The sequence below is a fragment of the Escherichia sp. E1130 genome (assembly GCF_005781065.1).
GTDB lineage: Bacteria > Pseudomonadota > Gammaproteobacteria > Enterobacterales > Enterobacteriaceae > Escherichia.
Map to the genome: position 1 here is coordinate 1 of NZ_VATL01000003.1, position 57,671 is coordinate 57,671.

Annotated in this window: 52 protein-coding genes (1 of these 52 running past the window's edge); 31 read left to right on the forward strand and 21 right to left on the reverse strand. The window is 51.6% G+C overall.

The genetic code is table 11. The annotated features are described in order from the left end of the window. Nucleotides 1-1,387 (reverse strand): autotransporter outer membrane beta-barrel domain-containing protein (locus FEK66_RS01580; RefSeq protein ID WP_240783238.1); only part of this gene is annotated, 1,387 nt, incomplete at its 3' end. A gap of 582 nt (nucleotides 1,388-1,969) precedes the next feature. On the opposite strand from FEK66_RS01580, the gene yahO reads away from it, so the two are divergent. Further along, the gene (yahO, locus tag FEK66_RS01585) at nucleotides 1,970-2,245 is read left to right on the forward strand and encodes a DUF1471 family periplasmic protein YahO (protein ID WP_130206111.1); all 276 of its coding nucleotides are present in this window, start codon (nucleotides 1,970-1,972) and stop codon (nucleotides 2,243-2,245) included. A 110-nt stretch (nucleotides 2,246-2,355) separates the two neighbouring features. On the opposite strand, the gene prpR is transcribed toward yahO, so the two are convergent. Further along, nucleotides 2,356-3,942, reverse strand: a complete 1,587-nt coding sequence (gene prpR, locus FEK66_RS01590) for a propionate catabolism operon regulatory protein PrpR (RefSeq protein WP_135494339.1) — start codon at nucleotides 3,940-3,942, stop codon at nucleotides 2,356-2,358. Nucleotides 3,943-4,180: 238 nt separating this feature from the next. Here prpR and prpB point away from each other — a divergent pair, with 238 nt between their 5' ends. The 6 genes from prpB (at nucleotide 4,181) to codA (ending at nucleotide 12,463) form a co-directional block, all read left to right on the forward strand. Further along, the gene (gene prpB, locus FEK66_RS01595; protein WP_000052185.1) at nucleotides 4,181-5,071 is read left to right on the forward strand and encodes a methylisocitrate lyase; all 891 of its coding nucleotides are present in this window, start codon (nucleotides 4,181-4,183) and stop codon (nucleotides 5,069-5,071) included. Between the two features lie 44 nt (nucleotides 5,072-5,115). Beyond that, nucleotides 5,116-6,285 carry a 2-methylcitrate synthase gene (prpC, locus tag FEK66_RS01600; RefSeq protein WP_130206117.1) on the forward strand — a complete coding sequence of 390 codons (1,170 nt, stop codon included), beginning with the start codon at nucleotides 5,116-5,118 and terminating at the stop codon, nucleotides 6,283-6,285. A 33-nt stretch (nucleotides 6,286-6,318) separates the two neighbouring features. Beyond that, nucleotides 6,319-7,770, forward strand: a complete 1,452-nt coding sequence (prpD, locus tag FEK66_RS01605) for a 2-methylcitrate dehydratase (protein WP_135494337.1) — start codon at nucleotides 6,319-6,321, stop codon at nucleotides 7,768-7,770. A gap of 39 nt (nucleotides 7,771-7,809) precedes the next feature. Then, nucleotides 7,810-9,696 (forward strand): propionate--CoA ligase, encoded by a 1,887-nt coding sequence (gene prpE, locus FEK66_RS01610; protein ID WP_138211393.1) that lies wholly within the window; start codon nucleotides 7,810-7,812, stop codon nucleotides 9,694-9,696. 234 nt (nucleotides 9,697-9,930) lie between these two features. After that, nucleotides 9,931-11,190 (forward strand): cytosine permease, encoded by a 1,260-nt coding sequence (gene codB / locus FEK66_RS01615; protein WP_000076236.1) that lies wholly within the window; start codon nucleotides 9,931-9,933, stop codon nucleotides 11,188-11,190. After that, nucleotides 11,180-12,463, forward strand: a complete 1,284-nt coding sequence (gene codA, locus FEK66_RS01620) for a cytosine/isoguanine deaminase (RefSeq protein WP_135494335.1) — start codon at nucleotides 11,180-11,182, stop codon at nucleotides 12,461-12,463. Before codB ends, codA begins: the two co-directional genes overlap by 11 nt. 305 nt (nucleotides 12,464-12,768) lie before the next feature. Here the strand turns inward: codA and cynR are convergent, their stop codons facing one another. Continuing rightward, nucleotides 12,769-13,668 carry a transcriptional regulator CynR gene (gene cynR / locus FEK66_RS01625; RefSeq protein ID WP_135492807.1) on the reverse strand — a complete coding sequence of 300 codons (900 nt, stop codon included), beginning with the start codon at nucleotides 13,666-13,668 and terminating at the stop codon, nucleotides 12,769-12,771. A 113-nt stretch (nucleotides 13,669-13,781) separates the two neighbouring features. Here cynR and cynT point away from each other — a divergent pair, with 113 nt between their 5' ends. The 3 genes from cynT to cynX are packed head-to-tail and all read left to right on the forward strand — an operon-like array spanning nucleotide 13,782 to nucleotide 16,129. Next, entirely contained in the window at nucleotides 13,782-14,441 is a 660-nt protein-coding gene (gene cynT, locus FEK66_RS01630) for a carbonic anhydrase CynT (RefSeq protein WP_130206123.1), read from the forward strand. Nucleotides 14,442-14,471: 30 nt separating this feature from the next. Continuing rightward, nucleotides 14,472-14,942: a cyanase gene (cynS, locus tag FEK66_RS01635; protein ID WP_130206125.1), complete on the forward strand. Its 471-nt coding sequence runs from the start codon at nucleotides 14,472-14,474 to the stop codon at nucleotides 14,940-14,942. A gap of 5 nt (nucleotides 14,943-14,947) precedes the next feature. Beyond that, nucleotides 14,948-16,129 carry a cyanate transporter CynX gene (gene cynX, locus FEK66_RS01640; protein ID WP_135494333.1) on the forward strand — a complete coding sequence of 394 codons (1,182 nt, stop codon included), beginning with the start codon at nucleotides 14,948-14,950 and terminating at the stop codon, nucleotides 16,127-16,129. A gap of 102 nt (nucleotides 16,130-16,231) precedes the next feature. On the opposite strand, the gene lacA is transcribed toward cynX, so the two are convergent. The 7 genes from lacA to FEK66_RS01675 all read right to left on the reverse strand — a co-directional run bounded on the left by lacA (nucleotide 16,232) and on the right by FEK66_RS01675 (nucleotide 25,227). Next, nucleotides 16,232-16,843: a galactoside O-acetyltransferase gene (gene lacA, locus FEK66_RS01645; protein WP_130260341.1), complete on the reverse strand. Its 612-nt coding sequence runs from the start codon at nucleotides 16,841-16,843 to the stop codon at nucleotides 16,232-16,234. 65 nt (nucleotides 16,844-16,908) lie between these two features. After that, complete coding sequence (lacY, locus tag FEK66_RS01650) at nucleotides 16,909-18,162, reverse strand: lactose permease (protein WP_130223311.1); 1,254 nt, start codon at nucleotides 18,160-18,162, stop codon at nucleotides 16,909-16,911. Nucleotides 18,163-18,213: 51 nt separating this feature from the next. Beyond that, nucleotides 18,214-21,288, reverse strand: coding sequence for a beta-galactosidase (lacZ, locus tag FEK66_RS01655; RefSeq protein ID WP_135494331.1), 3,075 nt, complete (start codon nucleotides 21,286-21,288; stop codon nucleotides 18,214-18,216). A 122-nt stretch (nucleotides 21,289-21,410) separates the two neighbouring features. Next, entirely contained in the window at nucleotides 21,411-22,493 is a 1,083-nt protein-coding gene (gene lacI, locus FEK66_RS01660; RefSeq protein ID WP_135492481.1) for a DNA-binding transcriptional repressor LacI, read from the reverse strand. A gap of 36 nt (nucleotides 22,494-22,529) precedes the next feature. Then, a complete protein-coding gene (locus FEK66_RS01665) occupies nucleotides 22,530-23,483 on the reverse strand; it encodes a GlxA family transcriptional regulator (protein ID WP_135494329.1) in 954 nt (317 codons plus the stop codon). A 19-nt stretch (nucleotides 23,484-23,502) separates the two neighbouring features. Further along, on the reverse strand, nucleotides 23,503-24,279 hold the full coding sequence (locus FEK66_RS01670) for an MBL fold metallo-hydrolase (RefSeq protein WP_130206137.1): 777 nt from the start codon (nucleotides 24,277-24,279) through the stop codon (nucleotides 23,503-23,505). A gap of 114 nt (nucleotides 24,280-24,393) precedes the next feature. Further along, nucleotides 24,394-25,227 (reverse strand): DNA-binding transcriptional regulator, encoded by an 834-nt coding sequence (locus FEK66_RS01675; RefSeq protein WP_214251108.1) that lies wholly within the window; start codon nucleotides 25,225-25,227, stop codon nucleotides 24,394-24,396. A gap of 190 nt (nucleotides 25,228-25,417) precedes the next feature. On the opposite strand from FEK66_RS01675, the gene FEK66_RS01680 reads away from it, so the two are divergent. The 8 genes from FEK66_RS01680 to FEK66_RS01715 all read left to right on the forward strand — a co-directional run bounded on the left by FEK66_RS01680 (nucleotide 25,418) and on the right by FEK66_RS01715 (nucleotide 33,755). Then, nucleotides 25,418-27,082 (forward strand): bifunctional 3-(3-hydroxy-phenyl)propionate/3-hydroxycinnamic acid hydroxylase, encoded by a 1,665-nt coding sequence (locus FEK66_RS01680; RefSeq protein ID WP_135494327.1) that lies wholly within the window; start codon nucleotides 25,418-25,420, stop codon nucleotides 27,080-27,082. A 1-nt stretch (nucleotide 27,083) separates the two neighbouring features. Continuing rightward, complete coding sequence (gene mhpB / locus FEK66_RS01685; RefSeq protein ID WP_135494325.1) at nucleotides 27,084-28,028, forward strand: 2,3-dihydroxyphenylpropionate/2,3-dihydroxicinnamic acid 1,2-dioxygenase; 945 nt, start codon at nucleotides 27,084-27,086, stop codon at nucleotides 28,026-28,028. A 17-nt stretch (nucleotides 28,029-28,045) separates the two neighbouring features. Then, nucleotides 28,046-28,912: a 2-hydroxy-6-oxonona-2,4-dienedioate hydrolase gene (gene mhpC, locus FEK66_RS01690; protein WP_000121898.1), complete on the forward strand. Its 867-nt coding sequence runs from the start codon at nucleotides 28,046-28,048 to the stop codon at nucleotides 28,910-28,912. 9 nt (nucleotides 28,913-28,921) lie between these two features. Further along, entirely contained in the window at nucleotides 28,922-29,731 is an 810-nt protein-coding gene (mhpD, locus tag FEK66_RS01695; RefSeq protein ID WP_130206145.1) for a 2-keto-4-pentenoate hydratase, read from the forward strand. Next, nucleotides 29,728-30,678: an acetaldehyde dehydrogenase gene (mhpF, locus tag FEK66_RS01700; protein WP_000044314.1), complete on the forward strand. Its 951-nt coding sequence runs from the start codon at nucleotides 29,728-29,730 to the stop codon at nucleotides 30,676-30,678. The genes mhpD and mhpF overlap by 4 nt, the downstream gene beginning before the upstream one ends. Then, on the forward strand, nucleotides 30,675-31,688 hold the full coding sequence (mhpE, locus tag FEK66_RS01705) for a 4-hydroxy-2-oxovalerate aldolase (RefSeq protein ID WP_130260332.1): 1,014 nt from the start codon (nucleotides 30,675-30,677) through the stop codon (nucleotides 31,686-31,688). Before mhpF ends, mhpE begins: the two co-directional genes overlap by 4 nt. 214 nt (nucleotides 31,689-31,902) lie before the next feature. Then, the gene (mhpT, locus tag FEK66_RS01710; RefSeq protein WP_135494323.1) at nucleotides 31,903-33,114 is read left to right on the forward strand and encodes a 3-(3-hydroxy-phenyl)propionate transporter MhpT; all 1,212 of its coding nucleotides are present in this window, start codon (nucleotides 31,903-31,905) and stop codon (nucleotides 33,112-33,114) included. 101 nt (nucleotides 33,115-33,215) lie between these two features. Further along, nucleotides 33,216-33,755: a DUF2058 domain-containing protein gene (locus FEK66_RS01715; protein ID WP_130260330.1), complete on the forward strand. Its 540-nt coding sequence runs from the start codon at nucleotides 33,216-33,218 to the stop codon at nucleotides 33,753-33,755. A 126-nt stretch (nucleotides 33,756-33,881) separates the two neighbouring features. Here the strand turns inward: FEK66_RS01715 and fghA are convergent, their stop codons facing one another. From fghA to FEK66_RS01750, 7 genes are all read right to left on the reverse strand, one after another. Further along, the gene (fghA, locus tag FEK66_RS01720; RefSeq protein WP_130206151.1) at nucleotides 33,882-34,715 is read right to left on the reverse strand and encodes an S-formylglutathione hydrolase; all 834 of its coding nucleotides are present in this window, start codon (nucleotides 34,713-34,715) and stop codon (nucleotides 33,882-33,884) included. A 92-nt stretch (nucleotides 34,716-34,807) separates the two neighbouring features. After that, nucleotides 34,808-35,917, reverse strand: a complete 1,110-nt coding sequence (frmA, locus tag FEK66_RS01725; RefSeq protein ID WP_000842102.1) for an S-(hydroxymethyl)glutathione dehydrogenase — start codon at nucleotides 35,915-35,917, stop codon at nucleotides 34,808-34,810. A gap of 34 nt (nucleotides 35,918-35,951) precedes the next feature. Further along, entirely contained in the window at nucleotides 35,952-36,227 is a 276-nt protein-coding gene (frmR, locus tag FEK66_RS01730; protein WP_001141271.1) for a formaldehyde-responsive transcriptional repressor FrmR, read from the reverse strand. A gap of 188 nt (nucleotides 36,228-36,415) precedes the next feature. Further along, nucleotides 36,416-37,189 carry a YaiO family outer membrane beta-barrel protein gene (locus FEK66_RS01735; protein ID WP_130206153.1) on the reverse strand — a complete coding sequence of 258 codons (774 nt, stop codon included), beginning with the start codon at nucleotides 37,187-37,189 and terminating at the stop codon, nucleotides 36,416-36,418. Nucleotide 37,190: 1 nt separating this feature from the next. Next, nucleotides 37,191-37,784, reverse strand: a complete 594-nt coding sequence (locus FEK66_RS01740) for an acetyltransferase (RefSeq protein ID WP_240780536.1) — start codon at nucleotides 37,782-37,784, stop codon at nucleotides 37,191-37,193. Next, nucleotides 37,750-38,946, reverse strand: a complete 1,197-nt coding sequence (locus FEK66_RS01745; protein ID WP_138211394.1) for a glycosyltransferase family 2 protein — start codon at nucleotides 38,944-38,946, stop codon at nucleotides 37,750-37,752. Before FEK66_RS01745 ends, FEK66_RS01740 begins: the two co-directional genes overlap by 35 nt. Before the next feature lie 9 nt (nucleotides 38,947-38,955). After that, complete coding sequence (locus FEK66_RS01750) at nucleotides 38,956-39,627, reverse strand: PIG-L deacetylase family protein (protein WP_130258522.1); 672 nt, start codon at nucleotides 39,625-39,627, stop codon at nucleotides 38,956-38,958. A 623-nt stretch (nucleotides 39,628-40,250) separates the two neighbouring features. On the opposite strand from FEK66_RS01750, the gene tauA reads away from it, so the two are divergent. Genes tauA through tauD form a run of 4 tightly spaced genes read left to right on the forward strand, consistent with a single transcriptional unit; the run spans nucleotide 40,251 to nucleotide 43,665 of the window. Continuing rightward, nucleotides 40,251-41,213: a taurine ABC transporter substrate-binding protein gene (gene tauA / locus FEK66_RS01755; RefSeq protein WP_135490869.1), complete on the forward strand. Its 963-nt coding sequence runs from the start codon at nucleotides 40,251-40,253 to the stop codon at nucleotides 41,211-41,213. 12 nt (nucleotides 41,214-41,225) lie between these two features. Continuing rightward, a complete protein-coding gene (gene tauB / locus FEK66_RS01760; RefSeq protein WP_135494321.1) occupies nucleotides 41,226-41,993 on the forward strand; it encodes a taurine ABC transporter ATP-binding subunit in 768 nt (255 codons plus the stop codon). Then, a complete protein-coding gene (gene tauC, locus FEK66_RS01765; protein WP_135494319.1) occupies nucleotides 41,990-42,817 on the forward strand; it encodes a taurine ABC transporter permease TauC in 828 nt (275 codons plus the stop codon). The genes tauB and tauC overlap by 4 nt, the downstream gene beginning before the upstream one ends. Then, nucleotides 42,814-43,665, forward strand: a complete 852-nt coding sequence (tauD, locus tag FEK66_RS01770) for a taurine dioxygenase (RefSeq protein ID WP_135494317.1) — start codon at nucleotides 42,814-42,816, stop codon at nucleotides 43,663-43,665. The genes tauC and tauD overlap by 4 nt, the downstream gene beginning before the upstream one ends. A 40-nt stretch (nucleotides 43,666-43,705) precedes the next feature. Here tauD and hemB read toward each other — a convergent pair whose 3' ends face one another. After that, a complete protein-coding gene (gene hemB / locus FEK66_RS01775) occupies nucleotides 43,706-44,680 on the reverse strand; it encodes a porphobilinogen synthase (RefSeq protein ID WP_130206167.1) in 975 nt (324 codons plus the stop codon). A gap of 525 nt (nucleotides 44,681-45,205) precedes the next feature. Between hemB and ehaB the strand changes: the two genes are divergently transcribed. Next, nucleotides 45,206-48,154, forward strand: a complete 2,949-nt coding sequence (gene ehaB / locus FEK66_RS01780; RefSeq protein WP_135494315.1) for an autotransporter adhesin EhaB — start codon at nucleotides 45,206-45,208, stop codon at nucleotides 48,152-48,154. Between the two features lie 87 nt (nucleotides 48,155-48,241). Then, complete coding sequence (gene iprA, locus FEK66_RS01785; protein ID WP_130206171.1) at nucleotides 48,242-48,865, forward strand: hydrogen peroxide resistance inhibitor IprA; 624 nt, start codon at nucleotides 48,242-48,244, stop codon at nucleotides 48,863-48,865. On the opposite strand, the gene ampH is transcribed toward iprA, so the two are convergent. Next, nucleotides 48,866-50,023: a D-alanyl-D-alanine-carboxypeptidase/endopeptidase AmpH gene (ampH, locus tag FEK66_RS01790; RefSeq protein ID WP_135494313.1), complete on the reverse strand. Its 1,158-nt coding sequence runs from the start codon at nucleotides 50,021-50,023 to the stop codon at nucleotides 48,866-48,868. Nucleotides 50,024-50,374: 351 nt separating this feature from the next. Between ampH and sbmA the strand changes: the two genes are divergently transcribed. Together sbmA and yaiW are read left to right on the forward strand one after the other, a co-directional pair. Continuing rightward, the gene (gene sbmA / locus FEK66_RS01795; RefSeq protein WP_135406138.1) at nucleotides 50,375-51,595 is read left to right on the forward strand and encodes a peptide antibiotic transporter SbmA; all 1,221 of its coding nucleotides are present in this window, start codon (nucleotides 50,375-50,377) and stop codon (nucleotides 51,593-51,595) included. A gap of 12 nt (nucleotides 51,596-51,607) precedes the next feature. After that, a complete protein-coding gene (yaiW, locus tag FEK66_RS01800; RefSeq protein WP_130215392.1) occupies nucleotides 51,608-52,702 on the forward strand; it encodes a surface-exposed outer membrane lipoprotein YaiW in 1,095 nt (364 codons plus the stop codon). 52 nt (nucleotides 52,703-52,754) lie between these two features. On the opposite strand, the gene FEK66_RS01805 is transcribed toward yaiW, so the two are convergent. Continuing rightward, nucleotides 52,755-53,063 (reverse strand): YaiY family protein, encoded by a 309-nt coding sequence (locus FEK66_RS01805; protein WP_064527077.1) that lies wholly within the window; start codon nucleotides 53,061-53,063, stop codon nucleotides 52,755-52,757. A gap of 259 nt (nucleotides 53,064-53,322) precedes the next feature. Between FEK66_RS01805 and FEK66_RS01810 the strand changes: the two genes are divergently transcribed. After that, nucleotides 53,323-53,535, forward strand: coding sequence for a DUF2754 domain-containing protein (locus tag FEK66_RS01810; RefSeq protein ID WP_130237775.1), 213 nt, complete (start codon nucleotides 53,323-53,325; stop codon nucleotides 53,533-53,535). A 205-nt stretch (nucleotides 53,536-53,740) separates the two neighbouring features. On the opposite strand, the gene ddlA is transcribed toward FEK66_RS01810, so the two are convergent. Then, nucleotides 53,741-54,835 carry a D-alanine--D-alanine ligase gene (gene ddlA, locus FEK66_RS01815; protein ID WP_130206181.1) on the reverse strand — a complete coding sequence of 365 codons (1,095 nt, stop codon included), beginning with the start codon at nucleotides 54,833-54,835 and terminating at the stop codon, nucleotides 53,741-53,743. A gap of 462 nt (nucleotides 54,836-55,297) precedes the next feature. On the opposite strand from ddlA, the gene iraP reads away from it, so the two are divergent. From iraP to adrA, 4 genes are all read left to right on the forward strand, one after another. Further along, nucleotides 55,298-55,558: an anti-adapter protein IraP gene (gene iraP / locus FEK66_RS01820; RefSeq protein ID WP_064527081.1), complete on the forward strand. Its 261-nt coding sequence runs from the start codon at nucleotides 55,298-55,300 to the stop codon at nucleotides 55,556-55,558. A 100-nt stretch (nucleotides 55,559-55,658) separates the two neighbouring features. Continuing rightward, on the forward strand, nucleotides 55,659-57,074 hold the full coding sequence (gene phoA / locus FEK66_RS01825) for an alkaline phosphatase (protein ID WP_130260321.1): 1,416 nt from the start codon (nucleotides 55,659-55,661) through the stop codon (nucleotides 57,072-57,074). A 118-nt stretch (nucleotides 57,075-57,192) separates the two neighbouring features. Then, the gene (gene psiF / locus FEK66_RS01830; protein ID WP_130206185.1) at nucleotides 57,193-57,513 is read left to right on the forward strand and encodes a phosphate starvation-inducible protein PsiF; all 321 of its coding nucleotides are present in this window, start codon (nucleotides 57,193-57,195) and stop codon (nucleotides 57,511-57,513) included. Nucleotides 57,514-57,613: 100 nt separating this feature from the next. Further along, nucleotides 57,614-57,671: the 5' end (the start) of a diguanylate cyclase AdrA gene (adrA, locus tag FEK66_RS01835; RefSeq protein ID WP_130260319.1), read on the forward strand. Its footprint extends 1,058 nt past the window's final position; the window shows 58 of its 1,116 coding nt (coding positions 1-58); it begins with the start codon at nucleotides 57,614-57,616; the stop codon falls past the right edge of the window.

The following is a 57,671-nucleotide window of genomic DNA, read 5'->3' on the forward strand; positions in this document are numbered from 1 at the left end:
TTTTTATTCCTTCCAGAGTAGCCGCGCCCAGACCGCCCGCATTGTTGACCATGACGCGGGTACTACCGGAAGTATCACCTTTTACGATGAGCTTATCCGTTGCGGAATTATCATCGCCTAATACAGTATGCATGACTAACAGGCCATCATTGGCAGCATAGTTGCCGTTAATGGTCAGCGTGGTCGGCGTGAACTCGTGACCCTGTTCATACGAAGACAACGTTGCTGTTCCAGCCAGCGCCAGAGTATTTAATGTTTGCGAATAAGTGTTTAAATCGAGATGGCCTTCACTGTCGACGATATAATCGGAGTTTGGGCTGAAGGTATCAACCGTGCCAGCGCGCAGACTTCCGTTGCTAATATAAGTATTACCGGTATAGATATTCGAGCCGGATAATGTGGTTGTCCCGGAACCAACTTGGTTAACCTGGCCTTTACCGTCTATGTACGAGGTCAGAACAAAATCAGCGTTGGTGTGATTAAAGTTTAATATTGAAGTGGTTGACGCATTTGTCCCCCCTAAATAAATTCGGGGAGTATTAATTGAACCAGCAGGTTGCGCAGCCTCACCTTGCGCACCTCCAATATTTAATATTCCTGTTCCGTTAGAGGAGACACCAACCCAGATATATGAATTCGCATTGATTACACCATCGTTGCTGACAGTGAGAACTCCGGTAGTATCAGAAGTAGAAGATGTGTTATATCCGCCAAGAAGTATATTTGGGGCATTCACTGTTGAATTTTTATCGGCGACCTGAACTTCTCCATAACTACTCTGGTTAGCTGACAGAGAAGAATGGGCGTCAACATACCCAATATTCAGTTGAGTCAGGGAAGTGAGTGTACCGCCGTTAGTAACAGATACTTTCCCTGTTCCCTGATCGCCAACAATAGCAATGTTAGAGGTGACTGATGAGCTTTCCCCATCAATAACCAACGTCCCCCTGGCGTCACCATAAAACTCACCAACTCTTATTGATTGCAGGCCACTTATCTTACTACCTTCTAACACGTATAACGTACCGGAGCCTTCGTTAGTGCCTAAAAAAATATTGGAGGTAGGGGTGTCGAACTGCCAGTTGGTATGGTTTGTTAAAGTGATGGAGCCTTCAGCATTATTACCAATGCTGGCTGATGAAGTGGTAAGTGAAAGATGATCAATGAGTAATGAACCATTAGAGTCTTCACCTACTTTCAATGAGTTAAAATGCTCCCATCCGGGATCGTAGCCTTCTGACGCAATGAGTTTTATCTCTTCATTATTATTAATGATAACATTACTATCTGAATTTGTAGGTGGGGTAATAGCCAAGGATACTGGCGTAAATAATATGGTAGAAATGGCTATCGCCCGTGTCGATAAGCTTTTTTTTGCTGGTTTCATATCACTCACTTTTATCCTTAAAAATTAAATGGCAAGATGTTTTTTATTGCACTGTTTTCTTCCTGAAGCCTTGTCAGGCACAAACATGCAAGTTACTAAATAAGAATATATGTAATATTAGGTGTAATAAATTTATTAAAGTGTTAGTTGTTCATTGCATTGATTGGTTTTAGTGGTTTGTAAGTTGTGTTAATGCGGTTTTTTTTTATGTCGTTTAGAAAAAATACATCTAATAATCCTAAACTTTATGTAAGTGAAATAAAGAAAAAGTATGGAAATCACATCAATATATGGTTGGTGGTTTCTTGTTCAGAAAAGTAATGTGGTTCATGTGAATTTTATATTGGATTTTAGCGAATGAAGGAATTTGAGATTTTTATGAAAATTAATTTAAGGAACGCCTGCGATAATTGTAGTAAGTGTTATTAAACAACAGGGAGAATGTGGCTATCGTTGAGAAAAATACAAATATATTCTCTTTTCCTATAGATTTTTCCTAACCGCTGAACTACTTATTAATCAACCCTGATGATGACTGTTAGCTTCAGGGCATTGGCCAATCACACATTATGGAGTTCATCGATGAAAACTGGAACTAAGCTCTTAGTTGGTGCGTTAGCTTTTGTTGTCACGAATGTCTATGCCGCTGAATTGATGACCAAAGCGGAATTTGAAAAAGTTGAATCGCAATATGAAAAAATAGGTGATATTTCAACCAGTAATGAAATGTCGACCGCAGATGCAAAAGAAGATCTGATCAAAAAAGCGGATGAAAAAGGTGCGGATGTGTTGGTTCTGACCTCCGGTCAGACTGACAATAAGATCCACGGCACGGCAGATCTTTATAAGAAGAAGTAATTCTGAAGCTCATGTAAACAAACCCGATGCGCACGTCTATCGGTGAACGGAATATATTGAAATTCATGTTTTTGTCGGCCGGATAAGGCGTTAACGCCGCATCCGGCAATTTAATTTTTTAGCCGCCGCCAGAACGTCGTCCGGCTGATGCCTAAATAATTCGCTGCTGCTGTTTTATCACCATTAAATTTGTCCAGTGCCTGTAGTGGTGTCAGCAAGGGGGGGGCGATGACGTTACCCGATTTTTGTGTCAGCTCTGGCAATAATTGCTGCAAAAATTGCGGCGTTAAATCTGGCGTCGGTTCCACACTTAAAAACAGCGCCAGTCGCTCCATCATATTACGCAGTTCACGAATATTGCCCGGCCAGTCGTAGCGCAACAGCACAGTTTCGCTTGCCTGTAACCCCTGGCGTAATGCGGCAGAAAACGGGGCGGAGAGCGCTGCCAGAGACACTTTCAAAAAGCTCTCTGCCAGCGGCAGAATATCCGCCACTCGCTCACGCAGTGGCGGTAATTGCAGACGCAAAATACTCAGCCGATAAAACAGATCACGGCGAAACTGCCCTTGCTGCATATCTTCTTCCAGATTGCAGTGAGTGGCGCTAATGACCCGCACATCCACCGGAACAGGCTGATGCCCGCCAACGCGGGTGACCTCTTTTTCTTCCAGCACTCGTAACAGGCGAGTCTGCAATGGCAGAGGCATTTCGCCTATCTCATCCAGAAACAGCGTGCCGCCGTGGGCGATTTCAAACAGCCCGGCGCGTCCTCCGCGTCGCGAGCCGGTAAACGCCCCGTCTTCATAGCCAAACAGCTCCGCTTCCAGCAGCGATTCGGCAATCGCCCCGCAGTTGACGGCAACAAACGGATGCGACTTTTTGCCCTGTCGCGCATCGTGGCGGGCAAAATATTCCCGATGAATCGCCTGGGCCGCCAACTCTTTGCCCGTTCCCGTTTCCCCCTCAATCAACACCGCTGCACTGGAACGGGCATAAAGCAAAATAGTCTGCCGTACCTGTTCCATCTGTGGTGATTGACCGAGCATATCGCCCAGCACGTAACGAGTACGCAGGGCGTTACGGGTGGCATCGTGAGTGTTATGGCGTAACGACATGCGCGTCATATCCAGCGCATCGCTGAACGCCTGGCGCACGGTGGCGGCGGAATAGATAAAAATTCCGGTCATTCCGGCTTCTTCTGCCAGATCGGTAATCAGCCCTGCGCCGACCACCGCTTCGGTGCCGTTGGCTTTCAGCTCGTTAATCTGCCCGCGCGCATCTTCTTCGGTAATGTAGCTACGTTGGTCGAGGCGCAAATTAAAGGTTTTTTGAAACGCCACCAGCGCCGGAATAGTTTCCTGATAGGTGACAACGCCGATAGAAGAGGTGAGTTTTCCGGCTTTTGCCAGTGCCTGTAACACATCGTAGCCGCTCGGCTTAATCAGAATCACCGGCACTGACAGGCGGCTTTTCAGGTACGCGCCGTTAGAGCCAGCAGCGATGATGGCGTCGCAGCGTTCGCTAGCCAGTTTCTTGCGGATGTAGGTCACCGCTTTTTCAAAGCCAAGCTGGATAGGGGTAATGTTCGCCAGATGATCAAACTCGAGGCTGATATCGCGAAATAACTCGAACAGCCGCGTCACCGATACCGTCCAGATAACCGGTTTGTCGTCATTCAGCCGTGGTGGATGTGCCATAGCGCACCGCAAAGTTAAGAAACAGAGTATTGGGTTTAGTCTTGTTTCATAATTGTTGCAATGAAATGCAGTGAAACATTGTCTGAAACGTTAACTGAAACGCATATTTGCGGACTATTTCATGAGTTTATCTCTAACAAATTGAAATCAAACATTTAATTTTATTCAGGCAATTGTGGCACACCCCTTGCTTTGTCTTTATCAACGCAAATAACAAGTTGATAACAAAGGATGGGCTATGTCTCTACACTCTCCAGGTAAAGCGTTTCGCGCTGCACTAAGCAAAGAAACCCCGTTGCAAATTGTCGGCACCATTAACGCTAACCATGCGCTGCTGGCACAGCGTGCCGGGTATCAGGCGATTTATCTCTCCGGCGGTGGCGTGGCGGCAGGTTCACTGGGGCTGCCCGATCTCGGTATTTCTACCCTTGATGATGTGCTGACCGATATTCGTCGTATCACCGACGTTTGTTCGCTGCCGCTGCTGGTGGATGCGGATATCGGTTTTGGCTCTTCGGCTTTTAACGTCGCCCGCACTGTGAAATCGATGATTAAAGCCGGTGCGGCAGGATTGCATATTGAAGATCAGGTTGGCGCGAAACGCTGCGGTCATCGTCCGAACAAGGCGATCGTCTCGAAAGAGGAGATGGTGGATCGGATCCGCGCGGCGGTGGATGCGAAAACCGATCCTGATTTTGTGATCATGGCGCGCACCGATGCGCTGGCGGTTGAAGGACTGGATGCCGCGATCGAACGCGCGCAGGCCTATGTTGAAGCGGGTGCCGAGATGTTGTTCCCGGAGGCGATTACCGAACTCGCCATGTACCGCCAGTTTGCCGATGCGGTGCAGGTGCCGATCCTCGCCAACATTACCGAATTTGGCGCCACGCCGCTGTTTACTACCGATGAATTACGCAGCGCCCATGTTGCAATGGCGCTGTACCCACTTTCAGCGTTTCGCGCCATGAACCGCGCCGCTGAACATGTCTACAACGTCCTGCGTCAGGAAGGCACGCAGAAAAGCGTCATCGACACCATGCAGACCCGCAACGAGCTGTACGAAAGCATCAACTACTACCAGTACGAAGAGAAGCTCGACGACCTGTTTGCCCGTAACCAGGCGAAATAAAACACAACGAAAAATATCTCGACCCTACAAATGACGAGGACAACATGAGCGACACAACGATCCTGCAAAACAGTACCCATGTCATTAAACCGAAAAAATCTGTGGCACTTTCCGGCGTTCCGGCGGGCAATACGGCGCTCTGCACCGTGGGTAAAAGCGGCAACGACCTGCATTACCGTGGCTACGATATTCTTGATCTCGCGGAACATTGCGAATTTGAAGAAGTGGCGCATCTGCTGATCCACGGCAAACTGCCGACCCGTGACGAACTCGCCGCCTACAAAACGAAACTAAAAGCCCTGCGCGGTTTACCGGCTAACGTGCGTACCGTGCTGGAAGCCTTACCAGCGGCGTCGCACCCGATGGATGTCATGCGCACCGGCGTTTCCGCGCTCGGTTGCACGCTGCCAGAAAAAGAGGGGCACACCGTCTCTGGCGCGCGGGATATAGCCGACAAACTGTTGGCGTCGCTGAGCTCGATTCTTCTCTACTGGTATCACTACAGCCACAACGGCGAACGCATCCAGCCGGAAACCGATGACGACTCCATCGGCGGTCACTTCCTGCATCTGCTGCACGGCGAAAAGCCGTCGCAAAGCTGGGAAAAGGCGATGCAAATTTCGCTGGTGCTGTACGCCGAGCACGAGTTTAACGCCTCCACCTTTACCAGCCGGGTGATTGCGGGTACTGGCTCGGATATGTATTCCGCGATTATTGGCGCGATTGGCGCACTGCGTGGGCCGAAACACGGCGGGGCGAATGAAGTGTCGCTGGAGATCCAACAACGCTATGAAACGCCGGACGAAGCCGAAGCCGATATCCGCAAGCGGGTGGAAAACAAAGAAGTGGTCATTGGTTTCGGGCATCCGGTTTATACCATCGCCGACCCGCGTCATCAGGTGATCAAACGCGTGGCGAAGCAGCTCTCGCAGGAAGGCGGCTCGCTGAAGATGTACAACATCGCCGATCGCCTGGAAACGGTGATGTGGGAGACGAAAAAGATGTTCCCCAATCTCGACTGGTTCTCCGCTGTTTCCTACAACATGATGGGCGTTCCCACCGAGATGTTCACACCACTGTTTGTTATCGCCCGCGTCACCGGCTGGGCGGCGCACATTATCGAACAACGTCAGGACAACAAAATTATCCGTCCTTCCGCCAATTATGTTGGACCGGAAGACCGCCCGTTTGTCGCGCTGGATAAGCGCCAGTAAACCTCTACGAATAACAATAAGGAAACGTACCCAATGTCAGCTCAAATCAACAACATCCGCCCGGAATTTGATCGTGAAATCGTTGATATCGTCGATTACGTGATGAACTACGAAATCAGCTCCAGAGTGGCCTACGACACCGCTCATTACTGCCTGCTCGACACGCTCGGCTGCGGTCTTGAAGCCCTTGAATACCCGGCCTGCAAAAAACTGCTGGGGCCAATTGTCCCCGGCACCGTTGTACCTAACGGCGTGCGCGTCCCCGGAACTCAGTTTCAGCTCGACCCCGTCCAGGCGGCATTTAACATTGGCGCGATGATCCGCTGGCTCGATTTCAACGATACCTGGCTGGCGGCGGAGTGGGGCCATCCTTCCGACAACCTCGGCGGCATTCTGGCAACGGCAGACTGGCTTTCACGTAACGCAGTCGCCAGCGGCAAAGCCCCGTTAACCATGAAACAGGTGCTGACCGGAATGATTAAAGCCCATGAAATTCAGGGCTGCATTGCGCTGGAAAACTCCTTTAATCGCGTCGGTCTCGACCACGTTCTGTTAGTGAAAGTGGCTTCCACCGCCGTGGTTGCCGAAATGCTCGGCCTGACCCGCGAGGAAATTCTCAATGCCGTTTCGCTGGCGTGGGTAGATGGTCAGTCGCTGCGCACTTATCGCCATGCGCCGAACACCGGCACGCGTAAATCCTGGGCGGCGGGTGATGCCACTTCCCGTGCGGTACGTCTGGCACTGATGGCGAAAACGGGCGAAATGGGTTACCCGTCAGCCCTGACCGCGCCGGTGTGGGGTTTTTACGACGTCTCCTTTAAAGGCGAGTCGTTCCGCTTCCAGCGCCCGTACGGTTCTTACGTGATGGAAAATGTGCTGTTCAAAATCTCCTTCCCGGCGGAGTTCCACTCCCAGACGGCAGTTGAAGCAGCGATGACGCTCTATGAACAGATGCATGCCGCAGGCAAAACGGTGGCAGATATCGAAAAAGTGACCATTCGCACCCACGAAGCCTGTATTCGCATTATCGACAAAAAAGGGCCTCTCAATAACCCGGCGGATCGCGACCACTGCATTCAGTACATGGTGGCGATCCCGCTGCTATTCGGGCGCTTAACGGCGGCAGATTACGAGGACAACGTGGCACAAGATAAACGCATCGACGCTCTGCGCGAGAAGATCAATTGCTTTGAAGATCCGGCGTTTACCGCTGACTACCACGACCCGGAAAAACGCGCCATCGCCAATGCCATAACCCTTGAGTTCACTGACGGCACGCGCTTTGAAGAAGTGGTGGTGGAGTACCCAATTGGTCATGCGCGCCGCCGCCAGGACGGCATTCCGAAACTGGTCGATAAATTCAAAATCAATCTCGCGCGCCAGTTCCCGACTCGCCAACAGCAGCGCATTCTGGAGGTTTCTCTCGACAGAGCTCACCTCGAACAGATGCCGGTCAATGACTATCTCGACCTGTACGTCATTTAAGTAAACGGCGGTAAGGCGTAAGTTCAACAGGAGAGCATTATGTCTTTTAGCGAATTTTATCAGCGTTCGATTAACGAACCGGAGCAGTTCTGGGCCGAGCAGGCCCGGCGTATTGACTGGCAGACGCCCTTTACGCAAACGCTCGATCACAGCAATCCGCCGTTTGCCCGTTGGTTTTGTGAAGGCCGAACCAATTTGTGCCACAACGCCATCGATCGCTGGCTGGAGAAACAGCCAGAGGCGCTGGCATTGATTGCCGTCTCTTCGGAAACAGAAGAAGAGCGCACCTTTACCTTTCGCCAGCTGCATGACGAAGTAAACGCGGTGGCCTCAATGCTGCGCTCGCTGGGGGTGCAGCGTGGCGATCGGGTGCTGGTATATATGCCGATGATTGCCGAAGCGCATATTACCCTGCTGGCCTGTGCGCGCATTGGTGCTATTCACTCGGTGGTGTTTGGTGGATTTGCTTCGCACAGCGTGGCGGCGCGAATTGATGACGCTAAACCGGTGCTGATTGTCTCGGCTGATGCCGGGGCGCGCGGTGGCAAAATCATTCCCTATAAAAAATTGCTCGACGATGCGATAAGTCAGGCACAGCATCAGCCGCGCCACGTTTTGCTGGTGGATCGCGGGCTGGCGAAAATGCCGCGTGTTAGTGGGCGGGATGTCGATTTCGCGTCGTTGCGCCATCAACACATCGGCGCGCGGGTGCCGGTGGCGTGGCTGGAATCCAACGAAATCTCCTGCATTCTTTACACCTCCGGCACGACCGGCAAACCTAAAGGCGTGCAGCGTGACGTCGGCGGCTATGCGGTGGCGCTGGCGACCTCGATGGACACCATTTTTGGCGGCAAAGCGGGCGGCGTGTTCTTTTGCGCGTCGGATATCGGCTGGGTGGTTGGGCATTCGTATATCGTCTACGCGCCGCTGTTGGCGGGGATGGCGACCATTGTTTACGAAGGATTGCCGACCTGGCCGGACTGCGGTGTGTGGTGGAAAATCGTCGAGAAATATCAGGTTAGCCGCATGTTCTCAGCGCCGACCGCTATTCGCGTGCTGAAAAAATTCCCTACCGCCGAAATTCGCAAACACGATCTCTCGTCGCTGGAAGTGCTCTATCTGGCTGGAGAGCCGCTGGACGAGCCGACCGCCAGTTGGGTGAGCAATACGCTGGATGTGCCGGTCATCGACAACTACTGGCAGACCGAATCCGGCTGGCCGATTATGGCGATTGCTCGCGGTCTGGATGACAGGCCGACGCGTTTAGGAAGCCCTGGTGTGCCGATGTATGGCTACAACGTACAGTTGCTTAATGAAGTCACCGGCGAACCGTGCGGCGTCAATGAGAAAGGGATGCTGGTGGTGGAAGGGCCGCTGCCGCCGGGCTGTATTCAAACCATCTGGGGCGACGACGACCGCTTTGTGAAGACTTACTGGTCGTTGTTTTCCCGCTCGGTGTACGCCACCTTTGACTGGGGCATCCGCGATGCTGACGGTTATCACTTTATTCTCGGGCGCACTGATGACGTGATTAACGTTGCCGGGCATCGGCTGGGTACGCGCGAGATTGAAGAGAGTATCTCCAGTCATCCGGGCGTTGCCGAAGTGGCGGTGGTTGGGGTGAAAGATGCGCTGAAAGGGCAGGTAGCGGTGGCGTTTGTCATTCCGAAAGAGAGCGACAGTCTGGATGACCGCGAGGTGGCGCACTCGCAAGAGAAGGCGATTATGGCGCTGGTGGACAGCCAGATTGGCAACTTTGGCCGCCCGGCGCACGTCTGGTTTGTCTCGCAATTGCCGAAAACGCGATCCGGAAAAATGCTGCGCCGCACGATCCAGGCGATTTGCGAAGGACGCGATCCTGGGGATCTGACGACCATTGATGATCCTGCGTCGTTGGATCAGATCCGCCAGGCGATGGAAGAGTAAGTTATTGTCGGATGCGTCGCGTGGCGCATCCGACACCGTGCACCGATGCCTGATGCGGCGCTGACGCGTCTTATCATGCCTACCCACTGTTTTTACACAGATAAGTTTTCCCCCACCTTTTCGCACTCATTCATATAAAAAATATATTTCCCCACGAAAACGATTGCTTTTTATCTTCAGATGAATAGAATGCGGCGGATTTTTTGGGTTTCAAACAGCAAACGGAGGAATTTCGTGTCGCAAGATAACAACTTTAGCCAGGGGCCAGTCCCGCAGTCGGCGCGGAAAGGGGTATTGGCATTGACGTTCGTCATGCTGGGATTAACCTTCTTTTCCGCCAGTATGTGGACCGGCGGCACTCTCGGAACCGGTCTTAGCTATCATGATTTCTTCCTCGCAGTCCTCATCGGTAATCTTCTCCTCGGTATTTACACTTCATTTCTTGGTTACATTGGCGCAAAAACCGGCCTGACCACTCATCTTCTTGCTCGTTTCTCGTTTGGTGTTAAAGGCTCATGGCTGCCTTCACTGCTGCTGGGAGGCACCCAGGTTGGCTGGTTTGGCGTTGGCGTGGCGATGTTTGCCATTCCGGTGGGCAAGGCAACCGGGCTGGATATTAATTTGCTGATTGCCGTCTCCGGTTTACTGATGACCGTCACCGTCTTCTTTGGCATTTCGGCGCTGACGGTTCTTTCGGTGATTGCGGTTCCGGCTATCGCCTGCCTTGGCGGTTATTCCGTGTGGCTGGCCGTTAACGGCATGGGTGGCCTGGACGCCTTAAAAGCGGTCGTTCCCGCACAACCATTAGATTTCAATGTCGCGCTGGCGCTGGTTGTGGGGTCATTTATCAGTGCGGGTACGCTCACCGCCGACTTTGTCCGGTTTGGTCGCAATGCCAAACTGGCGGTGCTGGTGGCGATGGTGGCCTTTTTCCTCGGCAACTCGTTGATGTTTATTTTCGGTGCAGCGGGCGCTGCGGCACTGGGGATGGCGGATATCTCTGATGTGATGATTGCTCAGGGACTGCTGCTGCCCGCGATTGTGGTACTGGGGCTGAATATCTGGACCACCAACGATAACGCGCTCTATGCGTCGGGTTTAGGTTTCGCCAACATTACCGGGATGTCGAGCAAAACCCTTTCGGTAATCAACGGTATTATCGGTACGGTCTGCGCATTATGGCTGTATAACAATTTTGTCGGCTGGTTGACCTTCCTTTCGGCAGCTATTCCTCCGGTAGGTGGCGTGATCATCGCCGACTATCTGATGAACCGTCGCCGCTATGAGCACTTTGCGACCACGCGTATGATGAGTGTCAATTGGGTGGCGATTCTGGCGGTCGCGCTGGGGATTGCCGCAGGCCACTGGTTACCGGGAATTGTTCCGGTCAACGCGGTATTAGGTGGCGCGCTGAGCTATCTGATCCTTAACCCGATTTTGAATCGTAAAACGACAGCAGCAATGACGCATGTGGAGGTTAACAGTGTCGAATAACGCTTTACAAACAATTATTAACGCCCGGTTACCAGGCAAAGAGGGGCTGTGGCAGATTCATCTGCAGGACGGAAAAATCAGCGCCATTGATGCGCAATCCGGCGTGATGCCCATAACTGAAAACAGCCTGGATGCCGAACAAGGTTTAGTTATACCGCCGTTTGTGGAGCCGCATATTCACCTGGACACCACGCAAACCGCCGGACAACCGAACTGGAATCAGTCCGGCACGCTGTTTGAAGGCATTGAACGCTGGGCCGAGCGCAAAGCGTTATTAACCCATGACGATGTGAAACAACGCGCCTGGCAAACGCTGAAATGGCAGATTGCCAACGGTATTCAGCATGTGCGTACCCATGTCGATGTTTCGGATGCAACGCTAACTGCGCTGAAAGCAATGCTGGAAGTGAAGCAGGAAGTCGCGCCGTGGATTGATCTGCAAATTGTCGCCTTCCCTCAGGAAGGGATTTTGTCGTATCCCAACGGTGAAGCGTTGCTGGAAGAGGCGTTACGCTTAGGGGCAGACGTTGTTGGGGCGATTCCGCATTTTGAATTTACCCGTGAATACGGCGTGGAGTCGCTGCATAAAACCTTCGCCCTGGCGCAAAAATACGACCGTCTCATCGACGTTCACTGTGACGAGATTGATGACGAACAGTCGCGCTTTGTCGAAACCGTTGCCGCCCTGGCGCACCGTGAAGGCATGGGCGCGCGAGTCACTGCCAGTCACACCACGGCAATGCACTCCTATAACGGGGCGTATACCTCACGCCTGTTCCGCTTGCTGAAAATGTCCGGTATTAACTTTGTCGCCAACCCGCTGGTCAATATTCATCTGCAAGGGCGTTTCGATACGTATCCAAAACGTCGCGGCATCACGCGCGTTAAAGAGATGCTGGAGTCCGGCATTAACGTCTGCTTTGGTCACGATGATGTCTTCGATCCGTGGTATCCGCTGGGAACGGCGAATATGCTGCAAGTGCTGCATATGGGGCTGCATGTTTGTCAGTTGATGGGCTACGGGCAAATTAACGATGGCCTGAATTTGATCACCCACCACAGCGCCAGGACGTTGAATTTGCAGGATTACGGCATTGCCGCCGGAAACAGCGCCAACCTGGTTATCCTGCCGGCTGAAAATGGGTTTGACGCGCTGCGCCGTCAGGTTCCGGTACGTTATTCGGTACGTGGCGGTAAAGTGATCGCCAGTACACAACCGGCACAAACCACCGTGTATCTGGAGCAGCCAGAAGCCATCGATTACAAACGATAATCGACTGGGTTACAGCGAGCGTAGTTTATGCCGGATGCGGCGTGAACGCCTTGCACTGAACTCGTAGGCCTGATAAGCGTAGCGCATCAGGCAATTCCAGCCGCTGACCTGTGTCAGCGGCTACCGTGATTCATTCCCGCCAACATCCGCGCATTCTTCCAACGCCATGTGCAAAAATGCCTTCGCGGCGGCTGTCTGCCAGCTGTAGTTTATGCCCGGATGCGGCGTGAACGCCTTGCACTGAACTCGTAGGCCTGATAAGCGTAGCGCATCAGGCAATTCCAGCCGCTGACCTGTGTCAGTGGCTACCGTGATTCATTCCCGCCAACATCCGCGTATTCTTCCAACGCCATGTGCAAAAATGCCTTCACGGCGGCTGTCTGCCAGCTATTTTTCCGCCGCAACAAAACCGCCGTTCTCTCCAGTAGTGGCGGGGCAAGAGAAATCGCTTTAAGCCCATCATGTTGTGTGGCAATCGCCGCAGGCAGCAAGGTGGAAAGAGAAGTGCGGCGAATCAGCTCCAGAACCGCGCTAATTGAGTTCGCCTCTATCACCACCTGTGGATGCAGCCCCGCTTTCTCGCAGTAGTGGTCAATTTGCTCTCTGGTGGCAAATTCCGCGCTGAGCAGCACCAGTTTTTCATCATGCAAGCGACTCAATGCCACCTGTTCCTGGTCAGCCAGCGGATGATGTTTCGCCACCACCAACGCTAAACTTTCTGTCAGTAAAGGAATTGCCTCCAGCTCCGGCGAATGCACAGGCGCGAAGGCAATCCCAACGTCCAGCTCGTCGCGACAAAGCATATCTTCGATTTTCTCCTGCGACATTTCCTGTAGCTGGAGCGTGATGCCGGGGTAGCGCGCATAGAAATCCGCCATTAAGGGGCCGATAAAGTAGCTCGTAAAGGTGGGGGTGACGGCGATACGCAGCGATCCTCGCGTCAGATCGGCAACATCATGAATCGCCCGTTTACCCGCCCCCAGTTCCTGTAACGCCCGGCTGGCGTACTGTCGCCAGACTTCCCCCGCATCAGTGAGACGAATCGTTCGCCCGCTACGGTCAAACAGCGGCACGCCTAAACTCTCCTCTAACTGGCGAATCTGCTGGGAAAGCGCAGGCTGGGAGACGTGCAACGCACTGGCGGCACGGGTGAAGCTGCCATGTTCAGCCACGGCAAGAAAGTAATTGATATGTCGAGAGAGCATTCGCCAACCTATAAGTAAATCCAATAGAACTCATCATAAATGAGTCTTTTACCTTATGACAATCGGCGAGTAGTCTGCCTCTCATTCCAGAGACAGACAGACAGAGGTTAACGGTGAAAGAGATTATTGATGGATTCCTTAAATTCCAGCGCGAGGCATTTCCTGAGCGGGAAGCCTTGTTTAAACAGCTGGCGACACAGCAAAGCCCGCGCACACTTTTTATCTCATGCTCCGATAGCCGTCTGGTCCCTGAGCTGGTGACGCAACGTGAGCCTGGCGATCTGTTCGTTATTCGCAATGCGGGCAATATCGTCCCTTCCTACGGGCCGGAACCCGGTGGCGTTTCTGCTTCGGTGGAGTATGCCGTCGCTGCGCTTCGGGTATCTGACATTGTGATTTGTGGTCATTCCAACTGTGGGGCGATGACTGCCATTGCCAGCTGTCAGTGCATGGACCATATGCCTGCCGTCTCCCACTGGCTGCGTTATGCCGATTCAGCCCGCGTCGTTAATGAGGCGCGCCCGCATCCCGATTTACCGTCAAAAGCTGCCGCGATGGTACGTGAAAACGTCATTGCTCAGTTGGCTAATTTGCAAACTCATCCATCGGTGCGCCTGGCGCTCGAAGAGGGGCGGATCGCCCTGCACGGCTGGGTCTACGACATTGAAAGCGGCAGCATCGCAGCTTTTGACGGCGCAACCCGCCAGTTTGTGCCACTGGCAGCTAATCCTCGCGTTTGTGCCATACCGCTACGCCAGCCGACCGCAGCGTAACCTTATTTTTAAACCATCAGGAGATCCACCATGATTCAGTCGCAAATTAACCGCAATATTCGTCTTGATCTTGCCGATGCCATTTTGCTCAGCAAAGCTAAAAAAGATCTCTCATTTGCCGAGATTGCCGATGGTACCGGTCTGGCAGAAGCCTTCGTAACCGCGGCTTTGCTGGGTCAGCAGGCGCTTCCTGCCGACGCCGCCCGCCTGGTCGGGGCGAAACTGGATCTCGACGAAGACGCCATTCTGTTATTACAAACTGTGCCACTGCGTGGCTGCATTGATGACCGTATTCCAACCGACCCAACGATGTATCGTTTCTATGAAATGTTGCAGGTGTACGGCACAACCCTGAAAGCGTTGGTTCATGAGAAGTTTGGCGATGGCATTATCAGCGCGATTAACTTCAAACTCGACGTTAAGAAAGTGGCGGACCCGGAAGGTGGCGAACGTGCGGTCATCACCTTAGATGGTAAATATCTGCCGACCAAACCGTTCTGACAGTCATGCGCGACCATCAAAAGACGTTCACGATGCTGCTGGTTCTGGTGCTGATTGGTCTTAATATGCGACCACTGCTCACCTCCGTCGGGCCACTGCTACCGCAATTGCGCCAGGCGAGCGGAATGAGCTTTAGCGTGGCTGCCCTGTTGACCGCTCTGCCGGTGGTCACCATGGGCGGGCTGGCACTGGCCGGAAGCTGGCTTCATCAGCGTGTCAGCGAACGTCGCAGCGTCGCCATCAGTTTGTTGCTGATTGCCGTCGGTGCATTGATGCGTGAGCTTTACCCCCAAAGTGCGCTGCTGCTTAGCAGCGCACTGCTTGGTGGGGTGGGGATCGGTATCATTCAGGCGGTGATGCCTTCGGTGATTAAACGGCGGTTTCAGCAGCACACGCCACTGGTGATGGGGCTGTGGTCCGCGGCTCTGATGGGCGGCGGTGGACTTGGTGCTGCCCTGACGCCCTGGTTAGTTCAACATAGCGAAACCTGGTATCAAACACTCGCCTGGTGGGCGCTGCCTGCCGTTGTTGCGCTCTTTGCCTGGTGGCGGCAAAGCGCCCGCGAAGTCGCCTCTTCTCACAAGACAACAACCACTCCGGTTCGCGTGGTATTCACTCCCCGCGCGTGGACGCTGGGCCTTTACTTCGGTCTGATTAACGGTGGTTACGCTAGCCTGATTGCCTGGTTACCCGCTTTCTATATTGAGATTGGTGCCAGCGCGCAGTACAGCGGTTCCTTGCTGGCGTTGATGACGCTTGGGCAAGCCGCAGGAGCATTGCTAATGCCTGCTATGGCTCGCCATCAGGACCGACGCAAACTGTTAATGCTGGCGCTGGTGTTACAACTGGTGGGTTTCTGCGGCTTTATCTGGCTGCCGCTGCAATTGCCGGTATTGTGGGCGATGGTGTGTGGTTTAGGTCTGGGCGGCGCGTTTCCGCTCTGTTTGCTGCTGGCGCTCGACCACTCTGTGCAACCGACTATTGCTGGCAAGCTGGTGGCGTTTATGCAGGGGATTGGTTTTGTCATTGCCGGGCTTGCCCCCTGGTTTTCTGGCGTGCTGCGTAGTATCAGCGGCAATTACCTGATGGACTGGGCGTTTCATGCGCTATGCGTCGTTGGGCTGATGATCATAACCCTGCGCTTTGCACCAGCACGTTTTCCGCAGCTGTGGGTCAAGGAGGCATGATGAGACGCTTGTTCCTGCGCTTTGTTCATGCCGGATACGGCCTACGTAGATCACTGAATTTGTAGGCCTGATAAGCGAAGCGCATCAGGCAATTTTTATAATTTAAAGTGACGATTCAACTTTGTAATCTTTGTAATAATATTGCTTATCCCGGTCGTTTATTTCGCGAATAACCCGACAAGGAACGCCAGCAGCCACGACATTTGGTGGAATGTCTTTTGTGACGACACTACCCGCGCCAATAACAGAATTATCCCCGATGGTGACGCCTGGATTAATGACCACATGACTCCCGATCCAGACATTATTGCCAATCGTTATCGGAAAAGAGTACATCTCTCCGTTTTTTCTCAATTCATGGTGTACAGGGTGTCCCGTAACGGAAAGAGTAACGTTGGGTGCAATCAGTACGTTATCACCGATTGTTACCGTGTAGTCATCGACAATGGTTAAATTGAAATTTGCGTAAAAATTGCGGCCTATATGGATGTTGGAACCATAAGAAAAATAGACGGGAGGTTCTACCCAGGCGTTTTCTCCTACCGTGGCAAACATTTCTTTAATCAGGCTTTCCCTTTTTTCAACTTCTGATGGATGCGAGTGATTAAACTCATACATTAACGTTTTCCCACGAAGTCTTTTTTCAGGTAAGCCTTCGCACATATCGGTAAATAGCTTGCCTGCTTTTATTCTTTCGGTCATTGGCATGTTCATTTTGATCATTCCGTCCTGATATGTTGGTCGGATAAGGCGCTCGCGCCCCATCCGACATTAATTGCTTAAGCGACTTCATTCACCTGGCGACGCAGTAGAGAAAGCGGGCCGGGGCCGCTAAGTGTGAACACGGAAATCAAGGTGAAGCCCAGCGCCACCAGACCCAGCACCAGATAAGCACCCTGGAAACCGATGCTTTCATACATATTGCCCGCCAGTACAGACATAAAAATCATCGCCAGCTGCTTAAAGAAGCAGAAACAGACCAGATAAATCGTCGCTGAAAAACGCACTTCAAACTGGCTGGTAATATATTTAAAGCAGCCCACCAGCAGGAACGGTACTTCAAACATATGCAGCGTTTTCAGAATAACCACTTCCAGCGCTGAGGTGGCGAACGATGAGCCAATAATGCGTACAGACATAATAGTGCCAGCCAGCAGCAGGGCGTTTTTCCCGCCGATGCGATTAATAATCAGCGGCGCAAAGAACATAATCGAGGCGTTAAGTAATTCGCCCATTGTCGTTACGTAGCCAAATACCCGCGTACCCTGTTCACTGGAGGTAAAAAACGAAGTAAAGAAATTAGCAAACTGTTGGTCAAAAACATCGTAGGTACAGGAAACGCCAATAACATACAGCGACAAAAACCACAGTTTGGGCTGTCTGAACAATTCCAGTGCCAGCTTAAGGCTAAAAGCCGAATGGTTGGCGCCTACGGCATTGGCAACCGTGGCGGAAGAAGGGGCATCCGTTCTGGCAAAAAAGAGCAAAACGGCGAGGATGAGCGCACAGCCAGAACCCAGCCAGAAAACAAACTGGTTATTGATGGTGAACATGATGCCGACAATCGAGGCACACAGCGCCCAGCCAACACAGCCAAACATCCGCGCACGACCAAATTCGAAATTACTGCGACGGCTGACTTTCTCGATAAATGCCTCTACTGCTGGCGCACCGGCGTTAAAACAAAAGCCAAGATAAATGCCACCAACAATCGAGCCTACTAGAATGTTGTATTGTAACAGTGGCCCGAAGATAAAAATAAAGAACGGCGCAAACATCACTAACATGCCGGTAATAATCCATAGCAGGTATTTGCGCAGCCCGAGTTTGTCAGAAAGCAGACCAAACAGTGGTTGAAATAACAGGGAGAACAGAGAAATAGCGGCAAAAATTATTCCGGTATCACTTTTGCTGATATGGTTGATGTCATGTAGCCAAATCGGGAAAAACGGGAAATAGGCACCCATGATAAAAAAGTAAAAGAAAAAGAATAAGCCGAACATCCAAAAGTTTGTGTTTTTTAAATAGAACATAATGGATTTCCTTACGCTAAATACGGGCAGGCATAGCCTGCCCGGTTATTATTATTTTTGGCACCAGATCAACTGGTAATGATAGCGACCTGCGCTCAGTTGAAATTCTGCCGACACTGACGGGCTCCAGGAGTCGTCGCCACCAATCCCCATATGGAAACCGTCGATATTCAGCCAGGTACCTTCTTCCGCGTGCAGCAGATGGCGATGACTGGTTGCCATCAGTTGTTGTTGGCTGTAGCGGCTGATATTGAACTGGAAGTCGCCGCGCCACTGGTGTGGGCCATAATTCAATTCGCGCGTCCCGCAGCGCAGACCGTTTTCGCTCGGGAAAACGTACGGGGTATACATGTCTGACAATGGCAGATCCCAGCGGTCAAAACAGGCTGCAGTAAGGCGGTCGGGATAGTTTTCTTGCGGCCCTAATCCGAGCCAGTTTACCCGCTCTGCTACCTGCGCCAGCTGGCAGGTCAGGCCAATCCGCGCCGGATGCGGCGTATCGCTCGCCACTTCAACATCCACACTGATGACCATCTCACCGTGTCCATCAATCCGGTAAGTTTTCCGGCTGATAAATAAGGTTTTCCCCTGATGCTGCCACGCGTGGGCGGTCGTAATCAGCACCGCGTCGGCAAGTGTATCTGCCGAGCACTGCAACAACGCCGCTTCGGCCTGGTAATGGCCCGCCGCCTTCCAGCGTTCGACCCAGGCGTTCGGATCAATACGCGTTGCTTCACTTACGCCAATGTCGTTATCCAGCGGCGCACGGGTGAACTGATCGCGCAGCGGCGTCAGCAGTTGTTTTTCATCGCCAATCCACATCTGTGAAAGAAAGCCTGACTGGCGGTTAAATTGCCAACGCTTATTACCCAGCTCGATGCAAAAATCCGCTTCGCTGGTGGTCAGTTGCGGGATGGCGTGGGACGTGGGAGGGAGCGTCACGCTGAGGTTTTCCGCCAGTCGCCATTGTTGCCAGGCGCTGATGTGTCCGGCTTCTGACCATGCGGTCGCGTTCGGTTGCACTACGCGTACCGTGAGCCAGAGTTGCCCGGCGCTCTCCGGCTGCGGTAGTTCAGGCAGTTCAATCAACTGTTTACCTTGTGGGGCGACATCCAGAGGCACTTCACCGCTTGCCAGCGGCTTGCCATCCAGTGCCACCGACCAGTGCAGGAGCTCGTTATCGCTATGACGGAACAGGTATTCGCTGGTCACTTCGATGGTTCGCCCGGATAAACGGAACTGGAAAAACTGCTGCTGGTGTTTTGCTTCCGTCAGCGTCGGATGCGGCGTGCGGTCGGCAAAGACCAGACCGTTCATACAGAACTGGCGATCGTTTGGCGTATCGCCAAAATCACCGCCGTAAGCCGACCACGGGTTTCCGTTTTCATCATATTTAATCAGCGACTGATCCACCCAGTCCCAGACAAAGCCGCCCTGTAAACGGGGGTACTGACGAAATGCCTGCCAGTATTTAGCGAAGCCGCCAAGACTGTTACCCATCGCGTGGGCGTATTCGCAAAGGATCAGCGGGCGCGTCTCTCCAGGCAGTGAAAGCCATTTTTTGATGGACCATTTCGGCACAGCCGGGAAGGGCTGGTCTTCATCCACGCGCGCGTACATCGGGCAAATAATATCGGTGGCCATGGTGTCGGCTCCGCCGCCTTCATACTGTACCGGGCGGGAAGGATCGACAGATTTGATCCAGCGATACAGCGCGTCGTGATTAGCGCCGTGGCCTGATTCATTCCCCAGCGACCAGATGATTACGCTCGGGTGATTACGATCGCGCTGCACCATCCGCGTTACGCGTTCGCTCATCGCAGGTAACCAGCGCGGATCATCCGTCAGTCGATTCATCGGCACCATGCCGTGGGTTTCAATATTGGCTTCATCCACCACATACAGGCCATAGCGGTCGCACAGCGTGTACCACAGCGGATGGTTCGGATAATGCGAACAGCGCACGGCGTTAAAGTTGTTCTGCTTCATCAGCTGGATATCCTGCACCATCGTCTGCTCATCCATGACCTGACCATGCAGAGGATGATGCTCGTGACGGTTAACGCCGCGAATCAGCAACGGCTTGCCGTTCAGCAGCAGCAGGCCATTTTCAATCCGCACCTCGCGGAAACCGACATCGCAGGCTTCTGCGTCAATCAGCGTGCCGTCGGCGGTGTGCAGTTCAACCACCGCACGATAGAGATTCGGGATTTCGGCGCTCCACAGCGCCGGGTTTTCGACGTTCAGACGTAGCGTGACGCGATCGCTATAACCACCACGTTCATCGATAATTTCGCCGCCGAAAGGTGCGGTGCCGCTGGCGACCTGCGTTTCACCCTGCCATAAAGAAACTGTTATCCGCAGCTCATCGCGCAGTTCGCCGTACATCTGAACTTCTGCCTCCAGTACAGCGCGGCTGAAATCATCATTAAAGTGAGTGGCAACATGGAAATCGCTGATTTGCGTGGTTGGTTTGTGCAGCAACGAGACGTCACGGAAAATGCCGCTCATTCGCCACATATCCTGATCTTCCAGATAGCTACCGTCACTCCAGCGCAGCACCATCACCGCGAGGCGGTTTTCTCCGGCGCGTAAAAATTCGCTCAGGTCAAACTCAGACGGCAAACGACTGTCCTGGCCGTAACCGACCCAGCGCCCGTTGCACCACAGATGAAACGCCGAGTTAACGCCATCAAAAATAATTCGCGTCTGGCCTTCCTGTAGCCAGCTTTCATCAACATTAAATGTGAGCGAGTAACAGCCTGTCGGATTTTCTGCGGGAACAAATGGCGGATTGACCGCAATGGGATAGGTCACGTTGGTGTAGATGGGCGCGTCGTAACCGTGCATCTGCCAGTTTGAGGGGACGACGACAGTATCGGCGTCAGGAAGATCGCTCTCGAGCCAGCTTTCCGGCACCGCTTCTGGTGCCGGAAACCAGGCAAATTGCCACTCACCATTCAGGCTGCGCAACTGTCGGGAAGGGCGATCGGCGCGGGCTTCTTCGCTATTACGCCAGCTGGCGAAAGGGGGATGCGCCGCAAGGCGATTAAGTTGGGTAACGCCAGGGTTTTCCCAGTCACGACGTTGTAATACGACGGCCAGTGAATCCGTAATCATGGTCATAGCTGTATCCTGTGTGAAATTGTTATCCGCTCACAATTTCACACAACATACGAGCCTGACGCATAGAGTGTAAAGCCTGGGGGGCCTAATGAGTGAGCTGACTCACATTAATTGCGTTGCGCTCACTGTCCGCTTTCCAGACGGGAAATTTGCCTTGCCAGCTGCATTAATGAATCGGCCAACGCGCGGGGAGAGGCGGTTTGCGTATTGGGTGGCAGGGTGGTTTTTCTTTTCACCAGTGAGACGGGCAGTAGCTGATTTCCCTTCACCGCCTGCCCCTGAGAGAGTTGCAGCAAGCGGTCTACGCTGGTTTGCCCCAGCAGACGAAAATCCTGTTTGATGGTGGTTAACGGCGGGATATAACACGAGCTGTCCTCGGTATCGTCGTATCCCACTACCGAGATATCCGCGCCGACGCGCAGCCCGAACTCGGTAATGGCGCGCATTGCGCCCAACGCCATCTGATCGTTGGCAACCAGTATCGCGGTGGGAATAACGCCCTCATTCAGCATCTGCATGGTTTGTTGAAAACCGGACATGGCGCTCCAGTCGCCTTCCAGTTCCGCTATTGGCTGAATTTGATGGTGTTTGAGATATTTGTGCCAGCCCGCCAGACGCAGACGCGCGGAGACAGAACTTAATGGGCCTGCTAACAGCGCGATTTGCTGGTGACCTAATGCGACCAGATGATCCACGCCAAGCCGCGTACCGTCTTCATGGGAAAAAATAATACTGTTGATGGGGGCCTGGTCAGAGACATCGAGGAATAACGCTGGCACGTTACCACAGGCGGCTTCCACCGCAATGGCATCTTGTTCATCCAGCGGATAGTTGATGATCAGACCGCTAACGCGTTGCGCGAGAAGGTTGTGTACCGCCGCTTTACAGGCATCGACGCCGCTTCGTTCTACCATCGACACCACCACGCTGGCACCCAGTTGGTCAGCGCGAGATTTTATCGCCGCGACAATTTGTGACGGCGCGTGCAGGGCCAGGCTGGAGGTAGCAACGCCAATCAGCAACGACTGTTTGCCCGCCAGTTGTTGTGCCACGCGGTTGGGAATGTAATTCAGCTCCGCCATTGCCGCTTCCACTTTTTCCCGCGTTTTCGCAGAAACGTGGCTGGCCTGATTTACCACGCGGGAAACGGTCTGATAAGAGACACCGGCATACTCTGCGACATCGTATAGCGTTACTGGTTTCACATTCACCACCCTGAATTCACTTTCTTCCGGGCGCTATCATGCCATACCACGGAAGGTTTTTCGCCATTCGGCGGGGCTGACGCCGAAGTGAGATTTAAAATGCTGACGCCAGGTCACAGGTGAGAGAAAACCCACCTCAGCCGCTATCCTCTCAACGGGCAACTGACTGGTTTCCAACAGTTCCTGGCTACGGCGTAAGCGTTCAGTGATGAGCCATTCGGCGATACTCGAACCGGTCGCTTTCATAAAATGACGGGTTAGCGTGCGGCGACTCATCATTACTCGCTGCGCCAGCGAGTCGAGATCATGCTGTTGCGCAATGTTTTGCCGCAGGTAATCCAGCAGGAGGTTAATGCGTTCATCATGGGTATTTTTCGGCACCGGTTGCTCTATAAACTGCGCCTGACCGCCGGTGCGATATGGCGGTACGACCATCCGTCGGGCAATATGGTTAGCATAGTCGCTGCCAAAATGTTGCCGAACAATATACAAACAGCAATCCAGCGCCGCGGCAGTACCGGCAGAGGTAATAATACCGTCATCGTCTACATACAACGCGTTAATATCCAGATATGTTTGTGGAAAACGTGCCTGAAATTCACGCTCGAACTCCCAGTGCGTGGCAGCACGCTTATTGTTCAGTAAACCTGCATAGCCGAGCACAAACGTGCCCAGGCAAAGCCCGACAATCTGTGCGCCGTTATCCCGTGCGGTCGTTAAGGCTTTCAGCAGCTTTTGTGGCGGTTTTTGTGTAATTGTTCCCCAGTAAGGAATTATCACAATATCCGCCTGGATGACTGCGGTATAGTCATGGGTGGCAGTTACGGAAAACCCATCGGCAGAGTCCACGTTTCCCAGATTTTCAGCGCAGATAATTACGTGAAAGCGTTTTTTCTCCGCCATTTTTTCGCTAAACACGATAAACGGTACGGAAAGGTGAAAAGGGCTAAAACCGGCAACGGCGATAATGGCAACAGTTAGCGGGCGCATAACACTCTTTATCTCCGAATTAGAATGTCAACGTTTCACCATCTTCTGGTACGTTCACAAATTCGATAATTTGATTATCTCTGGCGTATTCCTTGAGCGCATCACGCGTCAGCAAACAGTGGTTTACGGCCTCCATATGTGTCGCGACAATTTGCGCTTCTGGCAGGGTAAAATGTGCTTTGAGAATATCTTCTGCTCCCATAATTATCGCGCCATGCCCCAGAACATGCGCAAATCCGGCATTCAACACAACCACTTCTGGTTGGAAAGTTAGCATTGTAGCCTCGACGTCGTCACGCCAGAGGGTATCGCCAGCCAGATAGAGCGTTTTCTCTGTCGGGTGCTGGAAAACAACGCCGCAGGCTGCGCCTAAACGCTTCGCCATAGCCGGGTCGGCATAGGTGCGATCGGAGCCGTGCTGCCCTGTCGTTTTATGCAGAGTTATATCACCAAATTTAGTCTCGTCGGTAAGTACGGTAAGATGCGTAAATCCTTGTTTATGCAGTGATTCAGCATCTTGCTCATTTTGCACATAAATCAGTTTATCTTTGGGGACGACGCGGGAGGCTGTTTCGTCCCAGTGATCTTCATGCAAATGAGTCACGATTAGGGCGTCAACGTTGAGTAACGTTGTTAAATCGCACGGTAATTCTACCGTTGGATTGCGGATTTCTGCGCGTGCAGTTCCGGCAAAACCCGGATAACTTCCTTTAGGCGCGAGTAACGGGTCGATAAGAAATGTTTTGCCAGCGTATTGGATAATTTGAGTGGCATTACGAATTTGAGTAATTTTCATGATTTGCTCCACATCACAGTATTGATGTCATTAGCGTAGCGTGCAGCCCGTACTGTGCATGTGGGCAAATGGGCGAATAACGATGAGAATGGGCCAAATTACACATTGACGTCGCTAGCGCAAATGCACGCCACTTCGCCGTCCGGCCACCAGAATAGCCTGCGATTCCACCCCTTCTTCAATCTGTTTTGCTACCCGTTGCAGCGCCGGAAGATGTTTTTCTGCCGCCTGTTCAATGGTCATCGCACTGGCCATATACACCAGATTCAAACAGCCAATCACCCGTTGTTCACTGCGCAGCGGTACGGCAATGGAGGCGATCTTTTCTTCTTGATCCCAGCCGCGGTAGTTCTGCCCGTACCCCTCTTTGCGTGCGCGCGCCAGAATGGCTTCCAGCTTTAACGGTTCCCGTGCCAGTTGATAGTCATCACCGGGGCGGGCGGCTAACATTTCGATTAACGCCTGGCGTTCTTGTTCCGGGCAAAAGGCCAGCCAGGTCAGGCCCGAGGCGGTTTTCAGGAGCGGTAAACGCCGCCCGACCATTGCCCGGTGAAAGGATAATCGACTGAAACGGTGAGTGGTTTCGCGTACCACCATTGCATCAACATCCAGCGTGGAAACATCTGTCGGCCACACCACTTCGCGCAATAGATCGCCCAGCAGCGGGGCCGCCAGCGCAGAAATCCACTGTTCGTCACGAAACCCTTCGCTTAATTGCCGCACTTTGATGGTCAGACGAAAACTGTCATCGGAGGTACTGCGCCGGACATATCCCTCTTCCAGTAACGTCTCCAGCAGTCGCCGCACAGTGGTGCGATGCAGACCGCTGAGTTCCGCCAGCAGCCCGACGCTGGCACCGCCGTCAAGTTTATTTAACATATTTAATAACATTAGACCGCGGGTTAATCCGCGCACGGTTTTGTATTCCGTCTGCTCATCGTTCTGCATATTAATTGACATTTCTATAGTTAAAACAACGTTGTGCACCTGGTGCACATTCGGGCATGTTTTGATTGTAGCCGAAAACACCCTTCCTATACTGAGCGAACAATAAAAAATCATTTACATGTTTTTAACAAAATAAGTTGCGCTGTACTGTGCGCGCAACGGCATTTTGTCCGAGTCGTGAGGTACTGAAATGGCAATACAACACCCTGACATCCAGCCTGCTGTTAACCATAGCGTTCAGGTGGCGATCGCTGGTGCCGGTCCGGTCGGGCTGATGATGGCGAACTATCTCGGCCAGATGGGCATTGACGTGCTGGTGGTGGAGAAACTCGATAAGTTGATCGACTACCCCCGTGCGATTGGTATTGATGACGAGGCGCTGCGCACCATGCAGTCGGTTGGCCTGGTCGATAATGTTCTGCCGCACACTACGCCGTGGCATGCGATGCGTTTTCTCACCCCAAAAGGCCGCTGTTTTGCTGATATTCAGCCAATGACCGATGAATTTGGCTGGCCGCGCCGTAACGCTTTTATTCAGCCGCAGGTCGATGCGGTGATGCTGGAAGGGGTGTCGCGTTTTCCGAATGTGCGCTGCTTGTTTTCCCGCGAGCTGGAGGCCTTCAGCCAGCAAGATGACGAAGTGACCTTGCACCTGAAAACGGCTGAAGGGCAGCGGGAAACGGTCAAAGCCCAGTGGCTGGTGGCCTGTGACGGTGGGGCAAGTTTTGTTCGCCGCACCCTGAATGTGCCGTTTGAAGGTAAAACCGCGCCAAATCAGTGGATTGTGGTAGATATCGCCAACGATCCGTTAAGTACGCCGCATATCTATTTGTGTTGCGATCCAGTGCGCCCGTATGTTTCTGCCGCGCTGCCTCATGCGGTTCGTCGCTTTGAATTTATGGTGATGCCGGGAGAAACCGAGGAACAGCTGCGTGAGCCGCAAAATATGCGCAAGCTGTTAAGCAAAGTGCTGCCTAATCCGGACAATGTTGAATTGATTCGCCAGCGTGTCTACACCCACAACGCGCGACTGGCGCAACGTTTTCGTATTGATCGCGTACTGCTGGCGGGCGATGCCGCGCACATCATGCCGGTGTGGCAGGGGCAGGGCTATAACAGCGGTATGCGCGACGCCTTTAACCTCGCCTGGAAGCTGGCGTTGGTTATCCAGGGGAAAGCCCGCGATGCGCTGCTCGATACCTATCAACAAGAACGTCGCGATCACGCCAAAGCGATGATTGACCTGTCCGTGACCGCGGGCAACGTGCTGGCTCCGCCGAAACGCTGGCAGGGTACGTTACGTGACGGCGTTTCCTGGCTACTGAATTATCTGCCGCCAGTAAAACGCTACTTCCTCGAAATGCGCTTCAAGCCGATGCCGCAATACTACGCCGGTGCGCTGGTGCGTGAGGGCGAAGCGAAGCACTCTCCGGTCGGCAAGATGTTTATTCAGCCGAAAGTCACGCTGGAAAACGGCGACGTGACGCTGCTCGATAACGCGATCGGCGCGAACTTCGCGGTAATTGGCTGGGGATGCAATCCACTGTGGGGAATGAGCAACGAGCAAATCCAGCAGTGGCGTGCGTTGGGCACACGCTTCATTCAGGTGGTGCCGGAAGTGCAAATTCATACCGCACAGGATAATCACGACGGCGTGCTACGCGTGGGCGATACGCAAGGTCGTCTGCGTAGCTGGTTTGCGCAACACAATGCTTCGCTGGTGGTGATGCGCCCGGATCGCTTTGTTGCCGCCACCGCCATTCCGCAAACTCTGGGCAATACGCTGAATAAACTGGCGTCGGTGATGACGCTGACCCGCCCTGATGCCGACGTTTCTGTCGAAAAGGTAGCCTAATATGTACGCTTATCTTCACTGTCTTTCCCATTCGCCGCTGGTGGGGTATGTCGACCCGGCGCAAGAGGTGCTCGATGAGGTCAATGGCGTGATTGCCAGCGCCCGCGAGCGTATTGCGGCTTTCTCCCCTGAACTGGTGGTGCTGTTTGCGCCAGATCACTACAACGGTTTTTTCTATGACGTGATGCCACCGTTCTGTTTAGGCATTGGGGCGACGGCAATTGGTGATTTCGGCAGTGCGGCAGGAGAGCTGCCCGTGCCTGTGGAGCTGGCGGAGACTTGTGCGCATGCCGTCATGAAGAGCGGGATCGATCTTGCCGTTTCTTACTGTATGCAGGTGGATCACGGTTTTGCCCAGCCGCTGGAGTTCCTGCTTGGCGGGCTGGATAAAGTGCCGGTTCTGCCTGTGTTCATCAACGGTGTCGCCACGCCGCTGCCTGGTTTTCAGCGTACCCGCATGTTGGGTGAAGCCATTGGACGTTTCACCAGCACTCTCAATAAACGCGTGCTGTTCCTTGGGTCCGGTGGACTTTCCCATCAGCCGCCGGTGCCAGAACTGGCGAAAGCCGATGCCCATATGCGCGACCGTTTGTTGGGGAGCGGGAAAGATTTACCCGCCAGTGAACGCGAATTGCGTCAGCAACGGGTGATTAGCGCTGCTGAGAAGTTTGTTGAGGATCAGAGAACTCTGCATCCGCTCAACCCGATTTGGGATAACCAGTTCATGACTTTGCTGGAGCAGGGACGCATACAGGAACTGGATGCCGTCAGTAACGAAGAGCTTTCCGCCATTGCCGGAAAGTCGACACATGAAATCAAAACCTGGGTCGCCGCTTTTGCCGCTATTTCTGCGTTTGGCAACTGGCGTAGCGAAGGGCGTTATTACCGCCCAATCCCGGAGTGGATTGCCGGATTTGGCTCGTTAAGCGCCAGAACAGAGAACTGAATATGCAGGAGAAGATGATGAGTTATCAGCCACAAACCGAAGCCGCCACCAGCCGTTTTCTGAATGTAGAAGAAGCGGGTAAAACGCTGCGCATCCATTTTAATGACTGCGGACAAGGCGACGAAACCGTTGTCCTGCTGCACGGTTCCGGCCCGGGTGCTACGGGCTGGGCGAACTTCAGCCGCAATATCGATCCGCTGGTAGAGGCGGGCTATCGAGTGATCCTGTTGGATTGTCCGGGCTGGGGTAAGAGCGATTCGATCGTTAATAGTGGTTCGCGATCGGATCTTAATGCACGAATCCTGAAAAGCGTGGTGGATCAACTGGATATCGCCAAAATCCACTTGCTGGGCAACTCGATGGGCGGCCACAGTTCTGTGGCGTTCACCCTTAACTGGCCGGAGCGCGTCGGCAAATTGGTGCTGATGGGCGGCGGTACGGGCGGAATGAGTTTGTTTACGCCAATGCCAACCGAAGGTATTAAGCGACTGAATCAGCTTTATCGCCAGCCTACTATCGAAAACCTGAAGCTGATGATGGATATCTTCGTTTTTGATACCAGCGATTTGACCGACGCCCTGTTTGAAGCGCGCCTGAATAATATGCTGTCGCGTCGCGATCACCTGGAAAACTTCGTTAAGAGCCTGGAAGCCAATCCGAAACAGTTCCCGGATTTTGGTCCACGCCTGGCGGAAATCAAAGCACAAACCCTGATTGTCTGGGGGCGCAACGACCGTTTTGTGCCGATGGATGCGGGTCTGCGTCTGCTTTCCGGCATTGCTGGTTCTGAACTGCATATCTTCCGCGACTGTGGTCACTGGGCGCAGTGGGAACATGCCGACGCTTTCAATCAACTGGTGCTGAATTTCCTCGCGCGCCCTTAAGGAATGGTCATGACGAAGCATACTCTTGAGCAACTGGCGGCGGATTTACGCCGCGCCGCAGAGCAGGGCGAAGCGATTGCGCCGCTGCGCGATCTGATTGGTATTGAAAACGCGAAAGCCGCCTACGCCATTCAGCGCATCAATGTGCAACATGACGTCGCTCAGGGACGGCGAGTGGTGGGGCGCAAAGTGGGACTGACGCATCCGAAAGTGCAACAACAACTGGGCGTTGATCAACCGGATTTTGGGACGTTATTTGCCGATATGTGTTATGGCGATAATGAAACCATTCCTTTTTCCCGCGTCTTGCAACCCCGCATTGAAGCGGAGATCGCACTGGTTTTGAACCGCGATTTGCCCGCGACCGATACCACGTTTAACGAACTGTATAACGCCATTGAATGGGTACTTCCGGCGCTGGAAGTGGTGGGTAGCCGCATCCGCGACTGGTCGATTCAGTTTGTCGATACCGTGGCAGATAACGCCTCCTGCGGGGTGTATGTCATCGGCGGTCCGGCGCAACGTCCGGCGGGGTTAGACCTGAAAAACTGCGCCATGAAGATGACGCGTAATAACGAAGAGGTTTCCAGCGGGCGCGGCAGCGAATGCCTGGGACATCCTCTTAACGCCGCCGTCTGGCTGGCACGCAAAATGGCCAGCTTGGGTCAACCGCTGCGCGCCGGAGATATCATTCTTACCGGGGCATTAGGTCCGATGGTGGCGGTGAATGCGGGCGATCGTTTTGAAGCCCATATTGAAGGCATAGGTTCAGTTGCTGCGACATTTTCAAGCGCAGCCCCAAAAGGAAGTCTGTCATGAGTAAGCGTAAAGTCGCCATTATCGGTTCTGGCAACATTGGCACCGATCTGATGATTAAAATTTTGCGTCACGGTCAGCATCTGGAGATGGCGGTGATGGTCGGCATTGATCCTCAGTCCGACGGTCTGGCGCGTGCCAGACGTATGGGCGTCGCCACCACCCATGAAGGGGTGATCGGACTGATGAACATGCCTGAATTTGCTGATATCGACATTGTATTTGATGCGACCAGCGCGGGCGCGCATGTGAAAAACGATGCCGCTTTGCGCGAAGCGAAACCGGATATTCGCTTAATTGACCTGACGCCTGCTGCCATCGGCCCTTACTGCGTGCCGGTGGTTAACCTCGAGGCGAACGTCGATCAACTGAACGTCAACATGGTCACCTGCGGCGGCCAGGCCACCATTCCAATGGTGGCGGCGGTTTCACGCGTGGCACGTGTTCATTACGCCGAAATTATCGCTTCTATCGCCAGTAAATCTGCCGGACCTGGCACGCGTGCCAATATCGATGAATTTACGGAAACCACGTCGCGCGCCATTGAAGTGGTGGGCGGTGCGGCAAAAGGGAAGGCGATTATCGTGCTTAACCCAGCAGAGCCACCGTTGATGATGCGTGACACGGTGTATGTATTGAGCGACGAAGCTTCACAAGATGATATCGAAGCCTCAATCAATGAAATGGCTGAGGCGGTGCAGGCTTACGTACCGGGTTATCGCCTGAAACAGCGCGTGCAGTTTGAAGTTATCCCGCAGGATAAACCGGTTAATTTGCCGGGCGTGGGGCAGTTCTCCGGACTGAAAACGGCGGTCTGGCTGGAAGTCGAAGGCGCAGCGCATTATCTGCCTGCCTATGCGGGCAACCTCGACATTATGACTTCCAGTGCGCTGGCGACAGCGGAAAAAATGGCCCAGTCACTGGCGCGCAAGGCAGGAGAAGCGGCATGAACGGTAAAAAACTTTATATCTCGGACGTCACGTTGCGTGACGGTATGCACGCCATTCGTCATCAGTATTCGCTGGAAAATGTCCGCCAGATTGCCAAAGCACTGGATGATGCTCGCGTGGATTCGATTGAAGTGGCCCACGGCGACGGTTTGCAGGGTTCCAGCTTTAACTATGGTTTCGGCGCACATAGCGACCTTGAATGGATTGAAGCGGCGGCGGATGTGGTGAAGCACGCCAAAATCGCGACGTTGTTGCTGCCAGGAATCGGCACTATTCACGATCTGAAAAATGCCTGGCAGGCTGGCGCGCGGGTGGTTCGTGTGGCTACGCACTGTACCGAAGCTGATGTTTCCGCCCAGCATATTCAGTATGCCCGCGAGCTCGGAATGGACACCGTTGGTTTTCTGATGATGAGCCATATGACCACGCCGGAAAATCTCGCGAAGCAGGCAAAGCTGATGGAAGGCTACGGTGCGGCCTGTATTTATGTGGTGGATTCTGGCGGTGCGATGAACATGAGCGATATCCGCGACCGTTTCCGCGCCCTGAAAGCAGTGCTGAAACCAGAAACGCAAACCGGCATGCACGCTCACCATAACCTGAGTCTTGGCGTGGCGAACTCTATCGCGGCGGTGGAAGAGGGCTGTGACCGAATCGATGCCAGTCTCGCGGGAATGGGGGCGGGCGCAGGTAACGCGCCGCTGGAAGTGTTTATTGCCGCCGCGGATAAACTGGGCTGGCAGCATGGGACCGATCTCTATGCGTTAATGGATGCCGCTGATGACCTGGTGCGTCCGTTGCAGGATCGTCCGGTACGAGTCGATCGCGAAACGCTGGCGCTGGGGTACGCTGGTGTTTACTCCAGCTTCCTGCGTCACTGTGAAACGGCAGCGACGCGTTATGGCTTAAGCGCGGTGGATATTCTCGTTGAGCTGGGCAAACGCCGGATGGTTGGCGGCCAGGAGGATATGATCGTCGACGTGGCGCTGGATCTGCGCAACAACAAATAATGATGACTGCCGAGAACGTGCATTTTGTATGCCCATCCCAGGCATGATAAGACGCGTCAGCGTCGCATCAGGCGTCTGCGCACGACTGCCGGATGCGGCGTAAATGCCTTATCCGGCTTACATTTCGCCCGTAGGCAGTCATTAAATGGTTCTGATTACGCGGCTGGCAATGTATCAGCCGCGATTCACCTGTACTCACAACGAGGTTCATCTTATGTCGACTCGTCTCCCTTCATCATCTTCATCCCGCCTTATGCTGACCATCGGGCTTTGTTTTTTGGTCGCTCTGATGGAAGGACTGGATCTTCAGGCGGCTGGCATTGCGGCGGGTGGCATCGCCCAGGCTTTCGCACTCGATAAAATGCAAATGGGTTGGATATTCAGCGCCGGAATACTCGGTTTGCTACCCGGCGCGTTGGTTGGCGGAATGCTGGCGGACCGTTATGGTCGCAAGCGCATTTTGCTTGGCTCAGTTGCGCTGTTTGGTTTGTTCTCACTGGCAACGGCGATTGCCTGGGATTTCCCCTCACTGGTCTTTGCACGGCTGATGACCGGTGTCGGGCTGGGGGCAGCGTTGCCGAATCTTATCGCCCTGACGTCTGAAGCCGCGGGTCCACGTTTTCGTGGGACGGCAGTGAGCCTGATGTATTGCGGTGTTCCCATTGGTGCGGCGCTGGCGGCGACGCTGGGTTTCGCGGGGGCAAACTTAGCCTGGCAAACGGTGTTTTGGGTAGGTGGTGTGGTGCCGTTGATTCTGGTGCCGCTATTAATGCGCTGGCTGCCGGAGTCGGCGGTTTTCGCTGGCGAAAAACAGGCTGCGCCACCACTGCGTGCGTTATTTGCGCCAGAAACGGCCACCGCGACGCTGCTGCTGTGGTTGTGTTATTTCTTCACTCTGCTAGTGGTCTACATGTTGATCAACTGGCTGCCGCTGCTTTTGGTGGAGCAAGGATTCCAGCCATCGCAGGCGGCAGGGGTGATGTTTGCACTGCAAATGGGGGCGGCGAGCGGGACGTTAATGTTGGGCGCATTGATGGATAAGCTGCGCCCAGTAACCATGTCGCTACTGATTTATAGCGGCATGTTAGCTTCGCTGCTGGCGCTGGGAACGGTGTCGTCATTTAACGGTATGTTGCTGGCGGGATTTGTCGCGGGGTTGTTTGCGACAGGTGGGCAAAGCGTTTTGTATGCCCTGGCACCGTTGTTTTACAGTTCGCAGATCCGCGCAACAGGTGTGGGAACAGCCGTGGCGGTTGGGCGTCTGGGGGCTATGAGCGGTCCGTTACTGGCCGGGAAAATGCTGGCATTAGGCACTGGCACGGTTGGGGTAATGGCCGCTTCTGCGCCGGGTATCCTTGTTGCAGGGGGGGCGGTGTTTATTTTGATGAGTCGGAAATCAAGAATGCAGCCGTGTGCTGATGCCTGACGTGCCTTATCAAGCAGGGGCGAAAGGGACTTGCCCCCAATACACCTACGGCGTTTACAGGTATACTCGCTAAAAATTATTCAGCGGGTTTGGAAACAAAGATGGCAAAACTTACCTTACAAGAGCAGTTGCTCAAAGCAGGATTAGTCACCAGCAAAAAAGCGGCGAAGGTCGAGAGAACGGCGAAAAAATCGCGCGTTCAGGCGCGTGAAGCTCGGGCGGCGGTAGAAGAAAATAAAAAGGCACAGCTTGAGCGTGATAAACAGCTTAGCGAGCAACAAAAACAAGCGGCGTTGGCGAAAGAATATAAAGCCCAGGTGAAGCAGCTTATTGAAATGAACCGAATCACCATTGCCAATGGCGATATTGGTTTTAACTTTACCGATGGTAATCTGATTAAGAAGATTTTTGTCGATAAGCTCACGCAAGCGCAGTTGATTAATGGTCGTCTGGCGATTGCCCGCTTGTTGGTCGATAACAATAGCGAAGGTGAATACGCCATTATTCCCGCCAGCGTTGCCGATAAAATTGCTCAGCGCGATGCCAGCAGTATTGTGTTGCATAGTGCACTCAGCGCCGAAGAGCAGAATGAAGATGATCCGTATGCCGACTTCAAAGTGCCTGATGATTTGATGTGGTAAACATAGATAAGCCGTGCGCAGATGCCTGATGCGACGCTTTGCGCGTCTTATCAGGCCTACGGTTTATGGGCGAAATGTAGGCCGGATAAGGCGTTTGCGCCGCATCCGGCAGGCGTGCGCAGATGCTCAACGCATATTCAATTTATTGGCGTGGTACGCAATATGCTCGCCAATAAAACTGGAGACAAAATAATAGCTGTGGTCGTAACCTTCGTGATACCGGATTACCGCCTTGATATTCATCTCCTGACAGACCTTTTCAAGATTTTGAGTCCGCAGCTGTTCCACGTAAAAATCATCACTCAATCCCTGATCAACCATTATTTCTGCAACGTGTTGACCTTGTGAAATAAGGCTCACCGGATCGTAATCCAACCAGGTTTCTTTATTTTCACCAAGATACGCGGCAAAGGCTTGCTGGCCCCACGGTACTTGCGAAGGGGAAACAATGGGCGAAAACGCCGAGACGCTGACATACTCATCTGGGTTACGCAGCGCCAGTACCAGCGCGCCCAGCCCGCCCATAGAATGACCTGAGATAGACTTTCTGGCCGTTGCCGGAAAATGTTGCATCACTAAATCCGGCAGCTCGCTGCGGATATAGTCATACATTTTGTAATGCTCTTTCCACGGCGCTTGCGTCGCGTTCAGGTAAAACCCAGCACCTTGCCCGAGATCGTAACGGTCGGCATCTGCGACATGACTGCCTCGCGGACTGGTGTCCGGCACAACAACAATAATGTTGTGTTCAGCCGCGTAACGCTGCATTCCCGATTTGGTAATGAAATTCTGCTCGTTGCAGGTCAGGCCCGAAAGCCAGTAAAGCACCGGCAATTTTTCACTCGCAGCTTTTGGTGGGAGATAGACGCCGACATTCATTTCACAATTCAGTGATTGGGAATAATGCCGATACACATTTTGCCAGCCGCCAAAGCTGGCATGTTTTTCAATGAGTTCCATCAGCCATTATCTCATGGTTAATTCCCCGGACGGCTGCCCGGGGACGGTATCAAGAACCTCGTCTAAACTGGACGGGGTAAACCTGCGGGAAATCAGTAACGAATTACGGTTCGAATGGATTTGCCTTCATGCATCAGATCAAAGGCGTCATTAATTTCATCCAGGCTCATGGTATGCGTCACAAACGGTTCCAGATCGATATCACCTTTCATTGCATCTTCAACCATCCCCGGTAACTGGGAACGACCTTTCACGCCGCCAAACGCGGAACCTTTCCATACGCGACCGGTGACCAACTGGAATGGACGGGTGGAGATTTCCTGACCAGAACCTGCTACCCCGATGATCACCGACTGACCCCAGCCGCGGTGCGCACTTTCTAGCGCCGCACGCATCACATTGACGTTACCGATGCACTCAAAGGTATGGTCGATACCCCATTTGTTGATATCCAGCAGGACATCTTTAATCGGTTTGTCGTAGTCATTCGGGTTAATGCAGTCGGTGGCACCGAAGCGACGCGCCAGATCGAATTTCTTCGGGTTAGTGTCGATAGCGATAATCCGTCCCGCCTTCGCCTGACGTGCGCCCTGAACCACTGCCAGACCAATCGCGCCAAGACCAAACACGGCAACAGAATCACCTGGCTGGACTTTAGCGGTGTTATGCACTGCGCCAATGCCAGTGGTTACGCCACAACCCAGCAGGCAGACGTGTTCATGGTTTGCTTCTGGATTAATTTTGGCCAGAGACACTTCCGCGACCACGGTGTATTCACTGAATGTAGAACAGCCCATGTAGTGATAAAGCGGCTGCCCGTTGTAAGAAAAACGGGTGGTGCCGTCTGGCATCAGGCCTTTGCCCTGGGTTTCGCGAACCGCGACACAGAGGTTGGTTTTGCCGGAACGACAGAACTCACACTCGCCGCACTCTGCGGTATAAAGCGGGATCACATGATCGCCAGGTTTGACGCTGGTTACGCCTTCACCGACTTCAACCACAACGCCAGCCCCTTCGTGACCAAGAACGACCGGGAATACACCTTCCGGGTCATCGCCGGAGAGGGTAAATGCGTCGGTATGGCAAACGCCGGTATGGGTAACTTTGATCAGCACTTCACCTTTTTTCGGTGGTGCAACGTCAATTTCAACGATTTCCAGCGGTTTACCGGGAGCAAATGCAACGGCAGCACGTGATTTCATCTTTCGCTCTTCCTCAATATGGTAATAGATTCAGCTATTTAAGATAGGCTCGAACCAGTTCAATAGTGTCGTCAACGGATTGGCTGACTTCACGGCTGTAGCAGTCATTTCGGTCAAACGTTTCCCGGATATGGCTTTCAAGCACTTCTGCCATCAGCCCGTTAGCCGCGCCCCGAACGGCGGCTATCTGTTGGAGTATGGCACGGCATTCGGCATCACCCTCCAGCGACCGTTCCAGAGCATCAATCTGCCCCCGAATACGACGAACTCGAGTAAGGACCTTTTTCTTCTCTTCCGGAGTACTGGGCATTTCGCACCTCATCATCTGCACGCAATATACTATAGGGGGGTATTCTATGTGTCAATGCATACCCCCCTATAGTATATAACACTGGAGAATAAAATTTATCCGGTGAATGTGGGCGGAAAACGAAAAGGAAAGTGTTTGGGCGCTAATCGGCAGGGAAGGCCGCCCTGGATAGCGGGCGGCAGAAGGAATCAAAATTTCCAGGTCAGATGGGCTGCGAGTTGCAAGCCGTCATAATCATCGGTTGGGGTGTCGTACCACACTTTACCTGCCGTCAGCCCCAAATTAAGTTGCTCTGTTAAAGGCTGAATACGCTGTAAACTGACGCTCTTCATACTGCCGTGTCGTGTCTCTGGCGACCAGTCATAAGTGTAAGCTCCGGTCCCGCGAGTTAGCCAAAGCTGGGTATAACCACCGCCGCGCGTATCGTTCAGGCGCAGGGAAATCATATTGCTGTAACTGCCGCCCGCATCGCTTGAGTCATAATGGGTATAGCGATAGCTGGTGATCACCGGGCCGGTATAAAGCGAAACGCCACCTTGCCAGGCATTAACGTCAACGTCATCGTAATATTTGGTGTAGCGATAACCGGTCGTGAACACCGTTTTTGGCAGCAGGGCCAGGTTAATATCCTGACGAAAATCCTGGCGGGCAAAGACCGGCGTATTATCTGCAAATGCAATACCCGTTCGGGTCGTCAGCCAGTTATTCCATTTATACCAGACAGCACCCTGGCCGCGTGTGGCATTGAAACTTTCAGTCTCGTAATCTCGACGTCCCTGGGAAAGATTGAAAAGCAGTGTTGCGTTTTCAACCTTTGCGATCAGTTCGGCATACGCTAAATTACGGTTACCGTGATCGCCAGAATAATCGGTAAAATCGTAGCCTGCGGTAATAGATGTTAACCCGGCATAAGCGGGCAATGCGCTAAAGACTGCTGCCGCTAATAACGTCCGTTTTATCATTTTAAGCTCCTGTACGGATAAGTTCTTGCCGGAGTGAGTAATTTCCGGTAGGTAAATTACGTTCTACAATAACGCGTGGACCAAGCTGTGTATTCGGAGAAATAATTCGCCCCGGTAAAATAATAACCTGCACACCAAGTCGTGAACGCCGACCAATATAACAACCTAATTTATCGCATCCGGTAGCGATAGTACCTTCCGCGGTGCGAACCGATACTGGCTGTTCATCCAGACGATGATTACTGGTACGCACCAGCGCGCCTAAATATGCTCCGCTTGCTACCACCGAGTCGGCAATAAAACATTGCGGACCAATCGTTGCTTCCTCTTCAATAACCGCATTTTTTATTTCTGTGGCAAAACCAATTTTTACACCATTGCTGATTACCGTGTTGGGGCGAATAAAAGCATAATTGCCAATCAGGCAATTTGCGCCAATCACTACCGGTCCTTGAATCACTGCACCGTGGCAAATACGGGTATTGGTGCCAATAATAACTTCGCCGGCACTCTCATCAATAATTACCTGGTCTGCAATCTGAATGTTTTTCTCTTTAACATTAAGCTTCAGATAGCTTTTCAGTTCCTGCGACAGAAGAGTTGGAATAAGCGGTTGGCGCTTCCACCAGTGCGGAATAACGGGTGGGTTTGTCGCGCTGAGGTTCGCGTCCAGTAAAAAAGGCAATAAGTCCATAAATAATCCAGATGGCATAAGCTAATAATACATACACAACGGAAAAAGGCGCTAAAGGCACCAATAACCAGCAACGATGAAACCAGGCGCTAAAAGCACCAATAACACAAACTACGCCGACCCAGATAAGCGGAAACATTGCCAATATTACGCCATGTGGCCCGGTGGCGATGAATTCATTAAACCAGGTAGTGAGATAAATCCCAACGCCATAAAGCACAACCAGCAGCATGGGGAAAATACTGAATATGCCAAAGCGGCTAAATAAAAGTTTTTTATGTAGGCGCATACATACCGCGTAGCCCACAATCCAGCGCCGCCAGCGTCGCCATTCATCAAGCGGACTATTGCATTCCTGCGGATAAACGATGCAGCGATTCGCTTGACGAACACGGTAGCCATTAGCCACCAACGTCCAGGTAAGGTCGAGATCTTCGACTTTGGTACGATCAGAGAAACCAAATTTACGCAGCACATCGGTGCGAAACATCCCGCAGGCTCCGCTGACAATAAACGGCGCACCGCCCAATAGTTGTTGTAGCGTGCGCTTCATAACAATCATTGGCAACTTCACCGTCGCGCGGATGTGCGGCAACAGGCCAGCGCCTTTTAACGCGGTGGAGGGAATGCCGCCTACGGCGTCAGCGCCGCGCTCAATTTCCGCCAACATATAGCCCATGCCGTTTTTATCGGGCGGGACGTAAGTATCGGCATCGCTTAAAAAAACCAGGTCGCAGGTGGCGTAGTTGAGGCCATTCATTAGCGCACCGCCTTTACCGGTATTTTTTTGCGTGACGGCAACAAAGCGGTCGCCCCATTTACGTTTTACTTCTGCCATGACTGCTTCGGTATTATCAGTGGAGCCGTCGTTAACGCAAATTACCCGGCAAAAATAAGGGTTGCGTAGCAGATTTTCCAGCGACTGTGCCAGACAAGGGCCTTCGTTATAGGCAGGAATAATTGCGTCAATACAGCCTTTTTTTTGGCTGGGTTTACGCCTTAACGTACTCAGGAACCATAGTAATATTGCTACGGCCATACATACAAAGATCCAGGTTTTCATGCAATCTGCTCAAAGAATCATTTTATGAATAACAAAGCCTTCACCCAGGTCGCTATTGACCTGTTGTCCGCGAAATTGTGCGACAGCACGCAAACGTTCCGGGCGCATATAATCACGCAGACTCTGACTTTTATGTTTTTGTAACGCGTTTAGTTTTATAGAAAAATATTTCTCTTCCACGGATTCAAAAACCTGGGGCATAAATGAAAGCCAGGTACTTGGCGTTTCGTAGCCGAGAATTTGAGGAATTGCCCGACAGGCCACCATTGACGCCTGATAAACGGCCAGATGATCCTGATGGCGGTCGGCATCATGCATGGTATAGACACGAATGATTTCAACATCAGACGGAATTTGAGACTTAATGATATTTTCCAGGGCGGTAATCATATCATTGAGATGTAAATGAGCACGGGTATCAGCAAAATTAAGATGAATAGTCTGCTGGCATCCTAATATCTTTAGGGCTTCGCGTGACTCTGCGTGGCGATCGATTATTCCATCTGTGCCAGAATTGCCGGTAGTCATAACTACGGCAGCAATATAAATCCCTTTTTGCGCAAGACGAGCGAGCGATGCGCCGCAGCCTAATTCTATATCGTCAGGGTGTGCGCCAATAGCAAGAATACCTTTCTTTTTATTTTTTGAAGAAAGGAGAGCAGAATTTAAAACCTTATCCACTTAATGACACTCCATTTTTAATTATTATACTACAAGCGCAGCGATACGCGCAGAGACGTAATCTCTGGCGCAAACAGACGTTAAAATTTATACGTAGTGAAAGTTGCTAATAACTTAGTGCCAGGATGCTATGAGGGCCTGAAAATCGACAGGGTAAAGTTTTTTTTACGTAGTTCATATGTTAGTTTTTTGTGTGTTTGCTATGTATAGTTATTTTCTTTTGCGCATTGTATTTAGATGTGAATTAGTTTGTCAATTAATTGCATTTAAAAAATATGTTCAATGAACGGATATTGTTTATATACATGTTGTGAATGTAATATGCGGTGGGTGAAAAACAATACAGTAGTATATTTAATGCGAATATAATAACTTTGTCATATATTTGGGTTTTAATAAAAATCAGAAGATAGTAAATCTCGTAATCTGACTTTTTATGCATCAATAAAATGCAGTACAGCAATTTCCCCGAGTTGTGGGATGATGCTAATTGCATAATTAACCTTTCCTTTGCTGTTTTTTTGCTAAGAATAAAATCATCTGTACCATAACGACTAATTCTTTTATCAAATGTCTTTGTCCGCGAATACTGCTCCCATAACAAGACAGGGGAGCAGACAATCATGGCAATTTCATCGCGTAACACACTTCTTGCCGCACTGGCATTCATCGCTTTTCAGGCGCAGGCGGTGAACGTCACTGTGGCCTATCAAACCTCCGCCGAACCGGCGAAAGTCGCACAGGCTGATAACACCTTTGCCAAAGAGAGCGGGGCGACGGTGGACTGGCGTAAGTTTGACAGCGGGGCCAGCATCGTGCGGGCCTTGGCCTCGGGCGATGTGCAAATCGGTAATCTTGGTTCCAGCCCATTGGCGGTAGCTGCCAGCCAACAAGTGCCGATTGAAGTCTTCTTGCTGGCGTCAAAACTGGGCAACTCCGAGGCGTTGGTGGTAAAGAAAACCATCAGCAAACCGGAAGACTTGATTGGTAAACGTATCGCCGTGCCGTTTATCTCCACTACACACTACAGCCTGCTGGCGGCGCTGAAACACTGGGGCATTAAACCTGGGCAAGTGGAGATAGTGAACCTGCAGCCGCCCGCGATTATCGCCGCCTGGCAACGGGGAGATATCGATGGCGCTTATGTCTGGGCGCCTGCGGTTAACGCCCTGGAAAAAGACGGCAAGGTGCTGACCGATTCTGAACAGGTCGGGCAGTGGGGCGCGCCGACGCTGGACGTCTGGGTAGTGCGGAAAGATTTTGCCGAGAAACATCCAGAGGTAGTGAAAGCGTTCGCCAAAAGCGCCATCAATGCTCAGCAACCGTATATTGCTAACCCTGACGCCTGGCTGAAACAGTCGGAAAACATCAGCAAACTGGCGCGCTTAAGCGGCGTGCCGGAAGGCGATGTGCCGGGGCTGGTGAAGGGAAACACCTATCTGACGCCGCAGCAGCAAACGGCAGAACTGACCGGACCGGTGAACAAAGCGATCATCGACACCGCGCAGTTTTTGAAAGAGCAGGGCAAAGTCCCGGCTGTAGCGAATGATTACAGCCAGTACGTTACCTCTCGCTTCGTGCAATAAAAGGAGGCGCAGATGCTGCAAATCTCTCATCTTTACGCCGATTATGGCGGCAAACCAGCACTGGAAGATATAAACCTGACACTGGAAAGCCGCGAGCTGCTGGTTGTGCTGGGACCGTCCGGCTGCGGCAAAACCACGTTGCTGAATTTAATTGCTGGTTTTGTGCCTTATCAGCACGGCAGCATTCAACTGGCGGGCAAACACATTCAGGGACCGGGAGCAGAACGCGGCGTGGTTTTTCAGAATGAAGGATTGCTACCGTGGCGCAATGTGCAGGATAACGTGGCGTTCGGTCTGCAACTGGCGGAGATGGAGAAAATGCAGCGTCTGGAAATTGCTCTCCAGATGTTGAAAAAAGTGGGTCTGGAAGGCGCAGAAAAACGCTTCATCTGGCAGCTTTCTGGAGGCCAGCGTCAGCGAGTGGGGATTGCCCGCGCGCTGGCGGCAAATCCCCAACTGTTATTACTCGACGAGCCGTTTGGCGCGCTGGACGCCTTTACCCGCGACCAGATGCAAACCTTGTTGCTGAAACTCTGGCAGGAGACTGGCAAGCAGGTACTGTTGATTACTCACGATATAGAGGAAGCGGTGTTTATGGCGACCGAGCTGGTTCTGCTTTCGCCAGGGCCAGGGCGTGTGCTGGAGCGTCTTCCGCTCGACTTCGCTCGCCGTTTTGTTGCGGGAGAATCGAGTCGCAGCATCAAGTCCGATCCGCAGTTTATTGCCATTCGCGAATATGTTTTAAGCCGCGTATTTGAGCAACGGGAGGCGTTCTCATGAGTGTGCTCATTAACGAAAAACTGCATTCGAGTCGGTTGAAATGGCGCTGGCCGCTCTCACGGCAAGTGACTTTAAGCATTGGTACGTTAGCGGCTTTACTCGCCGTTTGGTGGACGGTGGCGGCGCTGCAACTGATTAGCCCGCTGTTTTTGCCGCCGCCGCAACAGGTACTGGAAAAACTGCTCACCATTGCCGGACCGCAAGGCTTTATGGACGCCACGCTGTGGCAGCATCTGGTTGCCAGCCTGACGCGCATTATGCTGGCGCTATTTGCAGCGGTGTTGATCGGTATTCCGGTCGGGATCGCGATGGGACTTAGCCCTACGGTACGCGGCATTCTGGATCCGGTAATCGAGCTTTATCGTCCGGTGCCGCCGCTGGCCTATTTGCCGCTGATGGTGATCTGGTTTGGTATTGGCGAGACGTCGAAGATCTTATTGATCTATTTAGCGATTTTTGCACCGGTGGCGATGTCGGCGCTGGCGGGGGTGAAAAGCGTGCAGCAGGTTCGCATTCGTGCCGCGCAGTCGCTGGGGGCCAGCCGTATACAGGTGCTGTGGTTTGTTATTTTGCCTGGCGCGCTGCCGGAAATCCTCACCGGATTACGCATTGGTCTGGGTGTGGGCTGGTCTACGTTGGTGGCGGCGGAGTTGATTGCCGCAACGCGAGGCTTAGGTTTTATGGTCCAGTCAGCAGGTGAATTCCTCGCGACTGACGTGGTGCTGGCGGGGATCGCGGTGATTGCGATTATCGCCTTTCTTTTAGAACTGGGTCTGCGTGCGTTACAACGCCGCCTGACGCCCTGGCATGGAGAAGTACAATGAGTGAACGTCTGAGCATTACCCCGCTGGGGCCGTATATTGGCGCACAAATTTCGGGTGCCGACCTGACGCGCCCGTTAAGCGATAATCAGTTTGAACAGCTTTACCATGCGGTGCTGCGTCATCAGGTGGTTTTTCTGCGTGAACAGGCGATAACGCCACAGCAGCAACGTGCGCTGGCTCAGCGTTTTGGCGAACTGCATATTCATCCTGTTTATCCTCATGCCGAAGGGGTTGACGAGATCATCGTACTGGACACCTATAACGATAATCCGCCGGATAACGACAACTGGCACACCGATGTGACATTTATTGAGACGCCGCCAGCAGGGGCGATTCTCGCAGCGAAAGAGTTGCCATCGACCGGTGGCGATACGCTCTGGACCAGCGGTATTGCGGCCTATGAGGCGCTTTCTGTTCCTTTCCGCCAGCTTTTGAGCGGGCTGCGCGCGGAGCATGATTTCCGTAAATCGTTCCCGGAATACAAGTACCGCAAAACTGAAGAGGAACATCAACGTTGGCGCGAGGCGGCCGCGAAAAATCCGCCGTTGTTACATCCAGTGGTGCGTACGCATCCGGTGAGCGGCAAACAGGCACTGTTTGTTAATGAAGGATTTACTACGCGAATTGTCGATGTCAGCGAGAAAGAGAGCGAAGCCTTGTTAGGCTTTTTGTTTGCCCATATCACCAAACCGGAGTTTCAGGTGCGTTGGCGCTGGCAACCGAATGATATTGCGATTTGGGATAATCGCGTGACTCAGCATTATGCGAATGCCGATTATTTGCCGCAGCGGCGTATTATGCATCGCGCGACGATTCTCGGGGATAAACCGTTTTATCGGGCGGGGTGAAGGGGAAATGCCGGGTTGGGATAACCCGGCATAATGATCATTAACGCAGAATCTTCTTCTCAGCCAGATCCAGCGCAAAGTAGCTGAAAATCAGATCCGCACCCGCACGCTTAATCGAACCTAAGCTTTCGAGCACCACTTTCTCTTCATCTATAGCACCTGCCAGCGCGGCGAATTTAATCATCGCGTACTCGCCGCTCACCTGATACGCGCCAATCGGCAATTCAGTACGTTCACGCAGCTCACGCACGATGTCGAGGTACGCGCCAGCTGGTTTAACCATCAGGCAGTCTGCGCCCTGGGCTTCATCCAGCAGTGACTCACGAATCGCCTCACGACGGTTCATTGGGTTCATCTGATAGCTTTTGCGATCGCCTTTTAATGCGCTTCCGGCCGCTTCACGGAACGGACCATAAAAGGAGGAGGCGAACTTGGTCGAATACGACATGATCGCGGTGTCGGTAAAGCCCGCAGCGTCCAGCGCCTGGCGAATCGCTTGCACCTGACCGTCCATTGCAGCGGAAGGGGCGATGAAGTCAGCACCGGCAGCAGCTGCAACCACCGCTTGTTTGCCTAAATTCACCAGAGTTGCGTCGTTGTCGACACCGTGATCGCACAACACGCCGCAGTGTCCGTGAGAAGTGTATTCACAGAAACAGGTGTCTGACATGACGATCATTTCAGGCACGGTCTGCTTGCAGATGCGCGACATACGCGCCACCAGACCATCTTCCCGCCAGGCATCACTGCCGGTTTCATCAGTATGGTGAGAGATGCCGAAAGTCATCACCGAACGAATACCGGCGTTGGCGATGCGTTCGATTTCACGCGCCAGATGTTTCTCTGGAATGCGCATTACGCCGGGCATGGCTTCAACGGCTTTGTAGTCGTCAATTTCTTCTTCAACAAAGATCGGCAACACCAGGTCGTTAAGGCTAAGTGTTGTCTCTTCAAACATAGCGCGCAGCGCAGGAGATTTGCGCAGGCGACGAGGGCGTTGGATTAAATCTGTCATGGTCTGCCTGATGTTTGTGGAATTAAGGTGCACAGTATACCTGATGCTGGGCGGGAGTGTTTTACGAAAGTTGTCGCGATGTTGATAAGAAGAGAACGAAAGAGAGGTCAGGACATCTTTGTAATAGAAATAGCAATGATTTTATATTCACTGCAAATATTTTTAATTTTTATTTATAATCCTCAATTATTGTTTTTGTTGATTTGGTTGAGCTGTCAAAAATTGAATGGATTAAAGTTCATTGTTTATTGATAAATTATTTATCTGGTTTGTTGGTTTGATATTTTTAGAAGCTATAATTCAAAATTAACGCTTTCATTAACGTGTTGAAAAACTGTGTTTTTGTCAGTTTTTACTTTGCGTGTGTAGATGTTTTTTATATATGTCCACAATCGGACTTAGGGGAAAGAATAATTGAACCATTCCTCTATAACGCCGCATAATCGTAAACGCGAAACATAAGATGTTTTCTATGCATTGATAATTGATGGATCAACTTATTACGTCCCTGAGGAGGGATGACAAATGCACTCCTGGAAAAAGAAACTTGTAGTATCACAATTAGCATTGGCTTGCACTCTGGCTATCACCTCTCAGGCTAATGCAGCGACCAACGATATTTCTGGCCAAACTTACAATACTTTCCATCACTACAACGACGCCACCTATGCTGATGGCGTTTACTATGATGGTTATGTAGGCTGGAACAACTATGCTGCTGATAGTTATTACAACGGCGATATCTATCCGGTTATTAATAACGCTACCGTTAACGGCGTGATTTCTACCTACTATCTGGATGACGGTATTTCTACCAATACCAACGCCAATAGTCTGACAATCAAAAATAGCACTATTCACGGTATGATTTATTCCGAGTGCATGACAACTGATTGTGCTGATCGTGCGGATGACTACTACCATGACCGTCTGGCGCTGACCGTTGATAACTCAACGATCGACGACAACTACGAACACTATACATATAACGGCACCTACAATAATGCCGCTGATACTCATGTTGTAAACGTATTTAACATTGGTACGGCTATCACTCTGGATCAGGAAGTTGATCTGTCCATCTCTAATAACTCTCACGTAGCAGGTATTACGCTGACTCAGGGTTATGAGTGGGAAGATATCGACGACAACACTGTCAGCACTGGTGTAAACAGCAGCGAAGTATTTAATAATACCATCACTGTTAAAGATTCTACCGTGACCTCTGGTTCATGGACTGATGAAGGTACTACTGGTTGGTTTGGTAATACCGGTAATGCCAGTGATTACAATGGTAATGGCTGGAATGCTGATGATATCGCATTAGCCGTTATTGCACATCCTGATGCTGATAACGCTATGCAGACCACTGCAACATTCGATAATTCCACACTGATGGGTGATGTATTCTTCTCAAGTAACTTTGATGAGAACTTCTTCCCACATGGTCGTGATAGCTATCGTGATGCTGACGGTGATGTAGATACTAACGGTTGGGATGGTACCGATCGCTTGGATCTGACCCTGAACAATGGTAGCAAGTGGGTTGGTGCGGCAATGTCTGCACATCAGGTTGGTGTTGATATTGATGGCGATGGTGTAAATGAATCTTATACCTATGATATCAATACCGAAGCCACTGCCACTCTGATCGACATCGCAGCTAACAGCCTGTGGCCTTTATCAACAGTGGGCGTGGAAAACAGCGACTCTGCATACAGCGAATTTGATCACATCATTGGTAACGAAGTTTACCAGAGCGGTCTGTTCAATGTGACCTTGAACACCGGTTCACAGTGGGATACCACCAAAACTTCTCTGATCGACACTCTGAGCATCAACAGTGGTTCAACTGTTAATGTTGCTGATTCAATGCTGATTTCTGACTCTATCTCTCTGACAGGTCTTTCTGCGCTGAACATCAACGAAGATGGTCACGTTGCAACTGATTCACTGACTATCGACAACAGTACCGTAACCATCTCTGATGAAGTTTCTGCTGGTTGGGCTGTAGGTGATGCAGCTCTGTATGCGAACAACATCAAAGTGACTAACGACGGTATTCTGGATGTAGGTAACACCGCGGCGAATGCTCTTCAGGTTGATACTCTGAACCTGACCAGCACCACTGATACCAGTGGTAACATTCACGCTGGTGTATTCAACATCGAAAGCAACCGCTTCGTACTTGATGCAGACCTGACCAACGACCGTACCAACGACACTACCAAGTCAAACTACGGTTATGGCTTAATCGCAATGAACTCTGATGGTCACCTGACTATTAACGGTAACGGCGATAACGATAACACTGCTTCTATCGAAGCTGGTCAGAACGAAGTTGATAACAATGGTGACCATGTTGCAGCTGCAACCGGTAACTACAAAGTTCGTATCGACAACGCTACTGGTGCTGGTTCTATCGCTGACTACAACGGCAACGAGCTGATCTACGTTAACGACAAAAACAGCGACGCTACCTTCTCTGCTGCTAACAAAGCTGACCTGGGTGCTTACACCTACGAAGCTCGTCAGGAAGGTAACACTGTTGTTCTGCATCAGACCGAGCTGACTGACTACGCTAACATGGCGCTGAGCATCCCGTCTGCAAACACCAATATCTGGAACCTGGAACAAGACACCGTTGGTACTCGTTTGACCAACTCTCGTCATGGTCTGGCTGATAACGGCGGCGCATGGGTAAGCTACTTCGGTGGTAACTTCAACGGCAACAACGGTACCATTGACTACGATCAGGATGTTAACGGCATCATGGTCGGTGTTGATACCAAAATTGATGGTAACAATGCTAAGTGGATCGTCGGTGCGGCTGCAGGCTTCGGTAAAGGCGACATGAATGACCGTTCTGGTCAGGTGGATCAAGACAGCCAGTCTGCCTACATCTACTCTTCTGCTCGCTTCGCGAACAATATCTTTGTTGATGGTAGCTTGAGCTACTCTCACTTCAACAACGATCTGTCTGCAACCATGAGCAACGGTACTTACGTTGACGGTAGCACCAACTCTGACGCGTGGGGCTTCGGTTTGAAAGCCGGTTACGACTTCAAACTGGGTGATGCTGGTTACGTAACTCCTTACGGCAGCATTTCTGGTCTGTTCCAGTCTGGTGATGACTACCAGCTGAGCAACGACATGAAAGTTGACGGTCAGTCTTACGACAGCATGCGTTATGAACTGGGTGTAGATGCAGGTTATACCTTCACTTACAGCGAAGACCAGGCTCTGACTCCGTACTTCAAACTGGCTTACGTCTACGACGACTCTAACAACGATAACGATGTGAACGGCGATTCCATCGATAACGGTACTGAAGGGTCTGCGGTACGTGTTGGTCTGGGGGCTCAGTTCAGCTTCACCAAGAACTTCAGCGCCTATACCGATGCTAACTACCTCGGTGGTGGTGACGTAGATCAAGATTGGTCCGCGAACGTGGGTGTTAAATATACCTGGTAATATTCTTCACTCTGAAGAAATACTGGTAATTTAATCTAAATAATGCCCGTCAAGGATTTGACGGGCATTACTGCAAAGGACGCGCAAATGTTATCTGTAGTTAAACCTCTTCAGGAATTTGGTAAGCTCGATAAATGTTTGTCCAGATACGGCACGCGCTTCGAGTTTAATAATGAAAAACAAGTCATATTCTCCAGTGATGTAAACAGCGAAGATACATTCGTTATTTTAGAAGGTGTTATCTCTCTCCGTAGAGAAGAAAACGTACTTATCGGTATTACGCAAGCCCCTTATATTATGGGACTGACTGATGGTTTAATGAAAAACGATATACCATACAAATTAATATCAGAAGGAAACTGTACGGGATATCATCTACCAGCCAAACAAACCATTACTCTTATTGAACAAAATCAACTCTGGCGTGACGCTTTTTACTGGTTAGCCTGGCAAAATAAAATCCTGGAATTACGCGACGTTCAGCTCATTGGGCATAATTCCTACGAGCAAATCCGTGCGACGTTATTATCAATGATTGATTGGAATGATGAATTGCGATCACGCATTGGTGTAATGAATTATATCCATCAACGTACACGCATATCACGTTCCGTTGTGGCAGAAGTTCTTGCGGCTTTACGCAAGGGCGGTTATATCGAAATGAATAAAGGCAAACTGGTCGCAATCAACCGTTTGCCTTCAGAGTATTAATCAGGAAGCGGGAATGACCATCGGTTTATTCCCGCTAAGTTCGGTCACCAAATCATTGATGCCATCGCTCATATTTTTAAACCGTGTTAATGGTGAGCGGGTCACGACCACAAACGCACCGATATTTTTTTGCGGGATCATCGCCATATAGGTAATGAAGCCACCGCCACCACCGGTCTTCTGAATAATACCCGGACGTCCATCCTTCGGTGCCATATACACCCAGCCTAAACCGAGAGCATCCGCTCTGCCTGGCACATCCATGCCAATCACTTTCGTAAACTGTGCACGCTGATAAATCAGCGTCTGCATGCGATCCGCCTGGTGACTGCGCTGATAAAAATCAGAAGACAAATATTGCTGCATCCAGCGCATCATATCGCCAGGTGTGGAATAAACGCCGCCGCTGCCAATGGCCGCCAGCGTATTGTTACACGGACTGGCACCGCGCTCGGCAACCATCAAACGGCGGCACTGGTCCGGCGATGGTGTGTAGGTGGTGTCTTTCATCCCCAGCGGACGGGTAATTTGCTCTTCAAACAACTGGGTATAAGGCTTGCCGGAAGCATTCGCCAGCGCATCCGCCAGCAGGTCGAACGCAAGGTTGGAGTACGCGGCCTGGCTGCCTGGCGCGGCTTTTAGTTTTGCTGTAGAAAGGTATTTCCAGCGTTGCTCTCGCGTCGGCCAGACAAACACCGGACGATTTGCCGCGCCACCGGGCTGTTCACGGGGCAGGGCGCTGGTGTGGGTTGCCAGATTCACCAATGTGATGGGGGCTCCGTTATAAGTTGGCACGCGTGCGCCTGGCGGGGCATATTTACTCAGTGGATCGTTTAACTTCACTGTCCCCTGGTCCAGCAATTTCACCAGCATCTCACTGGTCATCAACTTGGTGAGCGAAGCAATACGTACTACGGAATCCAACTGCGGGCGAACGTTATTACCAGGGCGAGTTTCGCCATAACTGCGAAAGACACGCTGATTACCGTCGATAACGACCAGCGCCATCCCGGTGGCACCGCTGCCGTAAAAAATATAATCGGCATAGCGATCAACAATATCAGAGGCGAATTCAGGTTCGGCGATAGGTTGCGCCGCGTGGACAGAGGTCAATGACGCCGCACACAGCACGGCAGAAAAAAGCAGACTACGTTTCAACGGTGGTGTCCATAAATTAAATGAAGGTAACTGAGCGTATTTATACTACTCGTTGATGGATTGCAAAGCGCAAATTAGTGCAATAATAGTGTTAAAAACGTAACGGCGCGTAAACACGATCTTTTTCCTGCTCACCAATGTCTGCATTTGTGATCCTGTTCGTGTTAATGCGCTTATGTAAACAATCCTTTGTTTGTGAAATCCGTCGAAACAATTCTTCCGGTCAGGAGGACGAACTAAGCGCCCCGCGGTTGGTCACAATGGGCGGTTTCATTTGGCTGATTCTTTGAAGCGGCCATGCGGTTAATACACAGCAGTTGCTAAAACGATAAGAAGCTAGCAGGAGAGCATATGTTTAAGTCTTTTTTCCCAAAACCGGGAGCCTTTTTTCTCTCGGCCTTTGTTTGGGCATTGATTGCCGTCATCTTCTGGCAAGCGGGAGGCGGTGACTGGGTTGCCCACATCACCGGGGCTTCTGGGCAGATACCGATTAGCGCTGCCCGTTTCTGGTCGTTAGACTTCCTGGTTTTTTACGCTTATTACATTGTTTGCGTAGGACTTTTCGCGCTGTTCTGGTTTATCTACAGCCCACATCGTTGGCAATACTGGTCAATACTCGGCACTGCGCTAATTATCTTCGTGACCTGGTTTCTGGTGGAAGTTGGGGTTGCAGTCAACGCCTGGTATGCACCGTTTTATGACCTGATTCAAACCGCGCTCAGTTCGCCGCATAAAGTGACCATCGAACAGTTTTATCGCGAGGTGGGCGTCTTTCTGGGGATAGCACTGATCGCGGTGGTTATCAGTGTGTTGAACAATTTCTTTGTCAGCCACTATGTGTTCCGCTGGCGTACGGCGATGAACGAATACTACATGGCGAACTGGCAGCAACTGCGCCATATCGAAGGGGCCGCGCAGCGTGTGCAGGAAGACACCATGCGTTTTGCTTCAACGCTTGAGAATATGGGCGTCAGCTTTATTAATGCCATCATGACGCTGATCGCCTTCTTGCCGGTGTTGGTGACGCTCTCCGCGCACGTGCCAGAGTTGCCGATTGTGGGGCACATTCCGTATGGTTTGGTGATTGCCGCGATTATCTGGTCGCTGATGGGGACCGGATTACTGGCGGTTGTGGGGATCAAACTGCCGGGACTTGAGTTTAAAAACCAGCGAGTAGAAGCAGCTTACCGTAAAGAGCTGGTCTATGGTGAAGACGACGTCACGCGTGCGACACCGCCAACGGTGCGCGAGTTGTTCAGCGCGGTACGGAAGAACTATTTCCGCCTCTATTTTCACTATATGTATTTCAACATCGCCCGCATTCTCTACCTGCAGGTCGATAACGTTTTCGGTTTGTTCTTGCTGTTTCCGTCGATTGTTGCCGGTACGATTACGCTCGGCCTGATGACCCAAATCACCAACGTTTTTGGTCAGGTTCGCGGCGCTTTCCAGTATCTGATTAACTCATGGACCACGCTGGTCGAGTTGATGTCGATCTACAAACGTCTGCGCAGCTTTGAACATGAACTGGATAATGACAAAATTCAGGAAGTAACCCATACATTGAGTTAAAAAGGAGAGGTAATGTCGCGAGTCAACCATCTGTCTTCGCTTTCGTTGTTGGCGGTTCTGGTTTTAGCGGGGTGTAGCAGTCAGGCGCCACAGCCGTTGAAAAAGGGCGAAAAAGCGATAGATGTGGCGAGCGTGGTGCGGCAGAAGTTACCCGCCAGCGTAAAAGACCGCGATGCCTGGGCGAAAGATCTTGCCACCACTTTTGAAAGCCAGGGGCTGGCTCCGACACTGGAAAATGTCTGCTCGGTGCTGGCGGTGGCGCAACAGGAGTCAAATTATCAGGCGGATCCGGTCGTTCCTGGATTAAGTAAAATCGCCTGGCAAGAGATTGACCGCCGCGCCGAACGAATGCACATTCCTGCTTTTCTGGTTCATACCGCGCTAAAAATCAAATCGCCGAACGGCAAAAGCTACAGCGAACGGTTAGATTCCGTGCGCACGGAAAAGCAGTTGAGTGCAATTTTTGACGATCTGATCAGTATGGTGCCGATGGGGCAGACGCTGTTTGGTTCGCTTAACCCGGTGCGCACCGGTGGGCCGATGCAGGTCAGCATTGCTTTTGCCGAACAGCATACCAGGGGGTATCCGTGGAAAATGGACGGTACGGTACGTCAGGAGGTCTTCAGTCGTCGCGGCGGATTATGGTTCGGGACTTACCATTTACTTAATTATCCTGCCAGCTATAGCGCGCCGATTTTCCGTTTCGCCGATTTTAATGCCGGTTGGTACGCCAGTCGTAATGCCGCGTTTCAGAATGCGGTCAGCAAAGCCAGCGGCGTGAAGCTGGCGCTGGATGGTGATTTGATTCGTTATGACAGTAAAGAGCCGGGTAAAACAGAACTGGCGACGCGTAAGCTGGCGGGCAAACTGGGAATGAGCGACAGCGAAATTCGTCGTCAGCTCGAGAAAGGGGATAGTTTCTCTTTTGAAGAGACGGCGTTGTATAAGAAGGTTTATCAACTCGCCGAAGCGAAAACGGGTAAATCGCTACCGCGTGAAATGTTGCCCGGTATTCAACTGGAAAGCCCGAAAATCACCCGTAACCTTACCACCGCATGGTTTGCGAAGCGCGTCGATGAAAGACGAGCGCGCTGTATGAAGCCGTGACCAATAGGTAATCGTAGGCCAGATGTTTACGTCGCATCTGGCAAAATAAATCTTACTGGCGGCGATGTCGCCAGTGCAGCCACACCGCAACCACCGCAAAGATGAAGCAGCCAACCAAAAACGGGATCAGCCCGAAAATGGTGCCAACTCCCAGACCAATTTCCACTCGTGGGCGGCCTGTCTCCTGGACCTGCATTAAACGCTCATAGACTCCTGGCGCATGCACCAACAAATTCAGCAATTGCGCCCCAGCCCAAAAGCAAAACAGCACAAACAATGCATAGGCAATGTTGCCAGGCGTTGAAGAGGCATCGCGATATTTTCCGCTAAACAGCGATTTTGACAGGGTGAAATCAGCCATAAAAACCTCCGGAAGTCATCTGCTTCTCTTCTGGTGTGATACCAGCGGCTTATGGCAAGTCTGACAGGTCATTGGGATTGTCAATATCAGAATCATGGTAAATTGATGTTGGGAATATTCCCGAAGCGAGAATCTTCGTCATGACTCACAAAATTGCAACCTTAAGTTAAATTTCTTAACGGTTCTGGAAATGCTGTCTACACCACAGACGGATGTTGCAGAATATGCAAGGATGTTGTTTTTCGTTAACGGAGCTGCCATGAATCTGCCTGTAAAAATCCGCCGCGACTGGCATTACTATGCGTTCGCCATTGGCCTTATATTCATTCTTAATGGCGTGGTGGGGTTGCTGGGGTTTGAAGCAAAAGGCTGGCAGACCTACGCGGTGGGGCTGGTGACGTGGGTGATTAGCTTCTGGCTGGCGGGACTGATTATTCGCCGTCGCGATGACGATACTGAAAACGCCCAATAACAGTGGATTGGGCGTTCTGGAGTGCTGGCAAAGTGCTCGTTGTTTATGCCGGATGCGGCGTAAACGCCTTATCCTGCCTACAAAATCGTGCAAAATCAGTATATTGCAATTATCTGGTAGGCCTGATAAGCGAAGCGCATCAGGCAATCTTACGTTTGCCATCAGCCTGAAATGCCCAACAAAAAAGTTATTGGGCATCCAAAAATTACATAGTGGTTTTCAATGCGTTATCCGCTGCGTGACGCTCCAGCGCCAGCTCAATCAAACGTGTGATCAGGTCGGTGTAGCCCAGGCCACTGGCTTGCCACAGCTTCGGATACATACTGATGTTAGTGAACCCTGGCAGCGTGTTGATCTCGTTGATCACCACCTCGTTTTTCGGCGTTAAAAAGACGTCTACACGCGCCATGCCAGCACATCCCAACGCCTGGTAAGCCTGAACGGCAATCGCCCGAATCTTATCGTTGATTTCCGGCGCAATGTCCGCAGGAACCACCACTTTCGCGCCATCTTCGTCAATGTACTTGGTGTCGTAGGCGTAGAAATCGCTGGTCAGTACGATCTCGCCACAGGTACTGGCTTGCGGATTGTCATTACCCAGAACCGCACATTCGATCTCACGACCTTTGATCCCTTGCTCAACGATCACTTTGTGATCGAATTCGAACGCCAGATCGACAGCAAGGGCATACTGCTCTTCGCTGGTCACTTTGCTGACGCCAACAGAGGAACCCTGATTAGCTGGTTTTACAAACAGCGGCAACCCAAGTTTAGACTTCACTTCGGCGAAGCTGATTTTGTGGCGATTGGCGCGCGTCAGGGTAATAAATGGCGCGATGTTCAATCCAGCGTCACGCAGCAGACGTTTGGTGACGTCTTTATCCATGCATGCAGCAGAAGCCAGAACATCGGAACCGACAAACGGTAGATTGGCGACCCGCAGCATTCCCTGTAAGGAACCATCTTCACCCAACGTACCGTGGACAATTGGGAAAATGACATCCACCGTCGGCAACGGCTGGCCGTTCTGCGCATCAATAAGTTGCTGTTCATGTTTACCCGGCACCTGCGCGAGACTGGTGGCCGAAGGGCGCAGCGCAATATGGGCAGGATCGTCTGCGTTCAGCAAATAATTGCTGGCATCGCTGACGTGCCATTGCCCTTGTTTATCAATGCCCAGCAGCACAACGTCAAAGCGACTTTTATCAATGGCATCGACAATGTTTTTTGCCGATTGCAGAGACACTTCATGTTCTGCTGACTTTCCACCAAAAACGATTCCTACCCGCAGTTTTTCCATCTTAAAAACCTATCCCGTAGAACACAAAGAGCATACATTACCACGACAAAACGGGGGATTCGCGGCCTTCTGACAGTTTGTTGCAATCTTCTGCTGATAAACCGTGCAGCTTGCGGGGTAAGATTCATCGCTGACTAAATTATGTGCGTAAGATCACAAAAATGATGAACGGGAAACTAATTTATTCCTGGTGTGAATTGCTGCCTGGATGGTTATTATACGTAATAATAAGTTAACCAAGAGTATATATTCCATAACTTTTTATTATAAAAAACATTAATAATTGTATACCTATATTTTATGTGTGGAATTATTTAAAAATAGAGAAACGTTTCGCTGATAAATGTGAAAAAAATATTTGCTAAAATTATTTCCTCTGTCATAAAAATACTACATCAAGACTCTATGCAGTTGTGAAACATAATGTTAACTTCTCCATACTTTGGATAAGGAAATACAGATATGAAAAATCTCATTGCTGAGTTGTTATTTAAGCTTGCCCAAAAGGAAGAGGAGTCGAAAGAATTGTGCGCGCAGGTCGAAGCACTAGAGATTATCGTTACTGCGATGCTTCGCAATATGGCGCAAAATGACCAACAGCGGTTGATTGATCAGGTTGAAGGGGCGCTATACTCGGTAAAGCCCGATGCCAGCATTCCTGATGACGATACGGAGCTGCTGCGCGATTACGTAAAGAAGTTATTGAGGCATCCTCGTCAGTAAAAAGTTAAGCCCTCCAACAGTTGTCATAATGCTGTCATGCCAGAGACTTATAGTCGCTTTGTTTTTATTTTTTAATGTATTTGTACATGGAGAAAATAAAGTGAAACAAAGCACTATTGCACTGGCTCTCTTGCCGTTACTGTTTACCCCTGTTACTAAAGCTCGGACCCCAGAGATGCCAATTCTGGAAAACCGGGCGGCACAGGGGGATATTACCGCGCCTGGCGGCGCTCGCCGATTAACGAGCGATCAGACCGCTGCCTTACGCGATTCTCTTAGCGATAAACCCGCGAAAAATATTATTTTATTGATTGGTGATGGGATGGGGGATTCGGAAATCACTGCCGCACGCAATTATGCTGAAGGCGCGGGCGGTTTTTTTAAAGGGATCGATGCCTTGCCGCTTACCGGACAATACACCCATTATGCGCTGGATAAAAAAACCGGAAAACCAGACTACGTGACCGACTCCGCAGCGTCAGCAACAGCCTGGTCAACTGGCGTCAAAACGTATAACGGCGCGCTGGGTGTCGATATTCATGAAAAAGATCATCCAACGATTCTGGAATTGGCAAAAGCCGCAGGACTGGCGACCGGCAACGTTTCAACGGCTGAAATACAGGATGCCACTCCCGCCGCGCTAGTGGCACATGTGACCTCGCGCAAATGCTATGGTCCGAGCGTTACCAGCGAAAAATGCCCGAGCAACGCGCTGGAAAAAGGTGGAAAAGGATCGATTACTGAACAACTGCTTAACGCCCGTGCAGATGTTACGCTTGGCGGCGGTGCAAAAACCTTTGCTGAAACGGCTACCGCCGGTGAATGGCAGGGAAAAACGCTGCGTGAACAGGCGCAGGCGCGTGGTTATCAGTTAGTCAGCGATACCGCATCGCTGAATGCGGTGACGGAAGCGAACCAGCAAAAACCCCTGCTTGGACTGTTTGCTGACGGCAATATGCCAGTGCGCTGGCAAGGACCGAAAGCAACGTACCACGGTAATATCGATAAGCCCGCAGTCACCTGTACCCCGAATCCGCAACGCAATGACAGTGTGCCTACGCTGGCGCAGATGACCGATAAAGCCATTGAACTACTGAGCAAAAATGAGAAAGGATTCTTCCTGCAAGTTGAAGGTGCGTCGATCGATAAACAGGATCACGCCGCGAATCCTTGTGGCCAAATTGGCGAGACGGTCGATCTCGATGAAGCCGTACAGCGGGCGCTGGAATTTGCCAAAAAGGATGGCAACACACTGGTGGTGGTCACCGCTGACCACGCCCACGCCAGCCAGATTGTCGCGCCAGATACCAAAGCGCCGGGTCTGACTCAGGCGTTAAACACCAAAGATGGCGCAGTGATGGTGATGAGTTACGGGAACTCCGAAGAGGATTCACAAGAGCATACCGGTAGCCAGTTGCGTATTGCTGCATATGGTCCGCACGCTGCGAATGTGGTTGGTTTGACCGATCAGACCGATCTCTTCTACACCATGAAAGCTGCACTGGGGCTGAAATAACACCGAACCCGGCGGCTAATTTTGGCTGTCGGGTGGTTTTTTTGCTGTTAGCAACCAGACTTAAAAGCAGATCAAGGGCGCAAACGCTCCTGGTTAAAATGTGAAGAGGGATAGTGCTATGAAAATAACATTACTGGTTACCCTGCTATTCGGCCTGGTTTTTTTAACCACTGTCGGCGCTGCCGAGAGAACGTTAACCCCACAACAACAGCGTATGACCTCCTGTAATCAACAGGCGACAGCGCAGGCGTTGAAAGGGGATGCCCGTAAGACATACATGAGTGATTGCCTGAAGAACAGCAAATCTGCGCCCGGTGAAAAGAGTTTGACGCCGCAGCAGCAGAAGATGCGCGAATGTAATAGTCAGGCGACGCAGCAATCTCTGAAAGGTGATGATCGTAATAAGTTTATGAGTACTTGCCTCAAGAAAGCCGCGTAAAACCTATAGTGCTAACGGGTGAGTTAAGAAAATGGCTCACCCGAAATATCATACTCCCGCCTTTCGCCCCATCTCTATAATTTGGGAAAATTGTTTCTGAATGTTCCCAAAAATAATGAATGATGAAAATTTTTTCAAAAAAGCGGCGGCACACGGGG

What these genes read in the sequence shown, in the direction of transcription:
- yahO (WP_130206111.1), top strand. Translation starts at nt 1,970, where the DNA reads ATGAAAACTGGAACTAAGCTCTTAGTTGGTGCGTTAGCTTTTGTTGTC.
- prpR (WP_135494339.1), bottom strand. Translation starts at nt 3,942, where the DNA reads ATGGCACATCCACCACGGCTGAATGACGACAAACCGGTTATCTGGACG.
- prpB (WP_000052185.1), top strand. Translation starts at nt 4,181, where the DNA reads ATGTCTCTACACTCTCCAGGTAAAGCGTTTCGCGCTGCACTAAGCAAA.
- prpC (WP_130206117.1), top strand. Translation starts at nt 5,116, where the DNA reads ATGAGCGACACAACGATCCTGCAAAACAGTACCCATGTCATTAAACCG.
- prpD (WP_135494337.1), top strand. Translation starts at nt 6,319, where the DNA reads ATGTCAGCTCAAATCAACAACATCCGCCCGGAATTTGATCGTGAAATC.
- prpE (WP_138211393.1), top strand. Translation starts at nt 7,810, where the DNA reads ATGTCTTTTAGCGAATTTTATCAGCGTTCGATTAACGAACCGGAGCAG.
- cynR (WP_135492807.1), bottom strand. Translation starts at nt 13,668, where the DNA reads ATGCTCTCTCGACATATCAATTACTTTCTTGCCGTGGCTGAACATGGC.
- cynS (WP_130206125.1), top strand. Translation starts at nt 14,472, where the DNA reads ATGATTCAGTCGCAAATTAACCGCAATATTCGTCTTGATCTTGCCGAT.
- cynX (WP_135494333.1), top strand. Translation starts at nt 14,948, where the DNA reads ATGCGCGACCATCAAAAGACGTTCACGATGCTGCTGGTTCTGGTGCTG.
- lacA (WP_130260341.1), bottom strand. Translation starts at nt 16,843, where the DNA reads ATGAACATGCCAATGACCGAAAGAATAAAAGCAGGCAAGCTATTTACC.
- lacY (WP_130223311.1), bottom strand. Translation starts at nt 18,162, where the DNA reads ATGTTCTATTTAAAAAACACAAACTTTTGGATGTTCGGCTTATTCTTT.
- lacZ (WP_135494331.1), bottom strand. Translation starts at nt 21,288, where the DNA reads ATGACCATGATTACGGATTCACTGGCCGTCGTATTACAACGTCGTGAC.
- FEK66_RS01665 (WP_135494329.1), bottom strand. Translation starts at nt 23,483, where the DNA reads ATGCGCCCGCTAACTGTTGCCATTATCGCCGTTGCCGGTTTTAGCCCT.
- FEK66_RS01670 (WP_130206137.1), bottom strand. Translation starts at nt 24,279, where the DNA reads ATGAAAATTACTCAAATTCGTAATGCCACTCAAATTATCCAATACGCT.
- FEK66_RS01675 (WP_214251108.1), bottom strand. Translation starts at nt 25,227, where the DNA reads ATGCAGAACGATGAGCAGACGGAATACAAAACCGTGCGCGGATTAACC.
- FEK66_RS01680 (WP_135494327.1), top strand. Translation starts at nt 25,418, where the DNA reads ATGGCAATACAACACCCTGACATCCAGCCTGCTGTTAACCATAGCGTT.
- mhpB (WP_135494325.1), top strand. Translation starts at nt 27,084, where the DNA reads ATGTACGCTTATCTTCACTGTCTTTCCCATTCGCCGCTGGTGGGGTAT.
- mhpC (WP_000121898.1), top strand. Translation starts at nt 28,046, where the DNA reads ATGAGTTATCAGCCACAAACCGAAGCCGCCACCAGCCGTTTTCTGAAT.
- mhpD (WP_130206145.1), top strand. Translation starts at nt 28,922, where the DNA reads ATGACGAAGCATACTCTTGAGCAACTGGCGGCGGATTTACGCCGCGCC.
- mhpF (WP_000044314.1), top strand. Translation starts at nt 29,728, where the DNA reads ATGAGTAAGCGTAAAGTCGCCATTATCGGTTCTGGCAACATTGGCACC.
- mhpE (WP_130260332.1), top strand. Translation starts at nt 30,675, where the DNA reads ATGAACGGTAAAAAACTTTATATCTCGGACGTCACGTTGCGTGACGGT.
- mhpT (WP_135494323.1), top strand. Translation starts at nt 31,903, where the DNA reads ATGTCGACTCGTCTCCCTTCATCATCTTCATCCCGCCTTATGCTGACC.
- FEK66_RS01715 (WP_130260330.1), top strand. Translation starts at nt 33,216, where the DNA reads ATGGCAAAACTTACCTTACAAGAGCAGTTGCTCAAAGCAGGATTAGTC.
- fghA (WP_130206151.1), bottom strand. Translation starts at nt 34,715, where the DNA reads ATGGAACTCATTGAAAAACATGCCAGCTTTGGCGGCTGGCAAAATGTG.
- frmA (WP_000842102.1), bottom strand. Translation starts at nt 35,917, where the DNA reads ATGAAATCACGTGCTGCCGTTGCATTTGCTCCCGGTAAACCGCTGGAA.
- frmR (WP_001141271.1), bottom strand. Translation starts at nt 36,227, where the DNA reads ATGCCCAGTACTCCGGAAGAGAAGAAAAAGGTCCTTACTCGAGTTCGT.
- FEK66_RS01735 (WP_130206153.1), bottom strand. Translation starts at nt 37,189, where the DNA reads ATGATAAAACGGACGTTATTAGCGGCAGCAGTCTTTAGCGCATTGCCC.
- FEK66_RS01745 (WP_138211394.1), bottom strand. Translation starts at nt 38,946, where the DNA reads ATGAAAACCTGGATCTTTGTATGTATGGCCGTAGCAATATTACTATGG.
- tauA (WP_135490869.1), top strand. Translation starts at nt 40,251, where the DNA reads ATGGCAATTTCATCGCGTAACACACTTCTTGCCGCACTGGCATTCATC.
- tauB (WP_135494321.1), top strand. Translation starts at nt 41,226, where the DNA reads ATGCTGCAAATCTCTCATCTTTACGCCGATTATGGCGGCAAACCAGCA.
- tauC (WP_135494319.1), top strand. Translation starts at nt 41,990, where the DNA reads ATGAGTGTGCTCATTAACGAAAAACTGCATTCGAGTCGGTTGAAATGG.
- tauD (WP_135494317.1), top strand. Translation starts at nt 42,814, where the DNA reads ATGAGTGAACGTCTGAGCATTACCCCGCTGGGGCCGTATATTGGCGCA.
- hemB (WP_130206167.1), bottom strand. Translation starts at nt 44,680, where the DNA reads ATGACAGATTTAATCCAACGCCCTCGTCGCCTGCGCAAATCTCCTGCG.
- ehaB (WP_135494315.1), top strand. Translation starts at nt 45,206, where the DNA reads ATGCACTCCTGGAAAAAGAAACTTGTAGTATCACAATTAGCATTGGCT.
- iprA (WP_130206171.1), top strand. Translation starts at nt 48,242, where the DNA reads ATGTTATCTGTAGTTAAACCTCTTCAGGAATTTGGTAAGCTCGATAAA.
- sbmA (WP_135406138.1), top strand. Translation starts at nt 50,375, where the DNA reads ATGTTTAAGTCTTTTTTCCCAAAACCGGGAGCCTTTTTTCTCTCGGCC.
- yaiW (WP_130215392.1), top strand. Translation starts at nt 51,608, where the DNA reads ATGTCGCGAGTCAACCATCTGTCTTCGCTTTCGTTGTTGGCGGTTCTG.
- FEK66_RS01805 (WP_064527077.1), bottom strand. Translation starts at nt 53,063, where the DNA reads ATGGCTGATTTCACCCTGTCAAAATCGCTGTTTAGCGGAAAATATCGC.
- FEK66_RS01810 (WP_130237775.1), top strand. Translation starts at nt 53,323, where the DNA reads ATGAATCTGCCTGTAAAAATCCGCCGCGACTGGCATTACTATGCGTTC.
- ddlA (WP_130206181.1), bottom strand. Translation starts at nt 54,835, where the DNA reads ATGGAAAAACTGCGGGTAGGAATCGTTTTTGGTGGAAAGTCAGCAGAA.
- iraP (WP_064527081.1), top strand. Translation starts at nt 55,298, where the DNA reads ATGAAAAATCTCATTGCTGAGTTGTTATTTAAGCTTGCCCAAAAGGAA.
- psiF (WP_130206185.1), top strand. Translation starts at nt 57,193, where the DNA reads ATGAAAATAACATTACTGGTTACCCTGCTATTCGGCCTGGTTTTTTTA.